45 protein-coding genes and 6 pseudogenes (1 of these 51 only partly in view) are annotated in these 48,374 nt (G+C 69.6%); 20 read left to right on the plus strand and 31 right to left on the minus strand.

Annotated elements, in window-relative coordinates; translation table 11 throughout:
• Positions 1-597: the 5' portion of a hypothetical protein gene (locus ACFY3I_RS39645; RefSeq protein ID WP_390865795.1), read on the minus strand. 321 nt of this gene lie to the left of the window's left edge; 597 of the gene's 918 nt are visible here — the first part of the coding sequence; its start codon is at positions 595-597; its stop codon lies beyond the left edge, outside the window.
• A 163-nt stretch (positions 598-760) separates the two neighbouring features.
• Positions 761-1,519 carry a hypothetical protein gene (locus ACFY3I_RS39650; protein WP_390865796.1) on the minus strand — a complete coding sequence of 253 codons (759 nt, stop codon included), beginning with the start codon at positions 1,517-1,519 and terminating at the stop codon, positions 761-763.
• A 137-nt stretch (positions 1,520-1,656) separates the two neighbouring features.
• Between ACFY3I_RS39650 and ACFY3I_RS39655 the strand changes: the two genes are divergently transcribed.
• Complete coding sequence (locus tag ACFY3I_RS39655) at positions 1,657-2,124, plus strand: hypothetical protein (protein ID WP_390865797.1); 468 nt, start codon at positions 1,657-1,659, stop codon at positions 2,122-2,124.
• Between the two features lie 166 nt (positions 2,125-2,290).
• On the opposite strand, the gene ACFY3I_RS39660 is transcribed toward ACFY3I_RS39655, so the two are convergent.
• The 3 genes from ACFY3I_RS39660 to ACFY3I_RS39670 form a co-directional block, all read right to left on the minus strand.
• Positions 2,291-2,803 carry a hypothetical protein gene (locus tag ACFY3I_RS39660; protein ID WP_390865798.1) on the minus strand — a complete coding sequence of 171 codons (513 nt, stop codon included), beginning with the start codon at positions 2,801-2,803 and terminating at the stop codon, positions 2,291-2,293.
• Positions 2,804-3,018: 215 nt separating this feature from the next.
• Positions 3,019-4,683 carry a beta-1,3-glucanase family protein gene (locus ACFY3I_RS39665; protein ID WP_390865799.1) on the minus strand — a complete coding sequence of 555 codons (1,665 nt, stop codon included), beginning with the start codon at positions 4,681-4,683 and terminating at the stop codon, positions 3,019-3,021.
• Between the two features lie 691 nt (positions 4,684-5,374).
• The gene (locus tag ACFY3I_RS39670; RefSeq protein WP_390865800.1) at positions 5,375-5,923 is read right to left on the minus strand and encodes a TetR/AcrR family transcriptional regulator C-terminal ligand-binding domain-containing protein; all 549 of its coding nucleotides are present in this window, start codon (positions 5,921-5,923) and stop codon (positions 5,375-5,377) included.
• 211 nt (positions 5,924-6,134) lie between these two features.
• Between ACFY3I_RS39670 and ACFY3I_RS39675 the strand changes: the two genes are divergently transcribed.
• Complete coding sequence (locus ACFY3I_RS39675) at positions 6,135-7,331, plus strand: FAD-dependent monooxygenase (protein WP_390865801.1); 1,197 nt, start codon at positions 6,135-6,137, stop codon at positions 7,329-7,331.
• Positions 7,332-7,458: 127 nt separating this feature from the next.
• Here ACFY3I_RS39675 and ACFY3I_RS39680 read toward each other — a convergent pair whose 3' ends face one another.
• The 4 genes from ACFY3I_RS39680 to ACFY3I_RS39695 all read right to left on the minus strand — a co-directional run bounded on the left by ACFY3I_RS39680 (position 7,459) and on the right by ACFY3I_RS39695 (position 10,288).
• Entirely contained in the window at positions 7,459-7,596 is a 138-nt protein-coding gene (locus ACFY3I_RS39680) for a hypothetical protein (RefSeq protein ID WP_390865802.1), read from the minus strand.
• 27 nt (positions 7,597-7,623) lie between these two features.
• On the minus strand, positions 7,624-7,980 hold the full coding sequence (locus ACFY3I_RS39685; protein WP_390865803.1) for a methyltransferase domain-containing protein: 357 nt from the start codon (positions 7,978-7,980) through the stop codon (positions 7,624-7,626).
• A 162-nt stretch (positions 7,981-8,142) separates the two neighbouring features.
• Positions 8,143-8,451: a hypothetical protein gene (locus ACFY3I_RS39690; protein WP_390865804.1), complete on the minus strand. Its 309-nt coding sequence runs from the start codon at positions 8,449-8,451 to the stop codon at positions 8,143-8,145.
• A gap of 145 nt (positions 8,452-8,596) precedes the next feature.
• Positions 8,597-10,288: an acetolactate synthase large subunit gene (locus ACFY3I_RS39695; protein WP_390865805.1), complete on the minus strand. Its 1,692-nt coding sequence runs from the start codon at positions 10,286-10,288 to the stop codon at positions 8,597-8,599.
• A 174-nt stretch (positions 10,289-10,462) separates the two neighbouring features.
• Between ACFY3I_RS39695 and ACFY3I_RS39700 the strand changes: the two genes are divergently transcribed.
• On the plus strand, positions 10,463-11,200 hold the full coding sequence (locus ACFY3I_RS39700) for a flavodoxin family protein (protein ID WP_390865806.1): 738 nt from the start codon (positions 10,463-10,465) through the stop codon (positions 11,198-11,200).
• Between the two features lie 83 nt (positions 11,201-11,283).
• Here the strand turns inward: ACFY3I_RS39700 and ACFY3I_RS39705 are convergent, their stop codons facing one another.
• Complete coding sequence (locus tag ACFY3I_RS39705) at positions 11,284-11,916, minus strand: DUF2461 family protein (RefSeq protein WP_390865807.1); 633 nt, start codon at positions 11,914-11,916, stop codon at positions 11,284-11,286.
• Between the two features lie 14 nt (positions 11,917-11,930).
• Positions 11,931-12,425: an SRPBCC family protein gene (locus ACFY3I_RS39710; RefSeq protein WP_390865808.1), complete on the minus strand. Its 495-nt coding sequence runs from the start codon at positions 12,423-12,425 to the stop codon at positions 11,931-11,933.
• Between the two features lie 445 nt (positions 12,426-12,870).
• Here ACFY3I_RS39710 and ACFY3I_RS39715 point away from each other — a divergent pair, with 445 nt between their 5' ends.
• On the plus strand, positions 12,871-13,644 hold the full coding sequence (locus ACFY3I_RS39715; RefSeq protein WP_390865809.1) for an SDR family oxidoreductase: 774 nt from the start codon (positions 12,871-12,873) through the stop codon (positions 13,642-13,644).
• Positions 13,645-13,740: 96 nt separating this feature from the next.
• On the opposite strand, the gene ACFY3I_RS39720 is transcribed toward ACFY3I_RS39715, so the two are convergent.
• Positions 13,741-14,394: a hypothetical protein gene (locus tag ACFY3I_RS39720; protein ID WP_390865810.1), complete on the minus strand. Its 654-nt coding sequence runs from the start codon at positions 14,392-14,394 to the stop codon at positions 13,741-13,743.
• Positions 14,395-14,691: 297 nt separating this feature from the next.
• Here ACFY3I_RS39720 and ACFY3I_RS39725 point away from each other — a divergent pair, with 297 nt between their 5' ends.
• Positions 14,692-16,254 carry a hypothetical protein gene (locus tag ACFY3I_RS39725; protein WP_390865811.1) on the plus strand — a complete coding sequence of 521 codons (1,563 nt, stop codon included), beginning with the start codon at positions 14,692-14,694 and terminating at the stop codon, positions 16,252-16,254.
• A gap of 569 nt (positions 16,255-16,823) precedes the next feature.
• On the plus strand, positions 16,824-17,303 hold the full coding sequence (locus ACFY3I_RS39730; protein ID WP_390865812.1) for a DUF6882 domain-containing protein: 480 nt from the start codon (positions 16,824-16,826) through the stop codon (positions 17,301-17,303).
• A gap of 308 nt (positions 17,304-17,611) precedes the next feature.
• On the opposite strand, the gene ACFY3I_RS39735 is transcribed toward ACFY3I_RS39730, so the two are convergent.
• Genes ACFY3I_RS39735 through ACFY3I_RS39750 form a run of 4 tightly spaced genes read right to left on the minus strand, consistent with a single transcriptional unit; the run spans position 17,612 to position 21,671 of the window.
• Positions 17,612-18,268 carry a response regulator gene (locus ACFY3I_RS39735; RefSeq protein ID WP_390865813.1) on the minus strand — a complete coding sequence of 219 codons (657 nt, stop codon included), beginning with the start codon at positions 18,266-18,268 and terminating at the stop codon, positions 17,612-17,614.
• 33 nt (positions 18,269-18,301) lie between these two features.
• On the minus strand, positions 18,302-19,588 hold the full coding sequence (locus ACFY3I_RS39740; RefSeq protein WP_390865814.1) for a sensor histidine kinase: 1,287 nt from the start codon (positions 19,586-19,588) through the stop codon (positions 18,302-18,304).
• A 47-nt stretch (positions 19,589-19,635) separates the two neighbouring features.
• Positions 19,636-20,961, minus strand: coding sequence for an FtsX-like permease family protein (locus ACFY3I_RS39745; protein ID WP_390865815.1), 1,326 nt, complete (start codon positions 20,959-20,961; stop codon positions 19,636-19,638).
• Positions 20,958-21,671: an ABC transporter ATP-binding protein gene (locus tag ACFY3I_RS39750; RefSeq protein ID WP_390865816.1), complete on the minus strand. Its 714-nt coding sequence runs from the start codon at positions 21,669-21,671 to the stop codon at positions 20,958-20,960. The genes ACFY3I_RS39745 and ACFY3I_RS39750 overlap by 4 nt, the downstream gene beginning before the upstream one ends.
• A 242-nt stretch (positions 21,672-21,913) precedes the next feature.
• Between ACFY3I_RS39750 and ACFY3I_RS39755 the strand changes: the two genes are divergently transcribed.
• Entirely contained in the window at positions 21,914-23,272 is a 1,359-nt protein-coding gene (locus ACFY3I_RS39755) for a hypothetical protein (RefSeq protein ID WP_390865817.1), read from the plus strand.
• A 49-nt stretch (positions 23,273-23,321) separates the two neighbouring features.
• Here the strand turns inward: ACFY3I_RS39755 and ACFY3I_RS39760 are convergent.
• A pseudogene (locus ACFY3I_RS39760) lies at positions 23,322-24,033 on the minus strand (Tn3 family transposase); the annotation flags it as partial.
• 29 nt (positions 24,034-24,062) lie between these two features.
• Between ACFY3I_RS39760 and ACFY3I_RS39765 the strand changes: the two are divergent.
• Positions 24,063-24,576 (plus strand): annotated as a pseudogene (locus tag ACFY3I_RS39765) (DUF4265 domain-containing protein).
• A 29-nt stretch (positions 24,577-24,605) separates the two neighbouring features.
• Here ACFY3I_RS39765 and ACFY3I_RS39770 read toward each other — a convergent pair.
• Positions 24,606-24,833, minus strand: a complete 228-nt coding sequence (locus ACFY3I_RS39770) for a hypothetical protein (RefSeq protein WP_390865818.1) — start codon at positions 24,831-24,833, stop codon at positions 24,606-24,608.
• A 101-nt stretch (positions 24,834-24,934) separates the two neighbouring features.
• On the opposite strand from ACFY3I_RS39770, the gene ACFY3I_RS39775 reads away from it, so the two are divergent.
• Together ACFY3I_RS39775 and ACFY3I_RS39780 are read left to right on the plus strand one after the other, a co-directional pair.
• Positions 24,935-25,561 (plus strand): DUF6000 family protein, encoded by a 627-nt coding sequence (locus ACFY3I_RS39775; RefSeq protein ID WP_390865819.1) that lies wholly within the window; start codon positions 24,935-24,937, stop codon positions 25,559-25,561.
• 2 nt (positions 25,562-25,563) lie between these two features.
• Complete coding sequence (locus tag ACFY3I_RS39780) at positions 25,564-25,965, plus strand: DUF5958 family protein (RefSeq protein WP_390865820.1); 402 nt, start codon at positions 25,564-25,566, stop codon at positions 25,963-25,965.
• Between the two features lie 68 nt (positions 25,966-26,033).
• Here the strand turns inward: ACFY3I_RS39780 and ACFY3I_RS39785 are convergent, their stop codons facing one another.
• From ACFY3I_RS39785 to ACFY3I_RS39800, 4 genes are all read right to left on the minus strand, one after another.
• Positions 26,034-26,273: a hypothetical protein gene (locus ACFY3I_RS39785; RefSeq protein WP_390865821.1), complete on the minus strand. Its 240-nt coding sequence runs from the start codon at positions 26,271-26,273 to the stop codon at positions 26,034-26,036.
• A gap of 90 nt (positions 26,274-26,363) precedes the next feature.
• Positions 26,364-26,495 (minus strand): hypothetical protein, encoded by a 132-nt coding sequence (locus ACFY3I_RS39790; protein WP_390865822.1) that lies wholly within the window; start codon positions 26,493-26,495, stop codon positions 26,364-26,366.
• Positions 26,482-26,718: a hypothetical protein gene (locus tag ACFY3I_RS39795; RefSeq protein WP_390865823.1), complete on the minus strand. Its 237-nt coding sequence runs from the start codon at positions 26,716-26,718 to the stop codon at positions 26,482-26,484. The genes ACFY3I_RS39790 and ACFY3I_RS39795 overlap by 14 nt, the downstream gene beginning before the upstream one ends.
• A 63-nt stretch (positions 26,719-26,781) precedes the next feature.
• Complete coding sequence (locus tag ACFY3I_RS39800) at positions 26,782-27,192, minus strand: hypothetical protein (RefSeq protein ID WP_390865825.1); 411 nt, start codon at positions 27,190-27,192, stop codon at positions 26,782-26,784.
• Positions 27,193-27,604: 412 nt separating this feature from the next.
• Between ACFY3I_RS39800 and ACFY3I_RS39805 the strand changes: the two genes are divergently transcribed.
• Together ACFY3I_RS39805 and ACFY3I_RS39810 are read left to right on the plus strand one after the other, a co-directional pair.
• Positions 27,605-28,939 carry an ISL3 family transposase gene (locus ACFY3I_RS39805; RefSeq protein ID WP_390865826.1) on the plus strand — a complete coding sequence of 445 codons (1,335 nt, stop codon included), beginning with the start codon at positions 27,605-27,607 and terminating at the stop codon, positions 28,937-28,939.
• A gap of 109 nt (positions 28,940-29,048) precedes the next feature.
• A complete protein-coding gene (locus ACFY3I_RS39810) occupies positions 29,049-29,867 on the plus strand; it encodes a hypothetical protein (RefSeq protein WP_390865827.1) in 819 nt (272 codons plus the stop codon).
• Positions 29,868-30,010: 143 nt separating this feature from the next.
• Here ACFY3I_RS39810 and ACFY3I_RS39815 read toward each other — a convergent pair whose 3' ends face one another.
• From ACFY3I_RS39815 to ACFY3I_RS39840, 6 genes and pseudogenes are all read right to left on the minus strand, one after another.
• Positions 30,011-30,784, minus strand: a complete 774-nt coding sequence (locus ACFY3I_RS39815; RefSeq protein ID WP_390865828.1) for an IS5 family transposase — start codon at positions 30,782-30,784, stop codon at positions 30,011-30,013.
• 90 nt (positions 30,785-30,874) lie between these two features.
• Positions 30,875-31,333: pseudogene (locus ACFY3I_RS39820) on the minus strand (transposase); the annotation flags it as partial.
• A 159-nt stretch (positions 31,334-31,492) separates the two neighbouring features.
• Positions 31,493-31,882: a VOC family protein gene (locus ACFY3I_RS39825; RefSeq protein ID WP_390865829.1), complete on the minus strand. Its 390-nt coding sequence runs from the start codon at positions 31,880-31,882 to the stop codon at positions 31,493-31,495.
• A gap of 165 nt (positions 31,883-32,047) precedes the next feature.
• A complete protein-coding gene (locus ACFY3I_RS39830; RefSeq protein ID WP_390865830.1) occupies positions 32,048-32,527 on the minus strand; it encodes a GNAT family N-acetyltransferase in 480 nt (159 codons plus the stop codon).
• A gap of 424 nt (positions 32,528-32,951) precedes the next feature.
• Positions 32,952-35,051, minus strand: a complete 2,100-nt coding sequence (locus ACFY3I_RS39835; RefSeq protein WP_390865831.1) for a pentapeptide repeat-containing protein — start codon at positions 35,049-35,051, stop codon at positions 32,952-32,954.
• Between the two features lie 216 nt (positions 35,052-35,267).
• Positions 35,268-36,248, minus strand: coding sequence for a hypothetical protein (locus tag ACFY3I_RS39840; protein ID WP_390865832.1), 981 nt, complete (start codon positions 36,246-36,248; stop codon positions 35,268-35,270).
• A 323-nt stretch (positions 36,249-36,571) separates the two neighbouring features.
• On the opposite strand from ACFY3I_RS39840, the pseudogene ACFY3I_RS39845 reads away from it, so the two are divergent.
• From ACFY3I_RS39845 to ACFY3I_RS39855, 3 genes and pseudogenes are all read left to right on the plus strand, one after another.
• Positions 36,572-36,807, plus strand: a pseudogene (locus ACFY3I_RS39845) (IS1380 family transposase); the annotation flags it as partial.
• 240 nt (positions 36,808-37,047) lie between these two features.
• On the plus strand, positions 37,048-39,078 hold the full coding sequence (locus ACFY3I_RS39850; protein WP_390865841.1) for a WD40 repeat domain-containing protein: 2,031 nt from the start codon (positions 37,048-37,050) through the stop codon (positions 39,076-39,078).
• Between the two features lie 480 nt (positions 39,079-39,558).
• Positions 39,559-40,174 (plus strand): annotated as a pseudogene (locus tag ACFY3I_RS39855) (FUSC family protein); the annotation flags it as partial.
• 375 nt (positions 40,175-40,549) lie between these two features.
• Here ACFY3I_RS39855 and ACFY3I_RS39860 read toward each other — a convergent pair.
• Entirely contained in the window at positions 40,550-42,145 is a 1,596-nt protein-coding gene (locus ACFY3I_RS39860; protein WP_390865833.1) for a glycerol-3-phosphate dehydrogenase/oxidase, read from the minus strand.
• Complete coding sequence (locus ACFY3I_RS39865) at positions 42,142-42,741, minus strand: TetR/AcrR family transcriptional regulator (RefSeq protein ID WP_365295640.1); 600 nt, start codon at positions 42,739-42,741, stop codon at positions 42,142-42,144. Before ACFY3I_RS39865 ends, ACFY3I_RS39860 begins: the two co-directional genes overlap by 4 nt.
• Positions 42,742-42,818: 77 nt before the next feature.
• On the opposite strand from ACFY3I_RS39865, the gene ACFY3I_RS39870 reads away from it, so the two are divergent.
• The 3 genes from ACFY3I_RS39870 to ACFY3I_RS39880 all read left to right on the plus strand — a co-directional run bounded on the left by ACFY3I_RS39870 (position 42,819) and on the right by ACFY3I_RS39880 (position 46,370).
• Positions 42,819-44,441, plus strand: coding sequence for an FAD-binding oxidoreductase (locus tag ACFY3I_RS39870; protein ID WP_390865834.1), 1,623 nt, complete (start codon positions 42,819-42,821; stop codon positions 44,439-44,441).
• 168 nt (positions 44,442-44,609) lie between these two features.
• On the plus strand, positions 44,610-45,491 hold the full coding sequence (locus ACFY3I_RS39875) for a diacylglycerol/lipid kinase family protein (RefSeq protein WP_390865835.1): 882 nt from the start codon (positions 44,610-44,612) through the stop codon (positions 45,489-45,491).
• Positions 45,492-45,851: 360 nt separating this feature from the next.
• Positions 45,852-46,370 carry a molybdenum cofactor biosysynthesis protein gene (locus ACFY3I_RS39880; RefSeq protein ID WP_390865836.1) on the plus strand — a complete coding sequence of 173 codons (519 nt, stop codon included), beginning with the start codon at positions 45,852-45,854 and terminating at the stop codon, positions 46,368-46,370.
• Positions 46,371-46,571: 201 nt separating this feature from the next.
• Here ACFY3I_RS39880 and ACFY3I_RS39885 read toward each other — a convergent pair.
• Positions 46,572-46,718: pseudogene (locus tag ACFY3I_RS39885) on the minus strand (IS5/IS1182 family transposase); the annotation flags it as partial.
• A 305-nt stretch (positions 46,719-47,023) separates the two neighbouring features.
• On the opposite strand from ACFY3I_RS39885, the gene ACFY3I_RS39890 reads away from it, so the two are divergent.
• Together ACFY3I_RS39890 and ACFY3I_RS39895 are read left to right on the plus strand one after the other, a co-directional pair.
• Positions 47,024-48,034 carry a hypothetical protein gene (locus ACFY3I_RS39890; protein ID WP_390865837.1) on the plus strand — a complete coding sequence of 337 codons (1,011 nt, stop codon included), beginning with the start codon at positions 47,024-47,026 and terminating at the stop codon, positions 48,032-48,034.
• A 146-nt stretch (positions 48,035-48,180) separates the two neighbouring features.
• On the plus strand, positions 48,181-48,374 hold a 194-nt coding region (locus ACFY3I_RS39895; RefSeq protein WP_390865838.1), incomplete at its 3' end, for a hypothetical protein.

Consider the following 48,374-nt stretch of genomic DNA (forward strand, 5'->3'; position numbering starts at 1 on the left):
AGCTTCGCCTTCCGTGGCGGCCGTGCAACCCTCCAGTGGCCAGTCGGGAAGTCTCCCCTTCGGTGCCCACGTTGCGATGCCCCGGGTGTTCCAGCCCGCCAGGCCGGCCGCGGACTCCGGGTGGTTGCCGTAGATGCCCTCGTCGCCGTAGGCGGTCCAGATGCCCCCGGTGCGGTCGGTGACCAGGGCCGGGATGTCGTCACCGAGGCAGAAGGCACCTTCCGGCCGACCCTCGGGGGAGTATACGACGGCGTTCTTCCACCAGGCTCCCTCCGATTCCCGGTGGGTACGGCCCGATGCCAGCAGGAACCGGGAGCCTGGCAGCAGGGCCAGGTGGCTGGGCCGCATGTCGATCCCTTCGACCGGGATACGCCGCTGCTCCTGCCCGGAGGCGATGACCAACTCTCCGTCGAACGGCGTCTCGGCATGCCATCCGATCCACCCGCGGGGATACTTGTCGCGGCTCAGGTACCGCCGCTGGACCAACATCACGGCGAGTTCGCCGTCCGGTCCCACGGTCCACCACAGTGCACGCCACCCCGCCTGGACGTCCTCGGGGGACAGCCTCCATGCGACGGGCAACTTGTCGATCGTCATGGGGATTCACCTTCGGGACTCCGGGGCCTACGCCATCCGAAGATCGCGACGTTACAGGTCGGGGCAACCTCTGCTTTCGCCGGGGAAGCAAAGACCGGCCCTTCGCGCCGCCCCATGCGATGACTGCCGTCAGCTCGTCAGGATGATGATGGGTCGTGGAGGGTTAGACCGGTGCCAGCTGTGAAGCCGTCAAGGGTGTGGGGCCGGTACTGGAGGCATTTGAGCCTGTTGCGGACAAGTGCTGTATCCATTCGACGGGGTGGAAATCGGGTGAGTAGGCGTGTAGCAGGAACACCGTCAGCCACGCCCGCTCGGCGACGTGTTCCCGCATCCTGCGGGAGACGTGGGTGTTCAGGCGGTCCCAGACCCGCATGACCTCCCACAGGTCACGGATGCCGGGCTGCTCGGGGTCGCGCCGGAACTCCTCGGCGATCGGGGCCAGCAGTTCGAGCACCTGCTCGTCGCACCCCTGGCCTTCGGTCATCTCCACCAGGGCCGTCAGCACGCGCCCGCCGCGCAGGTGCGGGCCGAGTACGCCGATCGCCTCCTCAACCCGCCCGGCCCGGACCAGCACCACGGCATAGTCCCGCGACGCATCGACCGCGTTCTCCTTCCGTTCCTCGGGGCGCGCCAGCTCCAGCGCCTGGTCGACGCGGCCCCACTGCACCAGCACGTCCACGGCCACCCGCACCGCCGGCTGCCAGCGGGAGGCCGCGAACGGCTCCACCACCGCCCAGGCCCGCCCAAGCTCCCCCACCGCACACAGCTCCCGCACCGCACCCACAGCGCAGAACCAGTCCTCACGCTCCCGTGCCGCCTGGACCAAAGCCTCCAGGCCGCCGCGATCGCGGATCTCGTCCACAAGTCGCGGCAGCACGCCGCCGAGGGTGCCTGCCTGCCATTGAAGATCATCCACATTCACGGGGGCACCCTAGGGGCAGCCGCTGACACCACCTGCGTCCCGCCTCGTCGGGTCGGCACGCCTAGGAGGCATCTGTTTGATCCAATGGTTCTTGGAGGTACTGAAGTTGACAGTCATGCGCGTGGGAGTCTGTCGGGATGAATTCCTTCGGAGCCCGGCTGGACGATGCATGGGAGTGGTGGGCAGCCGCTATCGAGGAAGCGCAGGAGGGGCGCTGGGTTCGTGATGCCGTGGAGCGGCACGTGGTGGCGGACATCATGGCCGCGACCAACGCCCTGCACGGGGGTCTACTGGCTCCATTCACCCAGGACTCGTGGCACGTACGTCTCGGGCGGATTGCCAATTGGGCCGGGGTACTCCGGCTTGCCGCCCGAGCAGGGGGGTGGGAGCTCCAGCCTGTCGTCGGGCGCAGCCCGAAGGACCCCGCGGGTATGGTCGAGCTGTTGTCTGGCATCTACGCGATCGGCGAGCAGGGCGAGATATGGATGACGCAGCTTCTTCGGGAGGGCCGGATGCCACCAGAGAAGGAGATTGCCCAGGCGGAGGGTTTCCTGACCGGGCCAGGGTCCATGGAGGATCTTGAGCTGTTCTTCTATGACAGCTGATAGTCAGCCCGCTCGGTCAGCACCGCGGCCGGATGAGGATGGCCGAAAAAGCGGAGTGCCGTCTGAGAAGCGACGGCGAGCTTGTCCGTTCGCATGGCCGGGCCACGCCATTGCCCCTGTCCGCCTCCGCGTGTGTCTGACCGTTGGCTGGATCAAGCGGTGGTGCTCACCGGCCCAGCCCGTGTCGTACGTAGTCCGGGTGCGCCGCATCGGCCTCGATGCTGTTCTCGTCGAGGCCGTTGGCGATCCGCAGGCAGCCGTGGGCGAAGACGAACTCCACTGCCACGGTTCCTGCCGCCAGGTCACGCACCGCCGGCCGCCATTCGAGAAGCGCGACCTCCCGCAACCGGTGGCCGACGAACGGTTCGAGGCGTTCATCGCTGTGAGACCACCGGGGCGTGAGCTCCGACGACTCCCACCCGGTGATGTTCGCCGCGGTGTCGATCGTGTCCCAGCTGATCGAGAGCTCGTCGAACTTCCAGTGGCAGAGCTCCACCTGGATCCCGTCGAAGTCCAGCACCACAGGCGAGTCGGCGAACCAGTCCCCGTCTTCGGCGAACCGCACCAGCGTGAACCCCGTCAGCCGCCTGCCGGCGAGCGCCGACAGGCGCGTTCCGTGTGCCTGCCGAATCGCGTCGATCCCGATCACGAAGGACGGCTCGAAACCAGAGATCCCCATGTTCACAGCACAAGAGTCTCCCGGCATTCGACCCGGCGGGCCAGTACAGATGGACCGGGGGACCGGCGAGGCCGTTCGTCAGGCCGGACGACACAGAACGCCCTGCCAGACCCGTCGACTACCACTTCGCCCAGTGGCACTGCCCAGAACCTTGCCGTCGATGCCCTCGCCCCGACCGGGATTCTGCCCCGGCAGGCACTTTTCCTCAGGTGCTGTCAGCTGGTGAAGGTGAACCAGTTGATGTTGGTGAAGTCGGATGTGCTGCCGGAGAAGACCAAGTAGACGTCGTGGATTCCCGTGGCGGAGGCGACGATGTTCGCGGGGACGGTCTGCCAGGCCTGCCAGCCGCCGTTGTTGGCGAAGTCGATCTCCGCGATCTTCGTGCCTGTGGTACTGCCGAGCCGCACTTGGACCGCGCCGCTGACACCGGAGGCCGCACCCGACGCAAGCCGGGCCTTGAACTGCGCGGGGGAGGTGGAACCGAAGTCCACGGAGGAGAACTTCAGCCAGTCGCCGTTCGAGATGTACCCCACATCACTGCCGCCGCCGGTGTCGGAGCAGCTCTCCGTGGTGGTGCCGCTCTGGGCGGAGTACGACTCGGCCTGGATGGTGCTGAAGGCGCTCACGGTGGTCGAGCCGCCGCCGGGGTTTCCACTGGAGCCGCCGGCTCCCAGGGTGATGCTCCACGAGGTGGGCGCGCCGTCCTGGATGTGTCCGTCGACGGGGGCGGCGCCGGTCGGGCCGACGTCGTCGTAGGGGAAGGCGTAGCCGATGGTGGCGTGCTTGTGGACCAGCCGCGCGTAGTGGTTGGTGATGGAGTCGGTGTAGTACTGCGACGGTGTGACGCCGTCGGGCTGGTTGTTCCCGCCCGATACCAGGAGCGAGCTGCGGTTGAGCGCGGCGGCGAGACGGGCGGCGATCGCGCCGCGGGCGTCCCCGCCGGAGTTGTAGAGGGGACCGGACGCGCAGCCGAAGATGTCGACGGCGCTCGGCTTGGTGAACGGCACGCCGTTGGTGTTGAGACCGGAGAAGACGATGGCGTTGCCGGAGACGGTGCCGCTGTAGGAACCGATGCTGCCCTGGCCGTTGATGGTGAGCGGCGTGGAGGCGTAGTGGCTCCAGACCCGGTTCAGGTAGTCGTCCCAGTAGCTGCCGAAGTCCACCGGCGAGTGCGAGGGCGCCATGACGCGCAGCACCCCGCCCGAGGAGTCGCTGACCACCAGCCTGTCCCAGGGGGCTCCGTCGGAGGCGTGCTGGCTCTGGAGGCCGGTGGCGATGGAGGCGAGGGCGCCGGAGGGCAGGGGGCTGACCGTCTGCGTACCGCCGCTGCCGGTGCTGCTCATGGAGATGGGCAGCGCGACCATGTCGACGTAGGAGATGTTGGCGTAGAGGTTCGCGCTGTTGAATGTGAACTCGCAGAACGTCCAGCTCGTCGACCAGTTGGGGTCGGAGCTGACCAGCGCGGGCTGCACCACGCCCGGCACGGTGCCCGGGTTGACGAAGAACTGGAGCTTCTGGCCGACCGAGAACCAGACACGTCCGCCGATGACGTAGTCGGTCAGGTTGACGGTGGTGGCGGCGGAGCCCGAGGCACCCAGCGCGATGGAGTAGTCGGCGATGGGGGTGACCGCGGACGAGGGGTTGGGCAGCCGGTTCAGGGCGCCGTTCGCCGAGACGAAGACCGGCCAGCCGCTGCTGTCGGTGCCCGATATGTAGGCGTAGACGGTGTTGGAACCTGAGTTGTTCGCCAGCTTGATGGGGAGCGAGACTCCCGCGGCCGTGGCCGAGGTGGCCAGGGGCGAGACCGGCGAGAGGGGGCTCAGCGCGGCCGCCCCGGCCAGGGCGCCGGCCGCGGACAGGAAGGAACGTCGGGAAACCACAGGGGCCCTCCCGGAGGGGGTGATTGCCCGTCAACTGTGTGACGGTGATGGGGAGTTGAATAGTTGAAACGTGTGGGGTTCTGTGCGGGGACGGTATTGGACCAGACCAATCTCGTCAAGGTTGCGGAGGCATTTCCTCCATGTGGCGGCGCTGGGGGTTGTGGGCGTCGGATCGCTTCTTCTGTCACCGTGAGGATCTGGTCGTCGTCCTGGGCGGCCGGCACGGCGACGAATCGCACGACATTCGGTGGACCAGAGGGCCAGAGGGCCAGTGGGCCAGTGGATCTGGGGTGCGGGCCTGGAAGGCGCCGCGCGGCCCGGGCCGCGCTGTCGGGATGTCGGGATCGGCGTGTGGCGGGTATGGCCGGCCAGTTCTCGGTGAGGTGGCGCTCCGCGACGGTGGCGGCCTTGGCAGCCTTGAGCGGCAGGTCAACGGACTGGAAGCGGTGCCGGGCGGGAATCCGGTCGTCGGCGGCGAGGCTCGCCGCGCCGGCCGGAAAGTTCGAGGACCCCGGTCGCTGCCGTCTGGGTGCGTCCCTGGGTGCGTCCCTGGGTGGGCTCGGGATCCGTGGCCGGACGGACGTTCTACGCGGATGGTGTGATGCCGCGCGCTGGGCCGCCTCCGACGGTGTACGCCGCCGGGTTCGTGGTCGGGGCTTGGGGGCTTGGGGGCTTGGTGGAGCGTTGAGGCCTATGCGTCGCTGCCGTGTGAGCCGGTGCGGGCTCTGCGGTGGGCGAGGACGGCGAGGAGGTTGTCGACGAGTCGTTCCGCGTCGGTGTCCGAGGGGAGTGGCCGGTCGAGCAGGGCGTGGGTGTAGGCGGGGGAGAGGATGAGCTCGAGTACGTCCTGGAAGTCCAGTTCGGTGGTGCCGCTGGCGGCGAGCATCGCTTCGATCTGGTGCAGTCGGGGTTCGACGAACGGGCGCAGTTCCTCGAATCCGAACCCTCCCGTGCGCATGGCTGCGGCGAGGGTCCTGGCGAGCAGCAGGTTGTGGTCCGCGCGCAGGTCCGCCAGCAGTTGGCGGGTGTAGGCCAGTGCGTCGGCGCGCAGGTCTCCGGTGACGGGCAGCGGAGAGCGGCGGCTCAGCTCCTCGAAGAGAGTGTCGAGGACCAGCCCTTCGGGTGTGCGCCAGCGCCGGTAGATGGTCGCGGGGTGCACCCCGGAACGCTCGGCCACCTCGGCCACGGTGATCGTGCCGTCCGCGGAGGCGTCGAGCAGTGACCGGACTGCCGTATGCACCGCCTCGCGCGTTCTGGCGGATCTGCCTCCGGGCCTGAGGGTCCCTGTTGCCTGCGTCATGGACGCCAGACTACCGCGACGCTCTCGCGTTAGCAGACCGGGATCGCGTCGCGTGGCCGAATCTGGATGCCTCTAACGCGACCGGCTCGCGTTAGCGATGGATCTCGGTCTACGCTTCAAGCGACAGATTCGCGTTAAGGAAGGTGCGGGCATGCCTCGGGTACTTGTGGTGGGTGGCGGAATCGCGGGGGACACCGTCGCGCTCATGCTGGGACGGGCCGGATGGGAGGTCACCGTCGCGGAGATCGCTCCCTCGCTGCGAGGCGGCGGCCAGGCCGTCGACCTGCGCGGCGACTGCCGTGAGGTGGTCGCCCGGCTGGGCCTGCTCGACGAGGTCCTCAAGCACTTGCTGGACCAGCGCGGCGCGGCCTGGGTGAACGGCGACGGGCGCCGGCTGGCCGCGATGCCGGTCGAGGCGTTCGACGGCAACGGCTACGTCTCGAAGGAGGAGCTGCTGCGCTCGGACCTCGCCCGTGTTGTGCACGACGCGGCGAGCTCGCACGTCACCCACCTGTTCGGCGAGACGGTGGAAGCCCTGGAGGACGTCCCGAACGGCGTGTCCGTACGGTTCCGCCACGCACCGCCCGCCGAGTTCGACCTGGTGATCGGCGCGGACGGCGCGCACTCGCGGGTACGGCGGCTGCGCTTCGGGCCTGAAGAGGTCTTCCGGCGCCCGCTCGGCCTCGCGCATGCCTGGTTCACCATGGACGAGAAGCCGGCGACCCCCTCGGTCGACGGCTGGTTCATCACCCACAACGCGCCGGGCAGCCGGGCCGTCGAGGCGCGACCGGGCCATCCCGGCCAGCAGGAGATCGGGTTCACCTTCGCGGCGGCCACGCTGCCTCCGCGGCACGACCGCGAGGCCCAGTTCGCCCTGCTCGACCGGCTGTTCGCGGACGTGGGCTGGCGCACGCGGGAACTGCTCGCCGCAGCCCGGCACGCGCCCGACTTCGCGCTCGACACCTTCGACCAGATCCAGGTGCCGGTGTGGTCCGACGGCCGGGTGGTGCTGCTCGGGGACAGCGCCTGGTGCGCGAGCCCCCTCAGTGGACTCGGCACGGCCCTGGCGCTTCGCGGCGCGGTGGAACTGGCCGACGCTCTGGCCGCGGCCGACGCCCTGCGGCTGCCACACCGCCTCTCGGACGCGCTCACCGCGTACGAGACCGCGATGCGCCCGCGGGTTGATGAGGCGCAACGGCTGTTCCCCGGCCGGGTGCGGCAGGCGGCACCCCGCACCGAACTCGGCATTCACGTCGTCGCGTGGCTGATCCGCCGCATTCAGAGGCCCCCGCTGGCCAAGACGTTCTCCCGCCTCGCGGCCAGGCACGGACAGGGCGGCGTGGCCTGACGCCGACCGGTGACGGGGTGGAGGAGGCCGCAAAGCGATGGGGAGTCGATGGGTCGCCCGGTGAGCGCCACCGAGCGGCTGCGGCGAGATGGGACGGCTCTCCGTTACCGGCGAAAGGCTGCGTCCGTCACCGCCTACGAGCCAGTGACTGCACCGCGGTGGACCGGTGGCCGTTCATCGTGGCGACTTCGATCGTGCGTTCCCTCACCAGGTCGAAGCCTGACAGCAGCGAGTGCAGGTGGGTGATGTCGTGGTGCCGGAGCACCGCACCGTCTTCCGTGGCGAAGACTCCCTACGGGGTGGCGGACCGCTGGGCGTGGGCGGCGTAGCGGTCGCGGCTTCGCCGGTCGTCCTGCAGGACGAGACCGCTGACGTACAGCAGCCCGCCAGGGGGCAGGGCGCGGCTCAGTTCGGCGACGACCGCCTGCTGCGCTTCGTTGTCGGGGACGCACGTCAGGACCGCGAACAGCAGGACCGCATCGAAGGCCGCTGAGGCGCAGACCAGGTCGGGTGGGGCCGCCAGCGCCTGTCGGATCACGGGTATCAGCTGATCGGCCGCCTCCGGGAAGCACCGTGCCGCCGCGGCGAGAAGCCGGGCGCCGGGTCGGCGCAGGACCAGTTCCAGGGCTCGGAGGTCGCGGGAGTGCACCAGAGCGAGAAGTGCCGCCTCGGCGGTCTCGTCCTCGGCCGTCGCGTACCTGTGCAGGGTGTCGCGGATACCGGAGTCCGCCCCGGGCAGCAGCTCGACCTGGTGACCGATGGTCCGCAGGCGGGCGGCGAGGGCGCGGGCTCCCCTCTGATGGGGCAGGGCTCACAACAGCAGGTCCACCACCGCGGGCTCCCGGTCCCGCCAGGTCGCGGCGATCTCCTCGACCAGCCAGGACCCACGCGAGCCCACGTCTCCGGCCGCGATCCAGCGGGCGGCCACGGCGAAGCCGGCGTCCGGGTCCTCGCTGAGCAGGTTCCTCAGCCGCTCGTCCTGGGCCTCGCTGCCCGACCAAGGGACGTCGTCGTCCCCCGGATCGGGTTCGGCGCCGTCCTCGGCGATCCCATCCGTCAGCTGAGCCGCGTACGGCGGGCCGGATCGGGCGACGGCGAGCGCGGTCGCCGTCAGTCTCACCTCGGACAGCGGGCTGTCGAGCGCCGCCGTCTCCCGTCACCACTGACAGAGCCGCGTCCGGACCGGTGCGGGGACACACACCATGGGCGCTCGCGTCGGCACCCAGTCCGACAGCGGGAGTTCGCACCCGCCGATCCCCCGCAGGTCAGAACGGACCGCTGAGTGCGCCGAGCCGGTCGGTCAGACGCAGGTTCTCGGAGTAGTCCACGGGGCAGGCGATCACGGAGACGCCGCCGTTGTCGAGGGCACGGGTCAGCGTGGGCAGAAGCTGCTCGGCCGACTCGATCCGACAGCCGTGCGCGCCGAAGCTCCGCGCGTACGCGACCAGGTCCGGATTGGTGAACCGGGTGTGGCCGTGGCGGCCCAGTTCGAGCTCCATCTTCCAGGTGATCAGGCCGTACTCCTCGTCCACGAGGACGAGGACGACCAGCGGGATGTCCTCGCGGACAGCGGTCTCCAACTCCTGGGAGTTCATCAGGAAGGCGCCGTCGCCCATCATGGCCAGGACGCGTCGATCGGGCCTGGCCAGCTTGGCGGCGATGGCGCCCGGCAACGCGAAGCCCATGGTGGACAGGCCGTTGGAAACCAGGCAGGTGTCCGGTTCGTAGGTCGGGTAGAGGCGGGACATCCACATCTTCCCGGCGCCGGTGTCGGCGAGCACGATGTCGTGGCGGTCCAGCGCCGTGCGGACGTCCGCCACCACCCGCTGCGGCACCAGGGGAAAGGCGTCGTTGTCCCGTCCGTACCGCAGCTCCTCGTCGAGCAGCGTGCGGATCCTCGCGCTGCCGGCCCGGTCGTAGGTGAGACCGTCGGGCAGTGCCGCCGCCAGCGCGTCCAGAGCCTGCGAGGGATCACCTCTGACGCCCACCGCCACCGGGTAGTGGGCGTCCACCTCGGCGGCGAAGCGATGCAGGTGCAGGATCCGCTTGTCGCCGTTCGGGTTGATCTTGACGGGGTCGAACTCCTGGATCTCGTAGCCCACGCAGATCAGCACGTCGGCGCTGTCGAAGCCGAAGTTCCCGTAGTCGTGGCGCATGAAGCCGACCGCGCCGAGGGCACCCGGATGGTCGTCGGGGAACACGCCCTTGCCGTGGAACGTGGTCGCGACCGGGATGTTCAGCCGTTCGGCGAACCGCAGCAGCGCGGCCGACGCCCCGGCCCTGGCGGCGCCGTGGCCCGCCAGTACGACCGGGTGCCGGGCGGTGGTGAGCACCTCGACGGCCCGCGCGATCTGAGAAGGGGACGGCGCGTCGGCACGCACCGTGTCGATCTGGAGCGGTGCCAGCGGCTCAGTGGGATGCGCCGCCTCGATGTCCTCCGGCACGGCCAGGAACACGGCACCGGGGCGCTCGCTCTGCGCCGTCTTGAACGCCTTGCGGGTCATCTCCGGCACCCCGTCCGGACACGAGATCTGGGCCGCCCACTGGGTGACGGGGGCGAACATCGACACGAGATCGATGACCTGGTGCGACTCCTTGTGGACGCGGCGCAGGGAGCCCTGCGCGGCCAGGGCCACCAGCGGCGCGCTGTTGGTGGTGGCGTCCGCGACACCGAGGAGCAGATTGATCGCGCCGGGCCCCAGGGTCGCCGAACACACGCCGGCCCGGCCGGTCAGCCGTCCGTAGATCTCCGCCATGAAGGAGGCGGCCTGCTCGTGCCGCACCAGGACGTACCGGATACCGGAGTCGTCGAGCGCGTCGACGAAGCGGATGTTCTCCTCACCCGGGATCCCGAAGACGTACTCCACGCCCTCGGCCCGCAGACAGCGCACCAGGAGATGCGCGACGTCCTCCGTCGCTGCCGTGTTCCGCGCCCCGGTCGCGCCCTCGGTGCCCATACGACGAACGTAGGCACGCCCCGCCGTCCGGGCCACTCCTCGGCCGCCGACCGGGGTGTGGAGCGACGGAACCGTTCGGAGGTACTGCGGTGGCGGCTGCCGGCGAGGCCCCGCACCCTGGCCAAGTGGACGGACGCCGTGCGCAGGCCGGCGGCCGAGCTTCGGGAGGACCGTGTGACCGCTTCGCCGCCCGCTACGGACGTACCACCGGCGCGGTACGACGACCTGCGCGCCCTGGTGATCAACTGCACCCTCAAGCGCTCCCCGGAGACCAGCAACACGCAGGGGCTGGTCGATCGGAGCACCACCATCATGAAGGCGCAGGGAGTGCACGTCGATGTCGTCCGCGCCGTGGACCTGGACATCGCCACCGGCGTGTGGCCCGACATGACCGAGCACGGCTGGGCGACGGACGCCTGGCCGGACCTGTACCGACAGGTGCTCGCAGCCGACATCCTGGTGCTGGCCGGACCGATCTGGCTGGGCGACAACAGTTCCGTGACGAAGCGTGTGATCGAGCGTCTCTACGCCTGCTCCAGCCAGCTCAACGAAGCGGGCCAGTACGCCTATTACGGCCGTGTCGGCGGCTGCCTGATCACCGGCAACGAAGACGGTGTCAAACACTGTGCCATGAACGTCCTCTACAGCCTGCAGCACCTGGGGTACACCATTCCGCCGCAGGCCGACGCCGGCTGGATCGGTGAGGCCGGCCCCGGACCGTCCTACCTCGACCCCGGCTCGGGCGGCCCGGAGAACGACTTCACCAACCGCAACACCGCCTTCATGACCTGGAACCTGCTGCACCTGGCCCGTGCGCTGAAGGACCTCGGCGGCATCCCCGCCCATGGCAACCAGCGCAGCGCCTGGGACGCGGGCTGCCACCGCGATCACCAGAACCCCGAACACCGGTAGCGGTGCCACGCAGCTTCCTCCGCGACAAGCCCGGTTCGGCACCGGGTGTGCTTCCACCGGCTCCGGGCGGCACTTCTGTCACGTCAGCCGGCGCGCTTCACATGGCGGACCAGCCACATGAGCAGGGCGTCCAGATCAGCGGCGGCCGCCAGCACCCGGTCGACAGCCTCGGGAGTGTGCAGCCACTCCGCGCAGCCGAGGGGACGGGCGGCGATCAGCGAACGGTGGCGCAGGAGGTCCCTGCGGGAATGGTTGGTTGGGTAGCCGCGCGGAGGCCGTTTCATCACGTCGCCCGAGATGTCGTAGCCCTTGCTCCGTAAGTCCTCGACCACGACGGAGAGTTCGCGGCCGCTCGCCTCGGAGGCCACGGCCTTGCGGAACATGTCCACCTGGCCGGGATCCGGGTACCACCAGGCGCCCTGGATCCGCAGGCCGTCCAGGTCGAACCGGAGACCGATCTCGACCTTGCGGCCGAGCCTGATCACCGCGCTCTGGTGCTGCCACCACCAGGAGCCGGTGCGGAAGTGCCAGACGGAGAAATCCTCGTACCGCGAGTCGGTGTCCGCGATGTCGTTGAGCAGAGCGATCATCGGCTGCCGCACAAGACGTTCGCGGTCCGCGCGACAGCGTTCGCGTGTCGCGTGGGTCGGTTCGCCCTGGAGCTGCCACAGCACGTCCATGGCCTGCTCCGGCCAGCCGGTGAACTGTCCCCGCATGCAGGCAGGGTAACTCACACGTGGTCCGCCGACGGCGGGTCGGAGGGAGGTGCACCCAGGGCGTGGTCGACCGACTTCGGCAGCCGCTCGGCCACACCGTCGCCGAGCCGCTCGAACTCCTGCTTCAGCAGGGGAGCGGCCAGCCGAGCCAGACCGTGGAACTCGATACGCGCCCGGTAGGTCAGCCGCGTCCGCCCGCCCACCTCCTCGAAACGCATGTCGTCGGTGGAGGTGGCCGTCTTGTTGTGCCCCACGAACGTCAGACGGTCCGCGTCGAAGCGGTCCAGCCGATAACGCAATGAGGTACGCCGCCCGCGGAACTCCGAGAGGTTGTCCCACTCGGCACCCACCGCGAGGGCCCCGTCGTCCACCCGGGCACACGTGACGGTCCCGGGATCCCACATCTCGGTCCTCGAGAAGTCCGCGAGAAACGGCACGACGTCCGCCAGCGCATGATCCAAAGTCATGACCCGCTCGACCTCTATCACCACTGCCTCCGCACCCGTCATACATCTTCTGCCGGCTTCCGTACACCCTCTTCTGCCTGGGTGAGGCCCACGGATGCACGAAACGGCGAGACGGCTACGGCAGCCTCGCTTACCGGCCCCTCCATCCGCTCAGGCGCGGCTTGGCGCGTCCTGCTTCTCATGGAACTCCCGGAAGCCGAACGCGACGAACTGCAGCGTGCGATCAACCGGTACGGCACCGCCCCGGCACGCGACGATCCGCAAGACTGACAGCGAAGCGCTCGGCCGGCGCCGACCGAGCCGGCCTCCGCCTGGCCTTCCCGCCCCCGCCGTCTGCGGTCCGAGCGGGTGGTCCTGGTGGCCCCGCCACGGCCCGGTCGGTACGGCGCCACGCGCAAACGCTGAGCTGGTGATCTGCTGGAGGCCGGATAGCGGCCCCGAGCCTCGATTCCGCCCCGGCTCCGTCACCCGTGGAAGGCGCGTCACCATGTCCACTGCCCCAGTACAGCCTCTCGACGGCCGCGTCGCGGTGGTGACCGGTGCCTCCAGCGGTATCGGCGAGGCATCCGCCGAACACCTGGCGTCCCTGGGGGCGAAAGTCGTCGTCGTCGCGCGGCGGGCGGGCCGCCTGGAGGACCTGGTCGCCCGGATCGAGGGGAACGGCGGGACCGCGCTGGCGATCGGCGCCGATGTCACCGACGCCGCGGCCGTGCAGGCCGCCGCGGACCGGGTGGAGTCCGACTTCGGTGGCGCTGACCTGCTGTTCAACAACGCGGGCGTGATGCTTCCGGCCCCGGTGGAGGAACGGGCCACCGATCAGTGGCAGCGTCAGATCGACCTGAACGTGACCGGACTGATGAATGTGATCGGCTCGTTCGTCCCGCAGCTGGTCAGGACCGCGGGCGAGCGCGGGGTGGCCGACCTGATCAACACCTCTTCGATCGCCGCGCAGAACATCTTCCCCAACTTCGCGGTCTACTCGGGAACCAAGGCCTACGTCACCCACCTGTCGCGTCACCTGCGGACCGAGCTGGGCCCGAAGAAGGTCCGGGTCTCCGCGATCGAGCCGGGCATCGTCGGCACGGAGCTGCAGAGCCACGTCACGGACGACGGCGCCCTCCAATGGCTTGAAGGCTCGAAGGAGACGGTGGACTGGCTCACCGCGCAGGACATCGCCGAGATCGTCGGTTTCCTCGCCTCGCTGCCCCCGCGCGTGAATCTCCAGCAGGTCACCATCATGCCGACCGGTCAGACCAGTTGACCGACACTCCGCTACTGGGCCTCGGTTCAGCGCGGGGCCTACGGCGGCGACGGCGTCGTTCAACGGCCACCGGGGTCCCTGGCGCACAGTGCGTGCTCAGAGCGTACTGTCGACTGCCGCTGCTGCCCAGCGACGGATGTGCTGGTCGGGATCGGCACGGGCGGATACGAGTGTCGTGTCGAACAGCTCGTGCAGATGCGGCGGGTATGCCACGCGCGAGGTAGGCAGGTAGAGCAGGACACCGTGGCGAATCCGTAGATCGGTGGATTCGGCGAACACTTGCATGGAGACCTCCAGCCAGGCGTGTTCGATGTCTTCCGCCTCGTCCAGAGCGGAGTCACGAACCCCCGTGTGCCCGTACGCGGAGGATCGGTCTGCTCGCAGAGGCACGTGAGCGCAGTACCAGGCCCGCACGGCCCCCGCTCGCTCAGTGTTCGTGCCGAGCCGTAGACAGTCGACCAGCGCGGCCATCACACGGCGGCGTCCGAACGCGTAGACCGCCGGCTCGACGAACCAGAGGCAGAAGCTGGGGTCCGGGTCGTAGACCGCTGCGGCCATGAGCGGGGCGAAGTACTCTTCGGACAGGCCGGTGCCTTTGAGAAGCGACTTGCGGGCCGCATGGGCCAGGTGTCGAGCACGTCGAGCTTCCGGCACCTCCGCACCGTTCCCCAGGCCCAGCAGCCTGGCAACTTCGGTTACGCAGGACAGGAACGAGCGTGCTGTCGCCTCATGGCGGTCGTCTATGGCCATGACTCGATTCTGGAGGGGTCAACGCCTCCGTGACAGCGACGTCGTCGCCACTGCGTGATCCACCGCTTGCCGTGCGCCGTTTCTCCCCGGGCGAAACGATCACGCTGCAGCAGGCGGCCCTGGACCTGACTGAACATCAACTCACCCCTGAGCAGCGTAAATTCAGACGGCACTGAGGGACCCGCACTGTTAGCCTCCCTGCGCTCAGCAAGATTTTTCGTCCAGGGAGGGGCTCTCGTCGTGAAGGTAAGGAAGAGACCGTGGAGATCCGGACTGCTCGCCGCAGCCGTGGGAGGGATGCTGCTCGCAACGCTGGTGGCCGGACCGGCGCAGGCGGAGGACGGGCAGCAGGCCGCCGGGCCCAAGCTGACGGCGCTGTCCGTCGAGTCGAGCACCGTTGACGCCTCCTCCGGCGACGGCACGGTCACGATCGACTGGACGGTCCAGGACGGTGACACGGCGGCCACCGACATGCTGGGGTCCCTCACCGTCCAGCAGGTCGGGACCGACGGACGTCTCGTCGGCGCACCGCAGGCCCTGACATTCTCGTTCCAGCCGGGGTGGCCCTACCAGGCGAACCCGGTCGACGGCACCATGGCGTCCGCGCACTACAGCTACGCCTTCCCCGTACCGCAGTACGCCGCGCAGCCCACGGCCCGGTGGGCCGTGGTGAAGGCCGCGGCCAGGGACGACCGGGGCGGCACCCTGGCCGTAGGGCGGCAGGGACTGGCCCGGTACGGGGCGGCGTTCACCGCCACGCACCTCGTCGACTCGACCGGGCCGGCGTACGACCAGCTCGGACAGGTGGTGGACCAGCCCGAGTACCTGTACAACGCCGATGCCTCCGTCACCGCCCGGTACCGGCTGGACATCACCGACGACGAGTCCGGGTTCTTCCGCGGGCGGCTCACCCTCGCCGGCCCGCAGGGCGCTACGGCGAGTGGAGTGTTCCGGCTGGTGCCGAACACCGACGGCTCGCAGCAGTGCGGGGACTACCCCGGCTACGACAGCCACGACGTCTGGTGCACCGTCGACGTCACCATGCCCGCCGGCGCCCCCGCCGGCTCCTGGTCCATCTCGCGGCTCAGCCTGACCGACGCCTCGGGAACCGTCAGCGCATCCCGGCGCCTCTCCCAGGACCCGGTGCACGTCACGCAGAACGGCACGGTGCGGGCGAGTGACTTCGCCATCAGCCCCGGGCAGTACAACAACTGGAACGGCGTCGCGCGGCTGGCGGTCACCATGAAACCGTCCGGCTTCCGCGACGGGATCGCCTCCGTGACGATGCTGCTGGACGGGTGCGGCGGGTCGATCACGGAGAACCCCGAGATCGCGGCCGACGGCTCGATCTCGCTGACGGCCACCGTGCCACCCGTCTACACCAGGAAGTGTGCGGTCACGGGAATCGGCATCACCGACGGCGCCGGTGACACCGCGGCGTACGGCAGGGACTTCCACGGGCCGCCGCTCGACCTGGTCGCCACCCAGATCCCGGACACGGCGGCACCGGTGGTGAACTCGGCCTCGCTCGATGTCACGTCCGTCCCCGCCAGCACCCTGCGGCGCAACGCCGTCCTGACCCTGGACGTGACGTCGTTCGTCGGCGTCAACCGCTTCAGCCTCACCGTGTACGACGCGAACGGGGAGTCGGTCGGCGGCGAGTCCGGCGGCGTCAGCTCCGTCACCGACGGTCCGCTCAAGCTGGTGGTGCCCCTGTACGAAGGCCTCAGGCCCGGCGTCTACACGGTCGGCTTCACGCTCACGGACGCGGGTGACCTGCACAGCCAGTACGGCTACCCCAGCGGCCTCAGCCTGCCCGTGCCCGGCGGACCACTGCACATCACGGTGACCGACGACTGAAGGCGACGAGAGGCCATTCTCCGCCGAGCCCTGGTGAGCAGCTCGGCGGAGAGCCGACAGAGGCGGCCCGCGTACCCACAGCCAGGGGGCGCACCGCCGCAGCCGCCCCGCGCGCTCTTCGCCCCGTTCGCGCGGTCGGGCCACCGGGGACGGGAGCGTGGATGCGGAGGTGTTCGCGCCGGCCTGGCCTGTCTCACCGCCGCGGGGGCGCAGGGCTGGCGGCGGTCGCCGGTGCCTTCTTCGGTGGGGGCTGAGGTGTGCTGGTGTCCACCCGGACGGACGGCGTGCCGAGCGTCGGCGATGCTGTCGAGGGCGGCCGCGGTGACCGCTGCAGGCGTGATGCCGAACTCGGGGCTCTGACTCAACTTCCGTGACTCGTAACGCTGGGTTATTCGGTGAGAGATCGAAGGCTGACCAGCAGCAGTACACGCGCGCAGTTTGACTGCGGGCTGACATCGAAGCGCACCCCACCTGGTTCAGAACGCCCTCGCACAAGATCAGAACCGGCCGAGTCGCGTCATCGTCCCGGATGGGAAGATCACGCGGACAGTTCTGCGTGAGGAGGCCAGGTGGACGAGCACTCGAAACATGACCACTCCAGATGGGACGAGGTCGTATTCGCAGCTCGGGAGCGTGCCCGCAGGCGGCAGGCACTCATGGTCGAGCGCTTCGGACTGTCGGGTGACGTGCAATACCAGTGGTCGATGGACGACGCGAAGATCACCTGGTCGCGTGACGGGAAGGTGTTCCTCACCGGCCGTATCATCATGATCGGCAGCGTCAGCCTCGCCCAGCAGACCTGGCTGTGGTCCTGGGCAAATGAATCACTTCCCCCCACCATCCTGGGCGACATCGGGAGGGTTCGACAGTTCGGCGAGGAAAACGACTACCCCGTTCTACCGTGGCCGAGCTTCAACTACCACCCGGAGCTCGTCGCAGAGGCGCGAATGGTCGCGGCCTCCATCCTCGACGCCGAAGGACTGTGGGCGGATTCGACGGACGACGTACAACTCCACTTTCTGGTGCACGACTTGACGCGCGCCGATTGAGGGCGACAGCCTCACAGGTCCCGACGGAAAAATCTCGGGGGCCAAGAGGACGACCTCCCTTCAGAAGAGCCGCTCCCATCTGAACCTGCTCGGCCGTTATACCTTCAGCGCCACCGTCCGGGCCGCTGGCGCCCTGCGTCCACTGCGCGACCCGGACGTACCGGAGCTGGACGAGGACGACGTAGACGAGGGGTGATGAGCGGGGCACCAACCTGTCGGGTGACCGGTCGTTGAGAGCCGCAGGCCCGGCAGCCGGATCGTAGGCGGGCCGGCACCGAGCGTTGTGCCGTCGCCGGAGGGGCTACAGCTCAGTGGCCTGGGCCCTGGCGGAGCATGTGGATGACGGCGAGGACCCGGCGGTTGTGGTCTTCCGACACCGGGAGGTCCAGCTTCGCGAAGATCGCTGCCACGTGCTTCTCCACGGTGCCCGCGGACACGTGTAGCTGTTGAGCGATGGCCGTGTTTGAACGGCCCTCGGCCATCAGCTTCATGACGTCTTGCTCCCGTACGGTGAGCGCCTGGAGCTTCTCGGTGCGGCGGCTCGTGCTGGCGAGTTGGGTGACGACCTCGGGGTCGAGTGCGGTGCCGCCGGCCGCGACGCGTTCCAGCGCGTCGGTGAACTCGGCGACATTCGCGACGCGCTCCTTGAGCAGGTAGCCCACGCCGGCGGAACCCTGCCCGAGGAGCCGGGTCGCGTACTTGGTTTCGACGTACTGGGAGAAGAGCAGAACACCCGTCTGGGGGTGACGTTGCCGGATGTCGATCGCCGCGCGCAGCCCGTCGTCGGTGTGGGTCGGTGGCATCCGGATGTCCACGACCGCGATGTCAGGCGCGTGCTCGGCGACGGCCGCGCGCAGGGCGTCGGCGTCCGCGACCGCGGCGACGACCTCGTGGCCTCGCATGGTCAGCATCTGGACGAGCAGCTCGCGCAGCACGGCGGCGTCCTCGGCGATCACTAGGCGCATGGACGCAGCCTCGCACACGCCGCGTCGGCGGGGTCAGGCATGGAGGGGCAACCTCACCTGTACCGTCGTGGGTCCCCCGGCGGGGCTGTGGACCGTCAGCCCACCGTCGACCGTGCGGGACCGCTGGACGAGTCCGGCCAGCCCACCGCCCTCGGCGATGTGTGCACCGCCGCGGCCGTCATCGGTGACCCGCAATCGCAGCGTGCCGTCGCCGGTTGACACCTCGATGCGGCAGCTGCGCGCCCCGCTGTGCTTGATGGCGTTGGCGAGCAGTTCGGCGGCGCAGTAGTAGGCCAGGCTCTCGATGGCCGGGGTCGGCCGCTGCGGCAGGTCCACCGATACGCAGACCGGCAGCGCGGTGCGTGCGGCGAGGGTGGTCAAGGCGTCCGGCAGTCCGGCGTCGAGGGTGGGCGGGTGAAGGCCGCGGGAGAGGTCGCGCAGCTCTGTCAGGGTCTCGGCGGCGTTGTCACGGGCGGTCTCCACCAGACGATGCAGCTCGGGGTGGTCACGGTCGTCGAGTTGCTCGCGCACCATGTCCAGGCTCATCGCCAGGGCTGCGAGCCGGACCTGCGCGCCGTCGTGCAGGTCGCGCTCAAGCCGTCGCAGCCGCTCGGCCGCGTCATCGACGGCCTGGGCGCGGGTCTGTTCCAGGGTGCGTACCCGCTCGTCAAGGGTGGTCGGGCCGAGCAGCGCCCGCAGGAGCAGACGGTCCAGGGCGACGAAGGCACGGGTGAGCCAGGGTGCGACCAGGAGCATCGCGCAACCCAACGCGGCCGCGGTGAAGGCGGCACCGAGCGAGTGCGGGTGCAAGCCGAGACCGGGAAAGGGCGAGAGCATGCCGAAGTCCCGCTGGCCGGCCGCCCAGCGCACCGGCGCGATGACGTACAGCGCGCCGATCACCCACCACGACACAGCCCACAGCCCGAGCGTTGCCACCGGCAGCTTCACCATGACGTAGGCCACCGCCCGCCACGCCGTGACGTCCTGAAGACGCGCCCTGACGCCCGCGACCCATCCGTGCCCGGCTTTCGGCCGGGACGGCTCGTCGATGCGCTCACCGAGCAGTCGCCGGGCAAGGCGCCGCTGTAGCGCGCCCATGCCGCGGGCGAGCCCAAGCCCCGCCACGAGGAAGACGAGGCCGGGCACCGCTCCGAGCACGGTGAGCGTGAGCGCACAGCCGAGCGCCACGACGGCCACGGCGATAAGGGTGACTCCCACCAGGTTGGGGACGAAGGACAGCAGGCAGTACGCCGTCTCCTGCCACGCCCGACGTGTCAGGGGCGCCGTCAGTACGGTGCGGCCGATGTGCGGCTTGGGCATCGCGCCGTCCTCGCTCCTCCAGGCCACCGGCCTCCCCTGCCGACTCCTCATGCGCTGTGCCGCGTCACACCATCGACGGGCCGCACGCACAGCATCCGCGCCAGCGGCGCGCAGTACGCCGCCAGGACAATCCCTGCCCCGCTGACCAGCATCGCCCCCCAGCCCCACACCGGCACCCCCGAAACCGGCGTACCGACCTTCTGGCCCAGCGGAACGAGCACCGCGAGCCCGGCCAGCGCCCCGGCACCCAGGCCCGCAAGGGCTGTTATCCCGCTCTCAGCCACCACGACCGCCGTGATCTGCCGCTTCTCGGCGCCCACCATCCGCAGCAGGGCAAACTCCCGCACCCTCTCCAGAATCAGCATCACCAGGGCGTTCGCGGCCACGACTCCGGTGAAGCCGGCGTAGAGCAAGGTCCCGAAGACCGCCATCCAGTCCATTTCCTCGGCCCCGGCCAGCATCACGAACTGGGCCACCGCGAAGGCCGTCATCATCGCGATCGGTGCGATCGCCGCCGCGAGGCGGCGCGAGCGGGCCCGGGCCCCCAGGACGGCCAGCTCACCGGCCACGCCGCCGTAACGACGAAGGAGCGGCGCCACGACGGCGGTCGCCACCCGGCCTATCCAGGGTCCTGCCAGGCCGATCGCGATGAGGTAGGCGAGGAGCACGATGGGGATCTCGGACGCGGCGTCCTTGGCCGAGCTCGCGCCTGCGACCACCGACAGGACGGCTGCCGCACCGAGAAAGAGCAGGGACGCCACAGCGCGGATACGACCGGCCCGGTCGCTGCCCGGGACGGCCGAGCGGGCCAGGGCAGCTGAAGGGCGGGTCCGCGACGCCCGCCAGGCAGCGATCTTCCCGCCCAGCTGGGAGCAGACCACCAAAACGCCTGCCGTGGTGAACAAGGGGATCAGGCCGACGTCCATCGTCATACCGTCCGGGACCATGCCCTGGGCAGCCATGCCGTCGAACCACACGTGGGCGAGCAACGCTCCGAGCCCGTAGCCGACGGGCAGTGCGAGCGCGGAGGCCCACAGCGCCTCGGTAGCCACCATGCGGCGGATCTGCTTGGGCTCGGCGCCGATGGCCCGCAGCAACGCGATCTCGCGGCCGCGCTGGGCGACCGCAAGGGACATCACCTGGCCAATGACGAAGATGGCCATGTAGACGGTGAGGTTGCTGAAGGCGATGCCCACGTCGTAGAGCTCGGCCTGCTTGGGGGACACGGGCACACGCGAGGCGGACACGGCCATGGCCACGCACGCGGTGGTGACCGTAGCGGAGAAGGCCAACGCGGCAAACGCACCGGCGAAGGCGGAGTGACGGGCCTTGACCGAAGCGGTGGCCAGCCCGGTCGGGCGGAAGAGAGTCACGCGCGCACCCCTGCGGTCGACTCGGACTGTGCCTGGGCGGTGTCACCGACCAGGCGGCCTTGTGAGAGATGCAGCACACGGTCCGCCCGGGCAGCCACCGCCGGATCGTGGGTGACAACGACGACCGTGGCTCCGTGCCCGCTGGCCGCCTCCCGCAGCAGGTCGAGGACTCCGCCGGCGGTCTCCTGGTCGAGTGCTCCCGTGGGCTCGTCCGCGAAGACGATGTCCGGCTCCGTGACAAGAGCACGGGCGATCGCCACGCGTTGCTGCTGCCCGCCGGACAGCTCGCCGGGCCGGCTGTCCTCGCACCCGTCGAGGCCGACGCGGGCCAGCACGCGACGCGCCAGCTCAGCATCCCGCCTCTTGCCGTCCAGGCGCAGCGGAAGCAGTACGTTCTCCTGCGCGGTGAGGGCCGGCAGCAGGTTGAAGGACTGGAATACGAAGCCGATGCGTCTGCGCCGCAGCCGGGTCAATTCGCGTTCCCGCATCGCACTGATCACCTGACCGGCCAGGCGCACCGTGCCCGAAGTGGGCCGGTCCAAACCGGCCGCGCACTGCAGGAAGGTCGACTTGCCGGAACCGGAGGGCCCCACGACCGCGGTGAGGGTGCCGGCGCAGAGCCGGGCGTCGAGAGCGTGGAGAGCGTGGACGGCATGCGGCCCGCAGCCGTAGCTACGGCTGACCTGGTCCAGTTCAAGAACGGCGTTCATAAAGTCCCTGCTGATGTGCCGGAAGTACAGCCCTTCGGGGTCTGACAAGTTCCACGCTATGGACTGGGCGCGGACACCGGTACGGGGCTGTCCTCCGATCTCTCTGGGGGAAATCCCCCAGGACACAGGCGGCGGCTCAAAGCTCCGCCTGTCGTCATTCGATCGTTTGTTGACGGCTGCCCTCACATGCGATGGCCCCGACGTGCGGGCTGTGTCGGTGGTGAGGGTTAAGGTGCGCTGTCGTGGACGCAGATGATCTTGACTACCGGGCCCGAACGCTGACGGGCTGCATTCCTCCGCGGCTGGTGGCGCGACTTCTCGAACTCGGTCATGAGCGGGAAGTGGAGTTCCAGGCCGGCCGCGGGGAGTGGTTCTGCGCGCTGGAGTGGGCCCGGCTGCTCGGGCATCGGGGCCGGCACGGGCAGGCGTTGGAGGTGCTCGCTCCGTACGTCGCCACGACCTGGTGGCCGGCGGCCCGAGCCCGGGCGGAGCTGCTGGAGGGCTGGGGCCGGGCGGAGGAGGCGATCGCGCTGTCCCGCCCGTACACGGAGGCCGGCGACCGGCTGGCGCTGGTCTTCTTCGCACGCCTGCTGGCCCGCCACGGCCGCAGCGGCGAGGCGTTCATGCTGCTGCGCACCGGAATCCAGGACGGGGTCCTCGCCCAGTGCCTGGTCGAAGTCGCCGAAACGGCGGGCATGGACGAGGAAGCGGCGGCCCTGTTGGAGGGCCGGATGGAAGCGGCGGTCCCTGCCTGCAACGACCCGGACTGCGACAACCTCCGGATGGAACCGTCTAACGCCGTCGGCCTGCTCGCCACGATCAGGGAACGCCAGGGCCGGATCGAGGAGGCGATCACCCTGCTGCACACCCGCAAGACCACCTCCCGCAACGGCCGTGACCAGCTGGCCGACCTGCTGGCCAGACACGACCGAGTCACGGAACTGCGTGTGTACGCAGCGTCCGAGTACCACGGGCACGCCGTGCAGCGCCTTGCCGAAGTGCTGGAGGAACGCGGCGACGTGGAAGGCGCGATCGCCGCCTACCGCATCTTCGGTGCCAGGCCGTCCGGCATGCGGCAAGTGGCTGTATCACTGTCCGAGCTCCTGGTCCGGCACGGACGGAGCGACGAGGCGATCGAGGTGCTGCGCGCGCACACCGAACACGACGCGGAGGACTGGCTCGTCCACACGCTTTGCACCCTGTACGCCGACCACGGCCGGTCCCGAGAGGGCCTGGCCCACCTCGATGCCATCAAGGCACGATGCGACGGCAAGGAGTACTGGGACCTCTTCCAGATGCGGCTTCCGCTCATGGCCGACTGCGGCCTGCTCGACGAAGCAATCGAGGAGACGCGGGCGCACCCCGAGGGTGACACCTTGTACGCGGCCTGGGCCTTGTCGGACATGCTTGCCAAGGCCGGCCGTACCGAAGAAGCCGACGCAGTCCTCGCACAACACCCGGAGGTCAACAGCTCTCGTCGGGCCGAGCGCCTTATCGACCTCGGCCGCATCCAAGACGCTGTACGACTCCTCCAGCAGCCGATAAGCAAACCGACCACACCCGCCTGGGACGGCACCTACTTGACCGAACCACCGTTCTGACAGCTCGGGCTGGTACGCGCTACGTCTCCACCTGACGTCGCGCGCCGGTTCAGTCGTTGCCCACGTCGTCTTCGACGGCCACCGGGTCCCGGAGAGGGCGCAGGCCCTGGCCGGGGCCGCTGGCCTTGATGTTGAGCGGGTAGCGGCCCTAGCAGTTGATGTGCAGGTCCTTGAGCGGGGGGAGGCGTGCGAGGTCCTCGTCCTTGATGTTGTGGCCCTCGGCGCCGAGCTGGGCGACGGCGGCGTCGAGGTAGCGGGTGTTCCACAGGACGACGGCGTTGAGGACCAGGCCGAGGGCGGCGAGCTGGTCCTCCTGGCCCTCGCGGTACGCCTGGCGTGATCTGGCCCCCGCCGTGGCAGATCGCGCGGGCGAGACGGTGACGGGACTCCTGCACGGTCAGCTGCCGGTTCATCAGCCGCCGGTAGGTGTCGTCCACCGGGTCGACCGAGGCGAGCAGGTGCATGGTCTTGTCGATCCGCCCGTACTCGGCGAATGCGGCGCCGAGCGGGGTCGGGTGGCCCTCGCCGCCGAACATCCGTAGCAGGTCGTAGGCCCGGACCTGGTTCGTGATGAGCGACCCGGCGACGCGGAGCATGTCCGGCCAGTGCGTGGTGATCCGCTTGAGGTTCACCTTGTTGCAGGCGACGGCCTCCAGCGGCCTGTAGCCGGCGGCCGCCGTCTCGCCGTCGGGCAGGTCGGCCCGCCAGAACCGCTGGTCGGCGAGGTCACGGAAGCGCGGGGCGAAACGGAAGCCGAGGACCGGTTTCGGCTCGTGGCCGCGAGATCCGCGTGGGCTTCCTTACACATCGGGCCCGGGTAGGTGACGCGACCCATGCCGATGGCTATCGGATCAAGGTCTGGTTCCGGTTCGTGCCGGGCGAAGGCTGGCTTCCTCAAGACACCGAGGGGCTGTGGGCCACTCGGCTCAGCGAGGACGCGGCGTGCGTGGAGAACGTGCCCCTGCTCCAGAACGGGGTTGCCGAAGGCGACGTCGTCCGATTCACCACGGACGCCGAAGGCCGGCACTGGGCGGTGGATCGCGTGGAAGCCTCCGGCAACTGCACGCTTCGGGTCCTTCCGGTTCTCACCGAACCGCTCGGCCCGAGCGCCCGGGCGGTGCACGAGAGGTTGTCGCCGTTCGGGCTGGGCGCGAGGTCTTCATGACCAGTTCCCACTGGTGGCGTTCAACGTGCCGGCCAGCTCGGAACTTGCAGGCATAAAGTCGCTGCTGGTAGGTGGAGTTGCCGAGGGCTGGTGGCACTTCGAGACGGTGTGCGTCACCGATGATTGGGTCAATGCGTAGCGGTCTTCCTATGCCGGGCGATGCGCTCATCAGCGCTCCTTGGGGATGATCGGCATGCCGAGGTCGACCGAGGCGCGGGGCCGGTTTCGGGCCACGCGGTCGAGCGCGGTGAGCTTGTTGCGTGCAGCCTCGGCGCTGACTTGGAGACCTTCGACCTCGCCGAGCCAGCCGTTGGCGCGCGCTTCGTCGATGCGGTCCCTGAGGTTTCGGATGATCTCTTCCAGACGCCGTCGCTGTGTCGGGTCGACCCGGAGCATCGGACAGCGGCTGCAGGCTTCTCTGAACCAGCAACTACGGTCCGTTGAGGCAGTGGGCAAACCTTTGGCACGTGAGTACCGTCCCGGGCCAGGATGTGGCTATGCGTGATGTGCAGAGCGATCCCGAGTTGCAGGATCTGGTTCGGCGGTTCGTCACGCCTGATCGGCGATACCTTCGGTTGGGCGGCAGCGCTTTCCGGTTGAGCCCGGTCGAGCGCTCCGCGTTCGTGCGGGATCTGGCTCAGGCTGCGTGCGAAATGACTCCGACGGAGCTCGGCGTCCTTTTCGAGGGTGGATGGCGCGAGCGCAAGACTGCCGCCTGGCTGGTTGCTGTGGCCCACAGGTCCGAGTTCCGCGAGCTCATAGGCCGGCTCCTGCTGGCCAGCGAGGGGCCGTATGCGGGCGCGGCATACTGCGTCGCCCTTGCGAAGTTCGGTACTGCAGCGGATGCCGAACTGCTCAGCGCATACCTCGATCACTACTTGTCGCGTCCCGACCTCGATTACGACCAGGCAGTCGTCCTTGGGACGCTTCTGTACCTCGATGAGATTCTCGGCTCCGCGTACACGACACGGTTCCTTGCCCCGGCCGGCCCCTGGGACCGATGGCTCGAGGTCCGGGCCGTCACGGCTCTCGACCCGCATGACTGTCGGCAGGCCGTGCAGCAACTGTGCGCATTCGTCGACGAGACCGCTGAGGTCTTCGCCTCGCTGGCCTGCGGGAGCTGATCATGACCGAGCGGGACATCATCCTCACCGAACTCGCCCAAGGACTGCGCCCGATGTCACAGGGCATCGAGTGGTTCGACACCCACAGCCCGGAGGAGCAGGCCGAGATACTCCTGTTCCTGCGCCACCACGGCGTGCAGGCGCGCGCCGTCACCGAAGACGGACCGGAGAGCATCCGACATGCCGGGCTGCGCCCGACGCACACCCCGGCGGTCCTGATCACCTGCGGCCCGATCGACCAGCAACTGAGGAAGATCGCCGGCCTCACCCCTGTCGACGAACGACGTAAGGTGTTCCGGCTACTGGCCGAGGTCCTCGCGGTCGCAGACGAACGGCGCCGAGAACGCCTCTGCTCCGGCGGATGCGGTCACTGGTGGCACAACCTGCCCGTCGCTAACGGGTGAGGACGAGTCCCCGTCGCTGGCCTCCGCCCCTGGACTCCATGTGCGGCAAGACGGACTGACGGCAGTGTTCATGCGCTCGTGTCGTCGGCGGCGGAGCCGATCACCGTGCTCAGGGCCTGCAAGGCGTCATCGTATTGGTGGCGGTCGAACCGGAACGGACCGAATGCCACGTAGTCCCGGGTCTTGCGGTGGGGTTGCTCGAAGGCGTCCCAGGTTACGAGACCCGCTGTAGCGGTGATGCGGGCCAGGAGCGGCCAACACCCCCACTCGCCGCATTCACAACCGAGGACGGGGATCTTCGGCCCCATCGCTCCAGTGGACAGTCCGAGGAAGTGGTCCTGCATCGGGCCGAACCGGAAGAACTCCGGAATCAGACCGCCGTAGGCATCACCTGCAGGCTACATCCCGGCCGCGATCTCGTACTCATCGATCAGCTCGGTGAGTGGTGCTCCGTCGATGTGAGGGACGACCACGAGCGGACCCCTGTCGCCACGGTGCTGGCAATCGAACTGGATCTCATTGCTGATCATCCCGCGATTGTCTCAGCGCCCCTGCTCCCTCCTTCTGGGCGGGGTGAGCCGGGGCCTTGCGCGGCATGCCGAGGTTGATCGCCACGCTGCCGGGCGCGGGGGCGATCTGGTCGATTCTGGATTCGGCGTCGGCGAGGCTGACGCGCAGGCCCTCGATTTCGCCGAGCCAGCCCTTTTTCTCGGCTTCGGCGATCCGGTCGAGGAGGTTGTCGCGGATCTCCACCAGGCGGCCGCGCTGGGCGGGGTCGGGGCGCAGGAGGGAGCAGCGGAGTCAGGCGCGCCCGTGCTAGCGGTTGAGGTTGTGGTAACCGCGGAAGTCGAAGAACCGCAGGCCGTCGATCACCGCTCCAGACAGGATTTCCGGCAGGGTCCATGGGTGGGTGGTGTAGTCGTCCGTTGCCACGCCTCCCTGCTCAAGCAGCAGAGCGATTATTCGGTGAACCTCTGCGGTGCCGTCGACCCGCCCGGAGATGTCGATCTGCACCGCCCAAGTGGGGTGATGTCCGACGGCCGCTTCAAGGATCGCCACATCCTCAGGATCCCAATCGGAGAAGAGGTGGCCGGTCTGCTCATCGTCGATGTCGATGTAGAGGTTGCCGTCCAGAGTCCACGGATCGCGCTGCTCGGGCAGATGCCGATCGAGCGAGGCGACGGTCTCAGCTCGCTCACCTGCGGGAAACACGAAGACAGTTCGCATGGGTTGGAGCGTAGGCAGTTCAGCTTCGTGGCGACCATGGATTTCAGGGGCAGCTTTGGTCCGACGACGTAGTGGTGGTGCGGATGGCGACGTCGGCGAAGGTCGGCATGCCGAGATCGATTGTGGAGGGTCGGCGGGCTGGCTGCGTAGGTGAAATCGAGGTTCTGGCAAAGATCTTGGGCCCTGTCACTGATTTGGGGATTGGTGGCGATCAAGAGTAAGTGGGCATCACCTGGACGTGGGGGATGTGGTTCGCCTGAACGACCTTTTTCTTCCGGGGGGTTGGGGTGGCGGTAGATGGAGTGGTTCTCGGGGACGCTGAGGTCCGGCTGACTGTGCGGTCCGCCGTGGGGTCGGCTGCCTGTCCGGGATGTGGGCGGAGCTCCTCGCGTGTGCAGTGTCACTACCAGCGATGCCTGGCGACCGTCCCGTCGTGGGCCCGCAGGTGCGACTCGATGTGCGGGCACGCCGTCTCGTGTGCGGCAACGGCAGTTGTGGACGTCGGACGTTCGCCGAGCAGATACCGGGCCTGACGTGTCGGCATGCTCGCCGTACGAACGCGCTCACCACTCAGCTCACGGACATCGCCTTGTTTCTGGGCGGACGTGCGGGAGCCAGTCTGTGCGGGCGCCTGGCTGTGACCACTGGCAAGGACACCCTGCTCCGTCTGCTGCGCCCACTGCCCGTCCCGGCGCCGCCGTCTGTCCCGTGTCTGGGTGTCGACGAGTTCGCCGTGCGCCGCGGCCGGACCTACGCGACGATCCTCGTCGACATGAACACCCGGCGCCCCGTCGACGTCCTCGCGGACCGCACCGCGCACACCTTCGCGGCCTGGCTTCGCGAACACCCTGAGGTAAGGGTCGTCTGCCGTGACCGCGCTGGCTCCTTCCGCGACGGCGCCCACGCCAGAGCACCACAGGCCCGGCAAGTGGCCGACGCCTGGCACCTGCTGCACAACTTCGCAGAGGCCGTCGAGCGCGTCGTCGGACGACACCGCGCCGACCTGCGCGAACCCCTCACGACCCGGCCCGATCAGGACGACATCCCTCCACCCGTAAGCGTCAACCCCACCGCCCCGGACGAGCTGGACGTGCACGGACGACCGCGACCACTGGTCGCCCGCACCCGCGAGCGCCACCAGCAGATCCACGAACGCATTGAGCGCGGCAACAGCCTGCGGGCCATCGCCCGGGAGCTCCGCCTCAGCCGCGGCACCGTCCTGCGCTTCTCCCGGGCCGCCGATGTTGAGCAGCTTCTCGTCGCGGCTGCCCACCACCCGAGCATGATCGACGACTACCGGCTCTATCTGCATCACCGCTGGATGGAGGGCTGCACCAACGCTGCCGCACTCACCCGGGAGATCCAGCAGTTGGGCTACCGCGGAGACGTCAACACCGTCCGCCGCCACCTGCGGCCCTACCGCACCGGGACTATCCCGGCGGATGCCCCGCTGCCGCATCTAACTGTCCGCAGGATCACCGACTGGATCATGCGCCGGCCTGAGCAACTCACCGAGACCGAGCGTAAGTGCCTCGACGTTGTCACCGATAGCAGCGCACCCGAACTTGCGCGGGAAGCTGGCTTGGCTGGTCGACTCAGGTCAGCCGAGGGCTTGCTTGTAGGTCCAGTTGCCGGCGGGAACCGTGGTCGGCGTGCCGATCGGGCTGCGGCCTCCCGGGAAGAAGTGGGCCGAACCGTCGGCCATGAGCGCCCAGATATCGGGGATCTTGTCTCCGTTGACGTCTGATGTGCGCGGATCAGCCGGATGTCGGAGCGGTCCGGCCGACGGTTCGCCGCACACGTATCGTGAGCCGTGGCTCCCGAGTGCTGACCCGTGCGAGAAGAAGGAACGAAGCATGGATGTATACGTGGAGGCGACCCTCGATCCGCTTGGTGCGGCAGATCGGGGGGCCGTCCTGGTCGACTGGTTCGAGAGGGCATTTGCCGGCCCTCTTGCTGAACTGGTCCATCAGGAGGATCGTGCTGAATTTGGGGTGCAAACCGGGACCTCCGTCCGGCAGTCCGGGGGGAGTCGCCGAAGTAATATGTCTCATCTGGGAAGGAGTCGCGCGCGACTGAGGGCGGAGCTGGAGCAGAGCCCGGATTGGGTTGTCACAGAGTTCTACGGAGATGACACTCTTGGTCGGGTGCAGTGCTCCTATTTTCCGGTGGAGGGCGGTTGGCCGAAGCTCGTTGTTGGCCTCCAGGCGGGATCTTTGAGGCTGGCCGATCCGAAGTACTGTGCAGATCTGGTGGATTTCCTCGCGCAGGCGGTCGACAACTTGAACCCGGTGTTCGCCCGTATCGAAAGGGACTCCTTTTCCGACTGGTCGAACATTGAGGCTGCTTTGACGAGAAATCTCGATAACTCGCTTCCCGAGGGCCGGGATTTCCTGCGTGGCTACGCGTGGGTCACGGTGTGCCCGCAAGAACTGGCGGTCCGACTGGGCGGCCCGGAGACGCTGGCGGATGCCGGTACCTTCCACCGTGTGGTCCCTTTGCGGCAAGGAGGGGTGCTGTTGCAAGCGTCTGAGACGCTGGCTGGGTATACCGACCACGTTGTGGAATGCGTGTTCGCCGCGCTCGCCCCGGTGCTGCCGGAAGGTCAGCCCTATCCGGATCCGGCCCATCCCGAGCTCCGTTTCGTGTTGCGAGACGCCGCCGATGCGCGCTGAGCGGGCCATCACGTACATGTGCAGTCGCCGCCGCCTGACTGCTGACAGCGGGGAAGGCCCCTTTCCGGCAGGTCGGCCAGCCTTCAGGGGGCGTGCTCACGATCGCCCTGGCGCTCGTCGCTAGAGGGCGTCTGAAAAGCCTGTCAGCGGGCTGGTCTTGCGAGGCGGCGCACGAGGAGCATGGCCATGGTGAGGTAGATGGCGTTCTCCGAGCAGACGCGGAGGTACTCGTAGTCCTTCGAAAGGCGGCGGCACCGCCCCAGCCAGGTGAATGTCCGCTCAACCACCCAGCGACGAGGGACCACCGCGAAGAGGGGCGCTGCCGGTGGTGGTGTTCCTGCCTTCGACCAGGTCGAGCGGAATCCTCCTTCGAGGCGCTGCACGACCTCCACGGTGATGCCGGTGGCTTCTCGGGCCCAGCTGTGGAAGTCGGCGCCGCGGTAGCCCTGGTCCGCCCACACGTGCTGCAGGCGCGGAAAGGCGTTGGCGGCCCGGGAGAACAGCACCACGGCGCCGTCGCGGTCGCCGACGCTCGCCGGGCTCACGCAGGTGACCAGAACGGTGCCGCGGGTGTCGACGAGAAGGTGACGCTTGACGCCGCTGACCTTCTTGCCGCCGTCGTACCCGTGCAGGCCACCACGTTCACTGGCCCGGACGCTCTGACCGTCCACAATGGCAGCGCTGGGGGTGGGTTCACGGCCGAGCCGCACCCGCTCGCGCAACGTCGTCAACATCCGCTCCCACACGCCTTCTTGCTGCCATCCCCGCCAGTAGTGGTATACCGTCCGCCACGGCGGCAGGTCATGCGGCAGCAGTCTCCAGGCACAGCCGGCCCGCAGCCAGTACGCCAGCGCGTTGAGGATCTCCCACTCCGCATCGGACAGATCCGTCGAGTAACGGGTACGCAGCCCGCACACCCCAGCCCCCGAAAGTGCGCACCACCCCGCTACCAGGCAACTTGCCCGCTGTCAGGCTTTTCAGACGCCCTCTAGTGTCAATGCCGACGGTGTCGGGTGTCCCGGCGGCGTGGTACCGGGCCGTGCCCTCGGTCCAGGAACGGGGGACATACAGTTCCCGGTCGATCGCCACGAGGCCGCGCCGGGTGGAGTAGGCGAGATAGACGGCGACCTGGCTGTTCTCGATGTGTCCTGCGGTCCCGGTGTACTGGCGCTGCGCACCGACCGTGGCCGTGCCCTCCTTCAGGTCGCCAGTCTCGTCGACGACCAGCACCGCTGCGGTGTCGTGCAGTTGCCCGACGACGGAGCCGCGGATGTCGTCGCGTACTGGGTCACCGTCCCACTTGGCTCTCGACAGCAAGTGCTGCAAGCCGTACGGGTTCGAGTCCCCGACGTGCTCGGCGAGCGTCCAGCAAGTCTTGCGTGGCAGGTCAGACACCAACCGAGCACTAACGCCCGCGCCCGGCGCCGTGGTTCCACCCGGGCGAACCGTCCCGCGATACGGCCCATCAAGACCTCGAACGTCTTCTGCCAGCAGACGGGATCTATGCCGTGGCCCGCGGCCGCCGTCTGATCTTCTGTCTTCACCGACCGATGATCGACGGCGGCTGTACCCGTTCACAGACCGACCCCGCCCAGCAGGTGCCTTGTGCCGCCGAAGTTTGACCATCAGCCGAGGTAGTTCGCGCGCCCCTCGTCGTCGAGCTCGAAGGGGCCCTCAGGGATGATGCAGAACTCATTGCCCTCGGGGTCCGCCATCACCAGGAATCCGCCGCCGGCGTACTGCTCCAGCCTGCGCCCGCCGAGCATCTCGATCCGTTGCTGCTCGGCGGCGGGATCGGGAGAGGTGATGTCGAAGTGCATCCGGTTCTTGTTCGACTTGGGTTCGGCAGTTCGCTGAAAGCCCAACCCCAGGCCGTTCTCGCGCCGCAGCCACACGTACGGACCCATACGTCCCACGACCGGCCTGCCGAGCAGTTCGGACCAGAACGCGGCGAGCCGCTCAGGGTCTGCGGTGTCGACGATGAGGGCATTGATCTGCATAGATGAGTCCGCCATGCCCCCATCCTCTCAAACGGGCGCTCAGCAGCGGCTGTGACCACCGGGAAACAGACTTCGATGAGCGAGCCGCCCTGCAGTCAGACTTCCGCGGTCTCCACTCAAGGCGCGATGGCACAGGACAGCAAGATCGCGATCTGTAACTGGAGTATTAGTTGATGCATCTCAACAAATAACGTGACTCATCTCCATTTCAAATTTGCCTGAGATGCTGGGCAAAGGCTGCACTTTACCTGTGGCAGCAAAATCATGTGCTTGATATAGCCGCTCGGCAGGAATATTTCCTTGCGTAACCCATGTCAGCACCTGACGAGCTCCGACGTAGCGAGCATGCTCAATTACCGCCCTCACAAGACCGTGGCCAACCCCTCCGCCTCGTGCAGCGGGCGCTACCCACATCGCGGTCAACTCCCTCGCCAGGGCGTTCTCCTCAACCGGTACGACGCCGACAATGCCTACCACCTCGTCCGCAGACCGGGCGAAGAAGTCCACTCGCTCACTCAAGGCGTCCCGCCACTGACTCTCCGACAGCGATCGCGCCTGTTCCACCGTCCAGCCATAAGCATGAGGCGCGTCCACCAACGACGTGATCCGAACGTCCCGATACAGAGACCACTCACAGGGTTTCACCCGCTCAATGTCCATGGCCAGAGCATAGACGGCTCGTCCGGAAGCCTTCCCACCTGCGGACTCTCACCCTCAGTTCCGCATGGCTGTTGATTTCAAACAGGCACTTGTGAGGCGGGCAGTGTGCGGGAAGTCCCCGCAGGTCATGCGCCGCGCCAGGTCCTGTGACGGCCGTTAAGCAAAAAGAGCAACTTGGTGCGATCGCTCCGAAAGGGCGACAACCTGGAAGGTCCTTCCGTGTCCGTTGCAATCACCCCTCGCCCCATGGGCTCGGGTGAGAGAGTCGTAGTTGAGCTGATCCTCGCCAATGAACTCCCTGGCGCGGCTGCACTGCGGGCCCAAGTTGACTTCGTGCCGGTGGTTGCCAAAGGGGGGAGTAGATTCCCCGAGTGTCGACCTGCTGGTACTGGAAGGATCTCCTCGGGCGAAGGGAGTTTCCGATCTACGGTCCGGAGGTTCTCTCGGTGGGGGAGTGGTGCTTGCCCAGGGTGGTGGTGCGTACGCGGAAGGTGCCGTCGGGGGCTGTTTCGGAGCGATCCCGGATGGTCCCGGCGATCGTGCCGGGCCACTTGGTCGTGCTGGACCAGACCGCCTCCGCGAAATCGGCACCGTCGGTGCGTGCTCCACTCAGGTCGGCCCCGACCAGGTCCGCGCCGCGCAGCCGGGCTCCGACCAGCTTGGCCCCTCTGAGGCGCGCTCCGGTCAGCTCGGCTCCGGCCAGGTCCGCGTGGGTGAGGTCGGCGCCCGTCAGCTGCGCGTTGAACAGAAAGGCCAGAGTGAGCCTGGCTCTGATCATCTGGGCCTGGGAGAAGTCCGCGGCGAAAAGATGGGCGCAGGTCAGGTCGGCTTCAGTGAGGATGGCCTTGGTCAGGTCGGCCTCGCTCAGGTCAGCGGAGGTCAGCTGGGCCCGCAGGAGCTTCGCGCCACGCAGGTCCGCATTGTCCAGGGCGACATCGGTGAGGTCGGAGTCGGTCAGGTCGGCCCCCGTCAACTTCGCCCCCGAGAACAGGGCGCCAGTCAGGTTCGTACGGGTCAGGCGGGCACCGGACAGATTCGCGTCCACCAGATAGACGTCGGCCAGGTTCGCGCCGGTAAGGATCGCCCCCGTCACGTCCACGCCCACGGTGTTCGCTCCAGCCAGGTTCGCGCCCTTCAGCTTGGCTCCCGACAGGTTCGCCTGCGTCAGACGTGTCCGGGTCAGGTCGGTCCGGCTCAGGTCGGCGCCCGTCAGAATCGCCTTCGTGAGGTCGGCCCGGCTGAGATCCGTTCCGGCGAGGGTCACGCCCACGAGATCGATTCGGTGCAGCTGCGCGCCTGACAGGGAAACGGTCGTGCCGGACTTCAGCGCACTCCTGAGGCCGTCCCGCCCGACGAGGCCGGCGGGCCGGGAGGCCCGCGTCTCCTTGCCGTGGCCGACGTCACCGGTGCGGAGCGGCCGGAACGCCGGGGCGGCATCGCAGAAGGCGATCAACAACCTTTGGAGGAAGGGAGGTTGACTCTTCTCCTCGGACTTGTAGGGCTCGGGCGACCAGCCGTGCACGCGGTACACGTCATCGAAGAGCTGCTCCGAATCGTCCCGTATCCGCTCGGCCGGCCCGATGGGCCAGACGGTTTCCGAGGTCCACCGCGCCCCGGCCAGGTTCGCGCCCGACAGCTCCGCGCCGCTCAGGTCGGCGCCCGTCAGGTCGGCTCGATCAAGACACGCCCCGGTCAGGTCGGCACCAGCGAGGTTCGCCCGGACGAGCATCGCCCCGCCCAGGTCCGCTCCGCGCAGCCGTGCTCCCGCGAGGTCCGCGTCCAGCAGGTTCGCGTGCGTCAGGTCCGCTCCGGTCAGGTCGGCTTCTGTAAGCCGTGCCCGGACCAGCCTCGCCGAGCCCAGCTCCGCGCGGTCCAGGCGGGCCCGCGTCAGGTCGGCGCCGATCAGATTCGCCACATAGAAGAAGCTCCGGGACAGGTTCGCCTCCCGCAGGCGCACCCCCGGCAGCGTTCCCAGTTGCGCGTAGACCCAGGGCAGATCCACCCCGGTCAGGTCCGCTCCGCTGAGGTGGGCGCCCTTCAAGTTGACCGGCCGGGCCACCTCCTGCGCGCGGATGCGCCGGGCCAGTTCGTCGGCCCACGGGTACGGTCCGTCAGCGGCCACGGAAGGGCGACCGGGCGGCGTGTGCCAGTACCGGCGGTCGGTCAGCCGTATCTCCGTTCCCCCGTCCAGGGCATCGGGTACCAGGATCCGGAGCGCGAGCCGGCCGGCCGGCTTGAACACGATCGGGGCGACGACCCCCAGTACCAGCGCGATCAGGGACCTGAGCGCATTCGCCGCCCCCGACGTGCCGGCCGAAGTCGCCGCCGTACAGCCGACCGCCGCTCCGAGGAGTGCGTGCAGGAACAGGCCTGCGACGAGGGCGCCGGCGCCGGGCCCGTCGGGGTAGTCCCACCGCCCGTACCGGTGTGTGAACGGGTCTTCGTCGCGCAGGAGAGCAGCCCGGACGATGAGACATCTGTACAAGGCGGCACCGACCAGCCCCCACACCGCATATGACCACATGAGGTAACGATATGGCTCGGGCGTCGATCATCAACAGGGCCATTCCACTGGCTGGTTGACGTCCCATCGGGGTGACGGACCGGGGTTGCTTCACGGCGCCCGGGCCGGCCGCGACGGGTCGCTCCCGCTAACGTGGTCTGATCGGCGCCTTCCACGAGGCGGATCTCGCCACGTGGAAGGGATGCGGCCATCGCCGCGCAGGTCCTCGACCGAGCATCAGGTCTCATACCGCTCTCTCGCAGCGGATGGTTCGGCAGGGCTGACGTCCAGAACCGTCACGCCCAGCACGAGCATCGGCTCGACGCTGATCTCCAGCAGCACCCGCGTCATGATGAACGAGGAGCCGGAATGCGTGTGTTCCTCCCCGTGGGCCCTCCAGCGGATACGGCTGGGCACCCACAATCTGTCATCGACCCGATAGGCCAGAGGTCTGCCAAGCCGGCCGTCAAAGGCCAGGCGGCCGGTGCCGGGCACCGGGAAGTCCGGGGCGAAAGGCCGCGCCGGCCCCGTGATCACCGCCCGCACCTGCTGCACAACCGACTCCGACCGCACCAGAAGGTCCAGGTCCTGGGCACTTACCGTCACTTTGGTACCCCATCGCTTCAACAGCGCGGGAATGCCGTCCTTGATCAGACCCAGGAAAAGCGATCTGTCCGTGCCCAGACGCTGTTCTGCTTCTGCACGCAGATCGGGGTGAAACGCGGAGCGCGCGGCGAAGTCCTGGTTACCGGAGAGAAACCAGAGCATCTGGTTCCGGTCTTCGAAAGCGGCGAGCAGGGTCAGCCAGACCACGGTGTCCCGGATGCCGTGGGCTTCGGCCTTGCCGACGTCTCCGGCGACCGATGCGGCTCGGGCGGGGAGACGACGTTCGGCCACTCGATCCAAGGCCTCCTCCGCGGCGCCTTCGGGCGTCGGCAGGATCGCGAAGAACGTGTGGAGAGCCTCACGCCGGCGGCGGGCAGCGTCTCCCGATGAACGCCCTGTCAGCTTCTGGGCCTCGAAGCGGCGGTGCGCGAGGTGCTCGGTCGCCACCGTCTGCGGCACCGCGAGGGTGTGCCCGTGCAGGCTGGCCGTCGTGTGCAGCATCCTGAACACGCGCCCGTCAGGGAAGCCGGCCAGTTCAAGCTGGTCGGTGTCGAGGACGATCAGTGCTCCTCGGTCCGTGTCGGGCAGATATGGGTTGGACATGCGTCCCATCGACCAGATCCCCTTCCCTGTCGCCGTCGCGGCCCGTTCTTCACCCGGCCCTGCCATACGAGGACGAGGTCGGCGTCCTCTGCAGCGTCGAACGCCTGGGCAAGGTCGCCGCCGAGGCCGGTCAGGAGCGCGACGTGCGCGTTCCGCTTGCTTGATCGGCTAACTCCGTGCTTTCACGAAGTGGGCTGTCCAAGGCTTGATCAGAAAAGCGGAAAGTGCTCCTGAACTGCAACGATAGGACTTGCTGAGGGTCCTGTGGGTTGCGATGAAAGAAGCACTCCCAGGTGAAGAAGCGTAGCTGGTCGTGCCCGCCTGTCCGAGTCGAGGGAATTGTGGTCGCCGAAGACGTACTGGACGGCCGGCCCAAGGGCATGCGGCTGATGGTCCGCAAGGAACGCCCCATCCCGGTGCCCAGTTGAGATTGCCCGACGTCGTAGGCATGCGGCTGACGGCATTCGCCACCAATACCCAGGACACGGCGATCGCCGCGCTGGAACTGTCGCCACAGGAACTGCGGCACCGCCAGCGGGCCCGTGCCGAAGACCGCATCCGCGCCGCCGCGACTTCACGGGCCGACCCAATCTGGAGTTCACCAGGCATATCCGGCATGGTTGCCACGCCACCCTCGTCGACTGTCCCGGTGCCGACGACACGTGCGCGAGGAGCTTCGAAGACAGTTGCCCGGGGCTGGTGGACTTGGTTCAGGCCAAGGGGTCGTCGATCGGATGACGAGCTGGTCGAAAGGCCGCCGACACGAAGCCGCTTCCTGATTGTCAGTGCCTCCTGCGAGACTCGTTCCATGGTTCCGAAGCTGCCCTTGCACAGCGCTCGTTGGCGTGATCTTGACGGTGTGAGGGTCGAGGCGGTGGAAGCACTCCTGGAGCAGTTGGCCTCCGCGGCTGCCGCCGGGAGCGGCGATGCGTGGCGGCAGACCTGGACATACCTGGCCGACGGCCTGATCGATGACGGAGTCGTCGCCGACGGGGCCTATGCGGCCCTGCCGCATCTCGTGGAGGCGGCAGCGGCCCTGCCCCCGGGACAGACCGTGGACTTCTGGGTGGACCTGGGAGTCATCCTGACCGCCGATCACAAACCCCCCGTCCCGGCCGATTTGGAGGCGGCGTTCAGCGCCGCATTGCGTCTGGCCGAGCGGGCGGCCACCCGAAGTCTCCTCGTCGCCGATACTCCCGCGCAGGTCTGCGCCCACCTCGTGCTCTCCTGCGTGGCCCTCGCCGGCCACCACATGGGCGAAGCGCTGGGGCGGTTCCTCGATCCTCGGGCAAGTGACCTCCTGCTGGTGTGTCCCGGGTGCGGGAGCGACACCGAGATCGCCGATTTCCTTGTGAACCCGGCGCGTCCGGCTTCTGAGGTTCCGGAGTTGCCTGATCCCGCACGTGCCCGACACGGAGGACATCCCTGGGAGGAGGTCGCCGCGGCATTGCGGGAGGATGCGATGGGGAAGGTGTGGGAGCCCTTCGTGCGGGTGGCCCGCGAAGTCGCGGTGGCAGGGGTACCTCCCCAAACGCCGGGGCAGGCTGTCCTGTGCATGGTCGCCGCCCTGGTTGCGGTCAGGGGCACCCCACAACGGGCCGCACGGGAACTGGCCCGCCAACTGATGTCGCTCACTGGATACTTCCGCTGCTGGGACTGCGAGCAGGCATGGACGATCGCTGACGGCCTGGCGGACAACCCGGACGGGGCGCGCCCCCAGCACCGTTCGGCTGAGGCGTGGACGGACTCCGACGGGGCGGCTGCCACGGTGGAGTCTGCAGCGGCCGGAAGAACGGGTGAAGCAGCGGCTCGGTTCCGGCAGGACGGGAACGTGGTGCTCGCGGCCGACGGCACACCCTGGGGCCGTATATCGATGTTCTCCGATTCCGGGCTCGGTCAGTTCGGGGGTGTCAGCTCATTGGCGGTGTTGTCCCGCCCCGGTCGGCCGACGCTCGTGGCTGGCGCCGGGGAGGCGGGTGTGGTGTGCCTGTGGGACGTGGCCGACGGCCGGCTCGTCCATGACCCTCTGACAGGACATCCTGACCATATCCGCTCTATGACGGCCCTGCGCCTGACCGACGGCCGCGTCCTTCTGGCGAGCGGAGGCGACACCGGGACGATCGGCCTGTGGGACCCTGCCACCGGGCAGCCGGTTCGTGAACCGGCCGGCGACGCGCCCGGCGGGGTGATTGGAATGTGTGCCGCGATCGTCTCCGACGGCCGCACCCTGCTCGTCACCGCCACCCCCCGAGGCGTGGTGCGGCTGTGGGATCCGGATACCAGTGAGTGCGTCGGCAGCCTCAACCCCTATGGCAGTCCGATCCAGTCGATCGCCGCCGTCCCGATCGCCGCCGGCCACACGCTGATCGCGGCCTCGGACACCGCCGGCCGCCTTCACGTGTGGGATCCAGCCGTCGACGATCCCTGGGAAAAGGGCGCGGCCGTGCAACTGAACGCAGGCGCCCTCGCCGATGCCGACCACCGTGTGGCGGCTGTGGTGGCGGTGCCCACACCCGACCGAACCGTGCTGGCCACGGCAGACGACCGCGGCGTGGTCATGCTGTGGGACCCGGCCACCGGTGCCCCGATCGGCGACGGGCTGCCCGTCTCCACAGGCACGGCCGGCCTGCCGGTCATCACCGGCACCCTGCAGGGCGGCCGCACGGTCCTGGTCACCGGCACCCGTCACGGTCACCGACTGCGTAGGTGGGAACCGGAGACCGGCGCGATACAGCACATCGCCCTGGACGTTCCGCTCACCTGTCTGGCCACAGCGGGCTCGGACTTGATCGTCGGACATGGCTGCGGAGTTCTCAGCCTCCCGCTCACATGGCAGTGAGCGGATTCGGCCGCAGCCCGTCCCCCATCGCGCGGAACAACGGGACTGGGCAGCGAACGCAGCTGTGTTCATGCTGGCAACTGGTGTCGTAGGCGCGACCGCAGTCACCCAGAGCTCGTCAAAGCCTCCGTCCGACTCAAACTGAGCAAGGCCGGTATCAACGAGGTTCCACCGGTACTCGGTTGCCGTCCCTGGATGCCCTGCTGGAGTTCGTGCGCGTCACCAGCAACCCCTTACCGCCAACTACTGTGGAGCGTGTTGCGAAAGTCCCGTCCAGAGGCGCCCGCCCGCGTCCGGCCCGTCCGGACGGATGGCGGACGCGCGCCCCCGGGCGGCTCGCCCTGCAGCACTCGGCAGGCCCGGGTCCGAACCCGCTCCTGAAGTCACGGACACGGTCGCTGTCCTCCCCGGTCCGCGAGAACTTCCGTCGGGACGCGAGCGGCGCGCGCCCGACGCGATCCGGCCGGGTGTTCGGGCTAGGCTCGCCGGTTGCGCCATGACCCGACTGCCTCGTTCGACCCGGAGCCGTTGACGACGGCCTGGAACGTGGCCGCCGTAACGCCGTCACAGGCCCGCACCCGTCCTCCCGTCCTGCACGGCCCCCGGGGGCTCGCAGAGCGCATTGGGCCGGTCGTCGCTGCGCTCGCCGCCCCGGACGTGGGCGCCTCGGCGGAGGGACCCGGGCGGGACCGGGCGCGGGAGCTGCTTGACGCCGCCGCCGATGTCCTGGACACGGTCGCCCGTTCGGTCCGCCGCGGCCCGGCCGCCGAAGTGCCCCCCCGCGACAACGGACGTCCTGCGCGTCGGCGGTGAGCAGGAGGTATCGGAGGGCTCCACGCGGCAAACCGCCGAGCGGCTGATGGAACTGCTCGGTGAGGCACTGGAGATTGCCGGGAGTGGCGGCGCACGCGGGCGGACGTCCATGCCGCCCGGTCTCGTCGGCGACCAGTTCCTAGTGCGTCCGACCATGCTGCGGTTGGTGCCGGTCGTAGTCCAGGCGGTCCGCCGCGAGCTGCGCCGGGACTCGCCGGTGTCCCGGCACGCCGTCCGCCTGGCGGCGGTGGCCACGCTCGGCTATGTGAACGCCGCCCGGCTGGCCCGGGCGGCACGACTGCAGATGCGCAGACTGGCCGTCGAGACCGGTCTGGCCAAGTACACGGAGGTCCGGGCGGTCCTGGACGCGCTTGAGCAGGGAGAGGCCGTGCCGCTGCCGGACCGGTCCGGACCGCTGGTTCTGCGGCTGCGCACGGTGCTCGTCCAGTCCAACGCCCACCGGGACGACCTCCGCAGGTGGGCAGCGGAGAAAATGGTGCACGCGGTATGGGGCTCGCCGCACCGGGCGGTGTACGAGATCGCGACCCCCCGCCGTCGCCTGAGCGTCGACTGGCGCGCCGAGCTGCTCGCCGACCTCTGCTGACGGGCCCCGCGGTCCGGCAGCGGCGCCCCTGACCGTCGCCGAGGGACCGCCGCTTCAGGGCTGTTCGGCCAGCGCCTCCGCGAGGATCTCGCGGGCCGTCTCCAGGGCCGCCGCGCGGTCGGCGGGGATCAGGCCGATGCGGGTGCGGCGGTCGAGGAGGTCGGACTCGTCGAGGGCGCCCTCGTGGCGCACGGCCCACAGGAGTTCGGCGCGGGTCACCGGGTGGCCGGGCAGGACGGGTTCGCGCAGCCGCTCGTCGTACGCACCCTGTGCCTCCAGCGCCGTCGCCTCGGTGCCGTATCGGCGGACCAGGCGGCGAGGGGCGGGCAGGGTGGCGAGCCTGGCCGGTGCGGCCGCGCCGACCAGGGGCAGCGAGGCGGTGGGCGAGGGGCCGGCCGGCAGACCGTGGGCGGAGACGGCGGCGTCGACGGCGTCCTCGGCCATCCGCCGGTAGGTGGTGAGCTTGCCGCCGACGATGGTGACGACACCCTCCGAGGACGTCAGGACGGCGTGCCGGCGGGAGATGTCGGAGGTGCGGCCCTTTTCGCCGGGCTCCCCTGCGGTGTCCAGCAGCGGGCGCAGCCCGGCGAAGGCGCCCACGACGTCGTCACGGTGGACGGGGATGTCCAGGACGGAGCCGAGTACGTCGAGCAGGAACCCGATGTCCGTCTCCGGCACCTCCGGGACGTCCGGGACCGGGCCGTCGACGGGCTCGTCGGTCAGGCCGACGTACACCCGGCCGTCGCCCTGCGGCAGGACGAGGACGAAACGGTTGGTCTCGCCCGGGATCGGGATGTGCAGCCCGGCCGGCACGTCGCCGAGCCGGTCGGCGCGCAGCACCAGATGGGTTCCCCGGGACGGCCGGATCCGGATGCCGTCGACCAGTCCGCCCGCCCACACCCCGGTGGCGTTGACGACCGTGCGCGCCCGGATCTCGCCCTCCTCGCCGGTGAGTTCGTCGCGGACGCGGGCGCCGGTGCCGGACAGTTCCAGTGCGCGGACCCGCGTGAGGATGCGGGCGTCGTGCGCGGCGGCGGTGCGGGCGAGGGCGGTCACCAGGCGGGCGTCGTCGCACAGCCGGCCGTCCCAGGACAGCAGCCCACCGCGCAGCCCGTCGGTGCGCAGGGCCGGGGCCAGGTTGCGGGTCTCGACGGCGGACAGCCGGCGTGGACCGGGCAGGGTCGCGCGGGCGGTGCGGGCCGCCATGCGCAGGGTGTCGCCGGCCCGGAATCCCGCCCAGGCGAGTGCCGCCTGGCCGCGGGAGACCAGCGGGGTGAGGGGGAGCACGAACGGCTGGGCGGAGACCAGGTGGGGCGCGGTGCGCTCCATCAGCACACCGCGTTCGACGGCGCTCTCGTGGGCCACGTCGAACTGGGCTGAGGCCAGGTAGCGCAGGCCGCCGTGGATCAGCTTGGAGCTCCAGCGGGAGGTGCCGAAGGCCAGGTCGTGCGCGTCGATCGCGGCGACGGTCAGGCCGCGGGCCGCCGCGTCGAGGGCTGCACCTGCGCCCGTCGCGCCCAGTCCGACGACCAGGACGTCGACGGCGGGTCCGCCCACCGTGTCGGCCAGTTCCCGCGAGCGGCGGGCGGCGGACAGGGAGGAGCCGGGGACGGGGGTGTGCGCGGCGGCCGTGCCGTTCGTGGGGCTCATGGGGTGAGGGTCCTCTCCAGGATGGTCCGCAGCTCCGCGAGGAAGGCGGCGGTGTTCAGGTCCGGGTCGTCCTCGTCGGTCATGGTCCGCAGCGACAAGGTGAAGGACTGGACGACCAGCAGCACGGACCGGGCCTGCCGGTCGGGGTGGCCGGCCCGCACGGATCCGTCGGCGTGCCCGTCCCGCAGGCCTGAGGTCAGCAGTTCGAGCAGGGCGTTCTGGCTGGCGCCGCGGCGGTCCAGCACGTAGGGGAGGAGCAGCTCGGGATCGACGTCGACGATCTTCCGGAAGAGCGGGTGCGCGCGGAACTTCGCCACGCCCTCGACCAGCCCCTCGACGATCAGCTCGCGCGCCGGGCGGCCGGGCCGCGGCTCGGGCATGGCGCGCGTGGCGACGTCCACCCACTCACGCGTCATCAGATCGCCGACGAGCGAGCGCACATCGGGCCAGCTGCGGTAGAGCGTCATGCGCGAGACGCCCGCGCGGCGGGCCACGTCGGTCAGGGTCGTGCGGCGGACGCCGACGGCCAGGACGCAGTCGCGGACCGCGTCGAGCACCGGATCGCTGTCCCCATGGTTGTGACGAATAGGCGTCATGTGTAACAGTGTAACGCCCTTGCGGCGGCGCCCGGAGGACGGGCACGGCGCGGAACCGATCGATGAGGACAACCGCCATGGACATGCTGTGGAGTGGCTGGGGCGACCCGGCCGAGGCGGCGCCGCTGCCCGACACGGTGATCGGGCTGCTGCGCGACCTGCTCGGAGTGAAACCGCGCGACGCCGAACCGCTGCGCCTGGAGGAGATCGCCGTCCCCGCGACGCCGCTCGGTGCGGAGGTACTCGCGGAACTGGCCGCCGCGGTGGGCGGCGACGCCCACGTCCGCACGGACGCCGAGTCCCGTGTCCGTCACACCCGCGGCAAGTCCACCCCGGACCTCCTGCGGATCCGCGCCGGGGACGTCGCCGACGTGCCCGCCGTCGTCGTCCTGCCGGCCGGACACGACGAGGTCCTCGCCGTCCTGCGGGTGTGCTCCGCGCACCGCCTGACCGTCGTCCCCTTCGGCGGCGGCACCTCGGTCGTGGGCGGCCTGGCCCCCGGGCGCCGGGGCCCCTTCGTCGCCCTGGACCTGCGCCGTACCGACCGGCTCGTCGATGTCGACCCGGTCTCCCGCACCGCCACCCTGGAGGCGGGGCTGCGCGCCCCCGAGGCCGAACGGCTCCTCGCCGAGCACGGTTTCACGCTCGGCCACTTCCCGCAGTCCTACGAGTGGGCCACCATCGGCGGCTTCGCCGCGGCCCGCTCCAGCGGCCAGGCGTCCGCCGGATACGGCCGCTTCGACGAGATGGTGCTCGGTCTCACCGTCGCCACCCCCGAAGGCACCCTGGAGACCGGCCGCGCCCCGCGCTCGGCCGCCGGCCCCGACCTGCGCCAGCTGATCCTCGGCTCCGAGGGTGCCTTCGGAGTGATCACCTCCGTCACGGTCCGCGTCCGCCCCCAGCCTGCCACCCGCGTCTACGAGGGCTGGCGCTTCGCCTCCTTCGAGGAGGGCGGCGCCGCGCTGCGCCGCCTCGCCCAGGACGGCCCCCGGCCCACCGTGCTGCGCCTGTCCGACGAGACCGAGACCCTGATCGGCCTCGCCCAGCCCGACGCCATCGGCGCGGCCGCCCCGCAGGACACCGGCTGCCTCGCGATCGTCGGCTTCGAGGGCACCGAGGAGGACACCGCCCACCGCCGCGAACTGGCCTCTGCCATCCTGCGCGAGTGCGGCGGCACCCCCGCGGGCGAGGAGCCCGGGGAGCGCTGGGCGCACGGCCGTTACTCGGCGCCCTACCTGCGCGACGCCCTCCTCGACGCCGGGGCGTTCGCCGAGACGCTGGAGACGGCCGCCTTCTGGTCACGCGTCCCGGAGCTGTACGCCGCCGTCCGCACCGCCCTGAACACGACGCTCACCGAGGCGGGCACCCCACCCCTGGTCATGTGCCACATCTCCCACGTCTACGAGAACGGCGCCTCGCTGTACTTCACCGTGGTCAGCGCGCAGGGCGAGGACCCGGTGGCGCACTGGGCCCCGGCCAAGGCGGCCGCCAACGAGGCCATCCTCGCCGCGGGCGGCACCATCAGCCACCACCACGGCGTAGGCACCGACCACCGGGACTGGTACGTCCGCGAGGCCGGCGAACTGGGCGTCGAGGCACTCCTCGCCGTCAAGCGGCGCCTGGACCCGGGTGAACTCCTCAACCCCGGTGTCCTGTTGCCCACCGGCCGGCCCACCGAGCCGGCCGCCGACCGGCCCTGACCCCTCGGGCGCCGCACCGCCCGCCGCCCGTCCCGCACAGCCACCGGCCCGTGCTCCGGGCGACGGGCCCGCCGCCGATCCCCGGCCTGCCCACGCTTAAGATCCGCCCAGCACCCGCACTCACTCACCACCCGCGCGCTGCCGACCCATCGCCCCGGAGGCTCATCCATGCGACAGTTCACCGCCGTCGTCAACCCCACCGCGGGCGGATCCAGCGGGGCCGCCGCCCTGCTTCAGGTGGCGCGGGTGCTGCGGGAGGCCGGCGCCGAACTGGAGACGGAGTACAGCCGCAGCCTGGCGCACGCCCAGGACATCGCCCGCGCCGCGGGGGAGCGCGGGCGAGTGGTGCTCGCCGTCGGCGGCGACGGTATCGCGGGCGCAATCGGCGGGGCGCTCAGCGGCACCGACACCGTCTTCGGTCTCGTCCCGGCCGGGCGCGGCAACGACTTCGCGCGGGCGCTCGGCCTGCCGTCCGACCCGGAGGCCCTGGCCCGGCTGCTGTTCGACGGTCGGCCGCGCCCGGTCGACACGATAGAGGTGCGCTCGGCCGCCCACGACCGCACGGTCGCCCTCGGCAGCGTGTACGCGGGCATCGACGCGCTCGCCAACCGCCACGCCAACCAGGCCCGTCTGCTGCGCGGGGCCGCGTCCTACTACGCGGGCGGTCTGCGCGCGGTGACCACCTGGCGCCCGGTCGACTACCGGGTCACCCTCGACGGGCAGGAGCAGACCGTCCGCGGCTACACCGTGGTGGCCGCCAACTCCGCCTTCTACGGCTCCGGCCGCATGATCGCTCCCGGCGCGCGGGTGGACGACGGGCTGGTGGACGTCGTGATGATCCGCGAGGCGCCGCGCCGCCTGTTCTTCACCATCATGAACGAACTCAAGTCGGGCGCCCACGTCGGACGCCCGGAGGTCCAGGTGCTCAGGGGTCGGGAGATCCGCATCGAGTCCGACCGCCCGGTGCCCTACGGCATCGACGGCGAGGTCGACGCGGTCCTCCCGGTCACGGCGAAGGTCCTGCCCGGCGCCCTGAAGATCCTGCACTGACCGTCCGGACCGATCCCACTCCCCGCCCGGCGCGCACCGACGACCCGTGCGCCGATCCTGGACGGGCGCTCGACCACCCTGGTCGGGTACAGAAGCCTCGCATCGGCGAAAGGCTCCGGACATCCCGTCGAGGGACGCGGGGGACTGCGCGCCCGGCCACGAACTCCGGCAGCCGATCACCACCGCAGCCCCCGTCAGGGGCAGGGACCTCCCGCCGGCGCGAGGCTCGCGGCATCCCGTCCAGGGGCGCGGGAACCGCCCGCCCAGCCACGACGCACCCGCAGCCGACCACGTGAACGGACCCCAGCCCGGCCGACTGCCCGGACTCGCCGGGTTCCACGAACTCGGTAGGCTCGCCCTGTGCGGCAGGTGGAAATCGTCCAGCTCCTCGTCTCGCCAGTGCACCGCTTCGCGGGCCGGCCGGGCGACGGCGTCCCCGACCTGCCCGGCGACGAACTGGTGAAGACGGCCACGGTGCGTGCCGGACTCGGGCTCGTCGGCGACCGGTACTTCAACCGGCCCGCCCACCGCGACGCCTCCATCACCCTCATGGCGATCGAGCGTCTGCCCGCGAGCGCGAACGGCGGCGTGGAGGCTGACCTGCTGCGCACGCGACGCAACGTCCTGCTGCGCGGAGTGGACATCGACGACTACATCGGCACGACCGTGTTCCTGGACTGCGGCACCGGGCCGGTGGTCCTGGAGGCGCGCCGCGCGGCCCGGCCCTGCGGCTGGATGGACGCCACCCTGGGCCCCGGCGCGCGCCGGGCGCTCCGTTCCGGAGGCGGGGTGCGCTGCCGTCCGCTGACCGACGGCGTCCTCAGCGTGGGACCGGCGGAGTTCGGGGTGTGGGAGCCGGACGGGGAGAGCCATGCGTGACCTGCGGATCCGCATCGATGCCGTGGACCTGCAGGGCCGGATCTCAACGAGCTGAGCGCGGGGCGTGGACGGTGGTATCGCGTACGGCAACGTCCGTGTCGCTGTGCGGCACCGTGTCCCCCGCGGCGCGCTCCTCGGTTTGCGGCCGGCGGACGCGCCGTCCGCCTCCTGGACGCTGGGGTGCACCGTCACGGGCACCCGCATGGCCTTCAGCCCTTCGCTGTCGTGGGTGTTGTCGGCCGCGACGCCGACGAGGAAGGGCGGTTGGTTCGCGTCCGCGAGGATGTGCATCTTGGAACTCGGCATGCCCCGATCCACGGGGATCGGACCTGTGTGTTCGCCGCTTTTTATGAAGGCGGAGTGGGTCGAGGGTTCGATCGGGGCGGACGGCCGGGGCGCCCCGTTCCGGGCAAAGCCGCCGGTCGGGGGCGCACGAGTGAACGGCTGGGGGCGGCCGGGCGGCCACCCGGCGGTGTTGTCCCACGAGCGTCACGGTTGGGCAACCACCGCGCCGGAGGGGCTGGGAGCCGGGTCGGCCGAGCCGCAAGATGAGTGCTGGGCGGGGACGACATAGGGGGTAGGGAGCAGTGGAGTTCACGGTTGAGCGAACGCTGAGACGACGTGGCCGTCGGTGGGTCACGGGAGGGGCCGCCGTGACGGCGGCAGCCCTTGTCTGGCTGCTCGTCGCTCTGAGGGGTGGCGGCGGCGTCCAGGTGCCGCTGATCCTCATGTTCCTGACGCTGGTGGCCACCTTTCGGGGCTGGCAGGACCTGCGCAAGGCAGACCGGCCGTTCCGGCTGCGGATCGACGGGTTCGGGATCACGTTGCACGACGCGGAGGTCGCGTGGGAGCAGATCGACGCCGTCTCCCTGTGGCACCTCCCCAGCACCGGCGAGGACAGCGAGAATCTGACGCCGCCGAAGCCGCGGCTGACGCTGTGGACGGTGTCCGGTGTGACGCTGCCGCGGAAGGCCGAACGCACCTGGGACGGCCGGAGCCGCTACACCCTCCTGGACTGTGAGGATCTGGACCAGTCCGTCGCCGAGATGTCGAAGGCCCTGGCCGCGAACGCCGGCGATCGTTTCGAGACGGCGCCGCGCGCGGTGCGCCCGCCGATCCCGGTGAGCGTGTCGGGGCCCGAACTGAGCGTGCCGGGAGGGGAACGCGTCTTCGTCGACGCACAGCGGTCCGGGACCTGGGCGCTGATCTGGGCGGTGGCTGCCGTGATCTTCGCTTACTCGTTCTGGGAACTGATCAACGGCGACTTCATGGGCGCGGAGGTCTTCGGCGCGTTCGGGCCGCTCGGCGCCATGGGCTGCTCGTACCTCACCTTCCGCTCCTACCGCCGCTGGCGCAAGCCGCTGCGGCTGCGGATCGGCCCCACCGGGATCAGCATGCGCGAGGTCACCGAGGACGAACAGCACTTTCCCTGGCCGGAGATCGCGACCGTCATGGTCGGCGCGTCGGAGGCGACCAGCGACAAGCGGCCTTGGCTCGTGGTGTGGCCCCTGCCGGGCACCCGGCCGGGAGCCAACCCCACGTACCTGGTCGACGGCCACCAGGCCTTCGCCCTGGTCCGGCTGGACCGCCTGCCCGGCGGGGCGGAGGCGGTCGTGCCGGTCCTGCGGGCGTACGCGGGGGAGCGCTACGCCGAGACGGTCTGAGCGGCCAGGAAAAGAAGTTGCGCGCCCTTCGGCCAGGACTGCCGCCGAAATCGAGTAGGCCGGGTGGACAACGGGACTCCCGACAGTGTGCATGCGACCGCGCCACGGGTCAGTGCGGGCTGCTGCCCGCGCTGACCCAGCACCTGATGCAGGCCGCCCTGCAAACCGCGATGGACGAGCACCTGGCCGCCGAGGCCGGCCGCGTCGGCGGGTGCGAGTCCCGCTCGGGCGGCAACGAAGTCGCACAGTTCGGGGTTCTGGCCGATCTTGCCCACCTTGGGCCGGGGGCGGCGACATTCGGCCCGGCGGTGGGCGTGGAAGGGCTGGTAGGTGAAGCCGC

The organism is Streptomyces sp. NPDC001068 (assembly GCF_042897315.1).
GTDB lineage: Bacteria > Actinomycetota > Actinomycetes > Streptomycetales > Streptomycetaceae > Streptomyces.

Excerpts from the sequence above, each read along its gene's own strand:
- ACFY3I_RS39830 (WP_390865830.1), bottom strand. The coding sequence starts at position 32,527 with ATGGACATTGAGCGGGTGAAACCCTGTGAGTGGTCTCTGTATCGGGAC.
- ACFY3I_RS39790 (WP_390865822.1), bottom strand. The coding sequence starts at position 26,495 with ATGATCAGCAATGAGATCCAGTTCGATTGCCAGCACCGTGGCGACAGG.
- ACFY3I_RS39850 (WP_390865841.1), top strand. The coding sequence starts at position 37,048 with ATGGTTCCGAAGCTGCCCTTGCACAGCGCTCGTTGGCGTGATCTTGAC.
- ACFY3I_RS39865 (WP_365295640.1), bottom strand. The coding sequence starts at position 42,741 with ATGACGCCTATTCGTCACAACCATGGGGACAGCGATCCGGTGCTCGAC.
- ACFY3I_RS39735 (WP_390865813.1), bottom strand. The coding sequence starts at position 18,268 with ATGCGCCTAGTGATCGCCGAGGACGCCGCCGTGCTGCGCGAGCTGCTC.
- ACFY3I_RS39800 (WP_390865825.1), bottom strand. The coding sequence starts at position 27,192 with ATGCGAACTGTCTTCGTGTTTCCCGCAGGTGAGCGAGCTGAGACCGTC.
- ACFY3I_RS39805 (WP_390865826.1), top strand. The coding sequence starts at position 27,605 with ATGCCTGGCGACCGTCCCGTCGTGGGCCCGCAGGTGCGACTCGATGTG.
- ACFY3I_RS39770 (WP_390865818.1), bottom strand. The coding sequence starts at position 24,833 with ATGCTCCGGGTCGACCCGACACAGCGACGGCGTCTGGAAGAGATCATC.
- ACFY3I_RS39780 (WP_390865820.1), top strand. The coding sequence starts at position 25,564 with ATGACCGAGCGGGACATCATCCTCACCGAACTCGCCCAAGGACTGCGC.
- ACFY3I_RS39860 (WP_390865833.1), bottom strand. The coding sequence starts at position 42,145 with ATGAGCCCCACGAACGGCACGGCCGCCGCGCACACCCCCGTCCCCGGC.
- ACFY3I_RS39710 (WP_390865808.1), bottom strand. The coding sequence starts at position 12,425 with ATGACGGGTGCGGAGGCAGTGGTGATAGAGGTCGAGCGGGTCATGACT.
- ACFY3I_RS39840 (WP_390865832.1), bottom strand. The coding sequence starts at position 36,248 with ATGGGACGCATGTCCAACCCATATCTGCCCGACACGGACCGAGGAGCA.
- ACFY3I_RS39740 (WP_390865814.1), bottom strand. The coding sequence starts at position 19,588 with ATGCCCAAGCCGCACATCGGCCGCACCGTACTGACGGCGCCCCTGACA.
- ACFY3I_RS39705 (WP_390865807.1), bottom strand. The coding sequence starts at position 11,916 with ATGCGGGGACAGTTCACCGGCTGGCCGGAGCAGGCCATGGACGTGCTG.
- ACFY3I_RS39695 (WP_390865805.1), bottom strand. The coding sequence starts at position 10,288 with ATGGGCACCGAGGGCGCGACCGGGGCGCGGAACACGGCAGCGACGGAG.
- ACFY3I_RS39660 (WP_390865798.1), bottom strand. The coding sequence starts at position 2,803 with ATGGGGATCTCTGGTTTCGAGCCGTCCTTCGTGATCGGGATCGACGCG.
- ACFY3I_RS39715 (WP_390865809.1), top strand. The coding sequence starts at position 12,871 with ATGTCCACTGCCCCAGTACAGCCTCTCGACGGCCGCGTCGCGGTGGTG.
- ACFY3I_RS39875 (WP_390865835.1), top strand. The coding sequence starts at position 44,610 with ATGCGACAGTTCACCGCCGTCGTCAACCCCACCGCGGGCGGATCCAGC.
- ACFY3I_RS39825 (WP_390865829.1), bottom strand. The coding sequence starts at position 31,882 with ATGGCGGACTCATCTATGCAGATCAATGCCCTCATCGTCGACACCGCA.
- ACFY3I_RS39835 (WP_390865831.1), bottom strand. The coding sequence starts at position 35,051 with ATGTGGTCATATGCGGTGTGGGGGCTGGTCGGTGCCGCCTTGTACAGA.
- ACFY3I_RS39675 (WP_390865801.1), top strand. The coding sequence starts at position 6,135 with ATGCCTCGGGTACTTGTGGTGGGTGGCGGAATCGCGGGGGACACCGTC.
- ACFY3I_RS39785 (WP_390865821.1), bottom strand. The coding sequence starts at position 26,273 with ATGGGGCCGAAGATCCCCGTCCTCGGTTGTGAATGCGGCGAGTGGGGG.
- ACFY3I_RS39750 (WP_390865816.1), bottom strand. The coding sequence starts at position 21,671 with ATGAACGCCGTTCTTGAACTGGACCAGGTCAGCCGTAGCTACGGCTGC.
- ACFY3I_RS39725 (WP_390865811.1), top strand. The coding sequence starts at position 14,692 with ATGCTGCTCGCAACGCTGGTGGCCGGACCGGCGCAGGCGGAGGACGGG.
- ACFY3I_RS39870 (WP_390865834.1), top strand. The coding sequence starts at position 42,819 with ATGGACATGCTGTGGAGTGGCTGGGGCGACCCGGCCGAGGCGGCGCCG.
- ACFY3I_RS39655 (WP_390865797.1), top strand. The coding sequence starts at position 1,657 with ATGAATTCCTTCGGAGCCCGGCTGGACGATGCATGGGAGTGGTGGGCA.
- ACFY3I_RS39720 (WP_390865810.1), bottom strand. The coding sequence starts at position 14,394 with ATGGCCATAGACGACCGCCATGAGGCGACAGCACGCTCGTTCCTGTCC.
- ACFY3I_RS39775 (WP_390865819.1), top strand. The coding sequence starts at position 24,935 with ATGCGTGATGTGCAGAGCGATCCCGAGTTGCAGGATCTGGTTCGGCGG.
- ACFY3I_RS39810 (WP_390865827.1), top strand. The coding sequence starts at position 29,049 with ATGGATGTATACGTGGAGGCGACCCTCGATCCGCTTGGTGCGGCAGAT.